Here is a 57,671-nt window from a genome sequence, read left to right as displayed (position 1 = left end):
ATGTGGATGAAGAGAACGGAATGGCTACGGTACAAGTTGGCTCTCGACCAACCAATACGCACACTGTGGGTGTTGAACGACTCGAAGAGCAAGAGCACTAACAAAGGTCTACTTAGAGCGTACGTTAAAGCTGAATTATAGTTTTTAAAAAAAGAGACTTTTTATGCTTAAGTTTGCGTAAAGGTCTCTTTTTGATTTGGAGCATAACTGACATCAAGGTTGACGGTGTAAGATTTAAACCAATATATTGGATCAGGCAGGACAGTCCATTATTGTTGCGCTGTGTTCAGGAGTTATTGCCACAGTATTATTCTTTCAGGCTACAGATATGGTAGGAGCAGCATGAGCGGATTAGCGGCAGTCGAAGCCACCCAATCTCGCAGCGTTCGGTATCGAAATTCAGCTTAACCACGCAAGTGAAGAAGAGGGCTGTACCTCCTTCGGCTTAAACAATGGGCAGGGACAGTTGTTGCGGTGGATGGACCATACCGATATAATTGAATGTAATGGTTTTCGACAGGTATATTTTAAAAGGTGGTAGTTGTAGTTGGACAAAACAGTCGAAACGGTGTTCACTTACCGTTCTTATAATCTGCAGGATACGGAGCAACTGGCAAGTGCAATAGCTGCTGCTTCAACGGCAGGCATGGTTATCGGTTTGGACGGTGATCTAGGCGCAGGAAAAACGGCCTTCTCGCAAGGTTACGCTCGCCATCTTGGAGTGAAAGGGATCGTAAACAGTCCTACTTTTACTATTATTAAAGAGTACGAAGGTCGTCTGCCGTTATATCACATGGATGTATATCGGATTTCACTTCAGGAAGCAGATGAGCTTGGATTGGATGAGTATTTCTATGGTCAGGGTGTTTGTTTGGTAGAATGGAGTAGTATTATTACGGATTTAATGCCGCCGCGGCATATGCATATATACATGGAAACAGTTGGACCGGAGGAACGAATCATTACGGTGACCGGAATCGGGGAGCCTTATGGTGAACTTTGCCGGGAGCTGATCCAGAAGTGGGGTTAATAAAAATGACGAACGAGAATACAGAGCCGCGCAAGCGGCTTTTAGCGCTGGATACATCAACTGCCGTATTGGGGGTTGCAGTGACCGAGAATGGAGAATTATTGCATGAAATTAATGCTTCCGGTGAACGGAATCATTCGGTGCATTTGCTGCCGATTATAGAGCAGGCGCTGCAAGCTTCGGGAACAACCGTTGCTAATCTGGGCGGGATTGCGGTTGGTGTGGGCCCGGGATCTTATACGGGAACACGGATCGCGGTTACCGCTGCCAAAACACTGGCTTGGGCATGGAATGTCCCGGTAGTTGGTATTTCGAGCCTGCATGCTGTGGCATGGGGTGGGTATGAAACAGCCCTTAAGAATAAGACGACAGCAGAGTCAGGACAAGCCACTGCGAACAGTGGCTACGGTCCAGACTGGATCATTCCACTGATGGATGCGCGTCGGGGACAGGTCTACACAGGATTATTCGCAGCGGATGGGAATAGTTCTCTTAGCCGCCTTGAACCAGATGCCATCCGGTTGATGGCCGACTGGGTGGAGTACTTGGCAGAACGTTTACAACAGGCTTCAGCTGAAGGAACTAAACCAGCTATTCTATGGTTTGTTGGAGAAACCGCTGTACATGGCAGCGAAGAATCACTACATCCGCTGGCGGAACTCGGCACTTCTGTAGCTATTCCATATGAGCTGGAGGGCCGCTGGACAGGCTTCCTTGGTGAAGCCCGGCTGCAAGTAGAGAATGATGATATTCATAGCTTGATCCCTAACTATACTCAGATTTCGGAAGCGGAGGCCAATCTGCGGTTAAGTAGTAAAGGAGGCTTAAAACGATGACGGAAGTGGAATCATTGAGAGCACAAGAGGCTGACCTTGTTTTTCGTCTGATGAAGCTGGAGGATATTCCGGACATTCTTATTATTGAGCGCGAAGCCTTTACCATGCCGTGGACGGAGGAAGCTTTCCGGAATGAGCTGACGCATAATCATTTTGCTAAATACATGGTCATGGAGCTGGCAGGTCATATAATTGGCTATGCTGGAATGTGGGCTATCGTGGATGAGGCGCATGTGACGAATATTGCCTTACTCGAAGCTTATCGTGGACGTAAATGGGGGGAGCGCCTGTTGGAGGAGTTAATGAATACAGCCTCTTACGTAGGCATGAAATCCATTACGCTTGAGGTGCGGGTATCCAACGAGGTAGCTCAGAATTTATATCGTAAAAAAGGCTTTCGTTCTGCCGGTACGCGCAAAGGATATTATTCCGATAATCGCGAGGATGCACTCATTATGTGGGCGGATCTACCGGAGTATAAGGAGCATGGCTATTTGGAAGGAAGCGTGGACTTGAAATGAAGACAGAAACGGGCGCAGCTCAACCTGTACTAATACTTGCTATAGAGACCAGTTGTGATGAAACCTCGGTGGCCGTGGTCAAAAACGGATCAGAAGTGTTATCCAACATCATCTCGAGTCAAATAGAGACACATCGTGCTTTTGGGGGCGTGGTGCCAGAAGTGGCTTCCCGTAAACATGTGGAGGTAATTACGCTCGTAATCGAGGAAGCGCTCGCCAAGGCAGGCGTTACACCCGAACAATTGACTGCGGTAGCGGTGACTCAAGGCCCGGGTTTGGTGGGAGCTTTACTGGTCGGGGTAGTAGCGGCTAAAAGCCTTGCTCTTGCATGGGGCAAGCCGTTAATTGGCACGCATCATATTGCAGGCCACATCTATGCTAACCGCCTGGTTGCAGAGTTGCAGTATCCATGTATGACACTAGTGGTGTCAGGTGGACATACGGAACTGGTTCATATGGAGCGTGAGGGTGAGTTTCGAATTATCGGCCGCACGCGTGATGATGCTGTAGGTGAAGCATATGATAAAGTGGCTCGGGCGCTAGGGTTCCCTTATCCCGGCGGACCCCATGTAGATCGCCTGGCACGCGAAGCGACGGAAGTTGTTGCATTGCCGCGGGTATGGCTGGAGCCGAACTCTTATGATTTCAGCTTCAGCGGTCTAAAATCGGCGGTGCTGAATGTGGTAAATCAGAGCAAAATGAAAGGTCTTGAACCCAATGTCGCAGGCATCGCCCGGGGGTTCCAAGAATCCGTAGTTGAAGTGCTGGTGGAAAAGGCGGTACGCGCCGTTAAAGCCACTAACTCCAGACAGTTATTGCTCTGTGGGGGGGTCGCTGCTAATGGCGGACTCCGCTCGGCATTAATTTCGCGCTGTGAAACGGAGGGCATTGAACTTATTATTCCTCCACCGGTGTATTGCACGGATAATGCGGCGATGATTGGAGCGGCTGCATACGTGAAGTGGCAGCATGACGGTGGAATACCGCTGGATATGGTAGCTGACCCTGGATTCTCACTGGAACAATGGTCTGTATCTGCCTATTGACATCATTTGGAGCTAACGAGTATAATCAGTTCAATTAAACAAGCAAACGCGATGAGCGGAAGTAGTAAGGATACTCTGGGATAAGAGAACTGCGGGTGGGTGCAACGCAGTCGAAGGAGTCCTGAACTCGTCTGGGAGCGGAGCGGTGGAAGCATTACTGGCAATTGTCGCCGGAACGTTTGTACACCGTTTACGGGTAACCTCCGTGATAGGGTGGTCTAGTACCTAACATACTGGACCGTAGAGTGGATGTTCAATTGGAATCGGCAGGAACTTAGCCGATACAGAGCATCAACAAGAGTGGTACCGCGAAGGTTAACAGCCTGTCGTCTCTTGAATGAGATGGCAGGCTTTTTTGTATGGATTTAGAGTGGTGAGTAATTTATATAATACACGCTAAGAACGGGAGTAGTAGAGTTTGACGGTGAACAGAGAGCTGCGGGTTGGTGCGACGCAGTCACCGGATTTCTTGAAGCTCGCCCGGGAGCGGAGCGGCGGAACAAAGAGTACGCTGCCTACGGCTGTCCTCGTTATCGGACCTTTCCGGATTTAAGCTGGCATGCCAGCTTGAACCGGGAAGAAGAGCTGGACGCAGCTTTGAGGCTTGTTATTAGTGACAGCCGATGCGTCAAAAAGAGTGGTACCGCGGAGGGGTAACCCGCCGTCTCTTTATTAGAGACGGCGGGTTTTTGCGTTCTTGTAGAAGAAGTCCGGGGAATGGACTCAACGCTACATAAGACGCCAAAAGTGAACACTCTGCACATTGTGCAGAGATTCATTTGTTTCAGCTGCCGGCAGCAGTGGGTGGGAAATGAGCAGAACCGCAAGTCGACGTGTGGTTCTGCGCTGAAGCATAGGATAGAGATAAGGCATCCAATTACATGAAAACAAAACTAGGAGGAATTCAGATGATTATTCCAGTTAAGAAACGTATTCAAATTTTCGATACGACCCTGCGTGACGGTGAGCAGGCCCCTGGGGCTAGTCTGACTCCTGAACAAAAAATATTACTGGCCTATAAGCTCGCTGATCTGGGTGTTGATGTAATGGAGCCGGGGTTCCCGGTATCGAGTCCTGGAGATTTTGCAGCGGTGCAGACGATTTCGCGCAAGGTGCGCAACGTGGAGATTTGTGGTTTCGCGCGGGCCGTAAAAGGAGACATCGATGCTGCAGTCCGGGCGACTCAAGACGCTGAACGTCGGCGGATTCACTTGTTCATCTCCTCTTCTGATATTCATTTGCAGCATCAACTGCGTATGAGCAGAGCTGAAGTCGTAGCTAAAGCGCGCGAGATGACGGCTTATGCGCGACAATTCTGTGATGTAGTTGAATTCACGGCCATGGACGCTGCGCGGACAGGGATTGATGATCTGATTGAAATGGTTGAAGCAGTTATAGAGGAAGGGGCCTCCATTATTAACCTGCCGGATACAGTAGGATACGCATTGCCACATGAATATGGCGAGATGTTCCGGAGAGTGCGGCAGGGAGCAAGAGGCGGCGGCAAGGTCAGCTATAGTGCCCACTGTCACAATGACTTGGGGCTGGCTGTAGCTAACAGTCTGGCAGCGATTGATGGAGGGGCGACTCAGATAGAAGTCACCGTGAATGGTGTAGGCGAGCGCACAGGGAACTGCGCACTGGAAGAGCTTGTTATGGCGCTCGAAACCCGCGGCGATGCAATCGGTGCAGAAACAGGCATCGTGCTCGATAAACTGTATGATACTTCACGGCTGATTAGTGGAGCGATGCATTTTCCAATCGCCTATAACAAGCCGGTCGTCGGAAGAAATGCCTTCCAGCATGAATCCGGGATTCATCAGGATGGCCTGCTCAAGGATCGTAGTACCTATGAGATTATGGATCCCGAACGGCTGGGCATCCCCCGCAGCATGATCATTCTGGGCAAACATTCTGGCAGACATGCGCTGAAGGATCGGGCTGCGAAGTATGGAATAACGCTGGAGCCTGCGGAGCTGGATGCACTTTATGAGTCCTTTAAAGAGACCGCTGACCGTCAAAAGGTCGTCAGTGATGACCAGCTGCTGCAAATGGTAAGCAGTACAACTGGACAACAAGCTCAGGTCTATGAGCTGGGTGAGGTTCAGGTATTGGCGGGCAGTGCCCAGCGCCGTGTAGCTGCAGTTACGGTACGCCATCTGCAGACTTGCCGGGAAACGTCACATACCAGCACTGGTGAAGGCCCGCTTGAAGCGATTATCGCCGCTATTGGGCAAGGGATTGCTGAGGAGATAGACTTTGCAGGACTCGAGCTTCATTCGCTTGGAAGCGGAGAGAATGCGCAAGCAGAAGCAGCGGTGATGGTGGAGTGGGAGGGCCTTAAATTCAGAGGCACGGCCACTCACCAAGATATAATTATGGCGGCAGGCATCGCTTATATCGCAGCCTGTAATGCTGCCCTGCTCTCTACACAGATTGTCTAAAATACGACGTGCCCGCTGTCAGTTTAGGAGATAGCGGGTTCTTTTTTAGCATAAAATCAGTCTTGTAAAATGGGGTTACGTCTTTTGTCAAGTTGTGGACAACGTTATCCACATATTCTGCCTGAGTTGTGTAAAAAGTGCGTAAAATCAGCAATAACGGCTTTTTTCAAAATGCTCTAATAAACAATTTTGTTGGCAATGAAACACTGTGAGAATTGTGGATAATGTGGATAGATCCGTGGATAATAATTCCTTTTCCTTGAAAATACCGATTTAACGCATAAAAAAGACCCCGAAGGGTCTTTTGAAGTAGGGAGTTATACACGGAACCTGTGTATAGAGCTGTGGATAACTATTTATGAACAAATCTAGAACGATGAAAAAATATTTATAAGGAGGATTTACATTATTCGTCAGCAAGGATTTCCCATTCGCTAAAGAAATCTGTCAGCTGAGATTTTTTGTTCTTCAGGTCCTCTTCATAACCTTGAAGTGCTAAATAATCCTGATAAACTTCAGGTTTAGTCATTTCATGCTCTATAAATACGATTGATTCTTCAAGTGAGGCGATGTTCTCCTCAAGCTCTGCGATACGCCGTTTGCGGTTACGCTCTTCACGCTTAGCCTGCTTGTCTGCTTCAAAAGAGGTTACAGCGCTTTTTTCAGGTACAGCAGCGTCCTTATTGACGTTTTTAGTAGCTAGTTCAGCGGCATCTTTTGCAATCTCTTCTAATTCTCGTTTCTTCTCGACATAGTCATCGTAGTTGCCGAGGTATTGGTCGATCCCTTCGGGATGCAGCTCCAGTACCCGTTCCGCCATTTTGTTCAAAAAATAACGGTCATGGGAGATGAACAGCAGGGTGCCTTCGAAATCAATTAAAGCAGATTCCAGAACCTCACGGCTGACCAGATCCAAATGGTTGGTAGGTTCATCGAGAATTAGCATATTTGCACCGCGGAGCATTAGTTTAGATAAGGAAACCCGAGCTTTTTCGCCGCCGCTGAGTGCGGAAATCTTCTTAAGAACATCCTCTCCGCTAAAAAGGAAATTACCAAGGATCGTACGAATTCTGGCTTCCTCGATCATTGGATATTCACTCCACAGTTCTTCCATAACCGTATTTTGTGGATTAAGGCGGGTCTGTTCCTGATCATAATAAGCAATTTTTACTTTAGTGCCCCAATTCACCGTTCCAGCAGAAGGCTCACGGGTTCCGGTCATACACTGCAGCAGTGTGGATTTACCGATACCATTGGGACCGATCAGGGCAGCAGTCTCCCCGCGACGAAGCTCAAAAGAAGCGTCCTTGAATAAAGGTGAACCTTCATTAAAGGCAACCGCAACATTGCGCACTTGAAGCACCTCTTTTCCAGACATGAAGTCTGGCTCAAAGGAGAAGCTAGCCTTCTTCAGATCGCCCATTGGACGATCTAGACGATCCATCTTCTCAAGCGCTTTGCGTCTGCTCTGCGCACGTTTTGTGGTGGAAGCCCGGACAATATTTTTCTGAACGAAATCCTCCATTCGAGAAATTTCATCCTGTTGCTTCTCATATTGCTTCATCCGTGCTTCATATTCGGCAGCCTTCAAATCTACATAACGACTGTAGTTACCCGTATAACGCCGGGACTGGTGCCGCTCGATCTCTACAATAGTGGTCACGAGACGGTCTAGGAAATAACGGTCATGGGATACAACCAGAATCCCGCCAGCATAGCTGCGGAGGTAATCCTCCAGCCACGTTAACGTTTCGATATCCAGATGGTTAGTAGGCTCATCCAGCATCAGAAGATCTGGAGCCTGAAGCAAAATACGGGCCAGCGCGAGCCGGGTTTTTTGGCCTCCACTAAGGGTAGAAATGGGTGTATCTGGTGGGAAATCACTGAAGCCCATGCCGTGTAGGACACTGCGAATCCGTGTATTCATTTCATAGCCGCCGTGGTCCTTGAACCAATCCGAGCGCCGCGCATATCGTTCAAGCAGTTCTTCGTACCGCTTGGGGTCTTCCGCGAGCTTAGGATCAGCAATACTTACTTCTAACTCTCTCAGCTCAGTTTCGGCTTCGATCAGCGGAGCGAAGACCGCCATCATTTCTTCATGAATGGTTTTGTCAGATTGCAGTCCGCTATTCTGAGCTAAATATCCGATTGTTGTTTCTTTTGATTTATGAATTTGACCGCTGTCATAAGACATCTCACCGGCCAGAATTTGTAGAAAAGTTGATTTGCCGGCACCATTCACACCCACTAGCCCGACACGTTCCTTTTCATTTACCTGTAGGCTTATGCCATCCAGTACGTTCTGTATACCATATGATTTAGTAATTCCTGTCGCTTGAAGAAGCATAACGATGAAACCTCCACCCTTGCATATTTCGCCTTGGTATTTATCCCTCAGCCGTATGAACAACTTATTCTATAGTTTACATGAAAAGCGTTTCCCAAGCGAGGGTTCGATCTAATGTAAGGAGGGAATAACGACCTAGTCCGATAACACAGTTCTATCCACCTTGGCGAACCGGGGAGAAGAGTGGTAAACTGGATTTACAAACAAGGATAAGCTAGGGATGAATAAGAGGGGGAGGCCGACAATGTCCAGCAAGGAGTCGGAGATCTCCAAAGTAAAGCAACAATTACGAACGGAGAAGACCATCGCCCGAAACGAGCTGTCTTCGGACCAGAGAAGTAAACTATCATCTGAAGTCTGCCACTATGCATTGGAGTGGCTGGAGACGAAGGGTATAACTTCACTAATGGCCTATGTGTCTTTTCGTTCAGAGCTTGATACCCGCCCACTTATCACACAGGCGTGGAAAGATCAGCGTAAGGTGCTGTTGCCGCGTGTAATTCCAGCAAGTGGTGAAATGAGTGTCCACGCGGTGAATGCATGGAGCGATTTAGAGCCGGGGGCTTATGGAATCCATGAACCTATTGTCTCTAGCAGAGATTTATTAGAGATTGAAGAGATTAAGCTACCTGCTGTTGTGTTCGTACCAGGGCTAGCATTTGATCTTCAAGGCGGCAGGCTTGGCTACGGTCGAGGATACTATGACCGGCTACGTGCGTCTTGGGAGAAAGCCGGGTACGTTAGCGCACAGCCCCCGATATGGATCGGGTTAGCTTACGGCATGCAGTTGGTTCCAAGGGTGCCGATGGATGAGCATGACGCTTTAATGGACATGCTGATTACTGAAAATGGTATAGTGCACTGCCGAAAAGGAGAGTGAGCCATGGAATTGACCCATTTCAACGAGCAGGGAAGAGCTCGTATGGTGGATGTGAGTGAGAAGGAGATTACGAAGCGGACAGCTGTCGCGCGGAGTATGATCAAGATGGCTGCTGGAACGCTGAGCGCCATTAAGAGTGGCAAGATCAGCAAAGGTGATGTCCTTGCTGTTGCACAGATCGCCGGGATTATGGCGGCTAAGAAGACGTCAGACTGGATTCCGATGTGCCACCCGCTGCCACTTACCGGTATTGATATCAGCTTCTCCGATAACAGCGAAGATGAACTTTATATAGAAGCAACAGTCCGTACTACAGGAAAAACCGGAGTAGAGATGGAAGCCTTAACCGCTGTTTCTGCCTCAGCACTAACGGTGTACGACATGTGTAAGGCTATTCAGAAGGATATGATTATCGGACCGACGCTTCTGGTATCTAAGAGCGGGGGCAAGAACGGAGATTATGCGCTCGAATAAGTATCAGCTGCTTTTGTTCGAAGCGCTGAGGCGAGCAGGCTGAACTGTACAGCCAACTATACATATAGAGAGGAAGGACAAACCTATGGCGTGGAAGACAGCAATCCTAACGGCCAGTGATAAAGGGGCCAGGGGCGAACGGGAAGACACGAGCGCCCAGGTTATTCGGGAGCTGGTGGAAGAGGAACTAGGTGGCGAGATCATTGAATATCGAATCGTTCCCGATGAACAAGATGAGATTATCGCAGCCTTGATTGAACTGACGGACTATTTTCAGGCAGATTTGGTACTGACCACCGGAGGCACAGATCTGGCGATTCGTGATGTGACCCCGGATGCTACTCGGCGAGTGGTAGAACGGGAAGTGCCTGGGCTCTCAGAAGCTATGCGAAGCACAGTGATGCAAAAAAACCGTGCAGCTATGCTTTTTCGTGGGATATGCGGCATTCGCGGTCGCACGTTGATTGTCAATTTACCTGGAACGCCGAAGGGTGTTCATGAGAATCTGGCAGCTATTATGGATCAATTACCGGAAGCACTGCTCATGGTAACTGGCCAATACCGCCAATAACCCTTTGTCATCTTCTTGTCACGTCACAATGATAATCTATTTATAGAAGAAAGTGGATGTAACTGTGACATAAGTTATGGTATTATTAAATTAAAGTAAACGATACCATGAACGGACAGGTGGACAAGGAGGAATAATAATGTTTAGTGGAATTGGTACTCCTGGTATTATTTTGTTGGTCATACTGGCACTTCTGCTCTTTGGCCCAAATAAACTGCCAGAGCTAGGCCGTGCAGTTGGACGAACCTTCCGTGAATTTAAGGAAGGCGCGCGTGAAATCATCGGGGATAATGAACCGGTGAAGAAGAGCGAAGCTCCTGTGCCGACGGCCCCGCAAACGGTCGCTGCAGATATTCCTCAGGACAAACGCCTGCCGGAATAATAGAAGATCTTTCAATGGGGCATTCTCAGGAGTCTACTAGACTTGAGGAGACGCCCCTTTTTCTTTGCTTTCCGCAGCAACGGACACTGCTTTGAAGAAAGTTAGTGTTATCTTTTTTACTCTTGTCATGGGATGGTGTCTGGATGTCTCTGAAATCGGAAGAAATGTCGGTGGTGGATCATCTCACCGAGCTGCGCAAACGGATTATTTATGTGTTAGTCGTATTTGTCCTTGGATTAATTGGCGGTTTATTTTGTGCAAAGCCTATTTACGATTATTTGATTAGCACGGACCTGGCGCAAGGTTTTGTTCTGCATGCATTCTCATTCTGGGATGGCATTGGGATGTACATGAAGATCGCGATGGCCGTTTCGCTAGTGATTTCTGTCCCGTTTATTGCCTACCAGCTGTGGGCATTTATCAGTCCGGGCCTGCGGCCGGAGGAGCGAAGTGCGACACTTCGTTATGTTCCCTATGTGTTTGTTCTTTTCCTTATCGGTCTTTCTTTTGCTTATTATATTGTTTTTCCAATGGCACTCTCGTTCACGATCTCAATTACCAGAAGCATGGGACTGGAAGAGACCTACGGGATTGCACAGTATTTTAACTTCATGTTCAGCCTGGTATTGCCGCTGGCATTGCTGTTTGAACTTCCATTGCTGGTGATGTTTCTGACCAAACTAAGAGTACTCAACCCGCTACGCTTGCGTAAAATGCGTCGGTACGCCTATTTCACGCTTGTTTTTATTGCTGTAGTTATCACGCCCCCGGATTTTATCTCAGACTTTCTGGTGACGATTCCACTGCTCATTTTGTATGAGTTCAGTGTATTTTTATCTGCATTTGTCTATCGCAAGCAACTTGCTGCGGACGCGGCACGGGATGAACGGTATGTTCAGAAGCAGGAGTGAGGAGAGAGGCTGCCGCTAAGTAGATTTTCTACGAATGTGGCAGCTTTTTTGCTATAAGTTGATTTCATTAGTTGGATTGAATACACTTAGTAAGTAATTGTTATCGATCGATCAGGATCATTAGATGCAAAGGTCTAACCATTCTAGCAACGTTCATATCTATAAGGGGTGAGAGGAAAGCGCTGGAATCCTACGCATATTTTCAAAACCCGTGGATACAATGTAATAGAGTGTGTGCTTGGACAAGCATTGAAACGTATTTTTTTGCGAAAACTAATACGAATTTGTGTAAAAAGACTTGAAATCCGGGCTCAAGTTGAGTATCATAAAAATTGTTGTTAGCACTGCACGCTGTTGAGTGCTAACGCTCTTGAAAAATAGGAGATGGGCTGGAGATTAGCAGGGTTCCATTGATATTTTTCAAGAACATCACAGCATTCTAAGTTTGACCGGTAAGTTCTAAACTATGTTTTGAAGCAAAATAACATAATTTTAAAGGAGGCTATTTTTTCATGATCAAACCATTAGGTGAACGCGTATTGGTGCTACCGAGCGAGCAGGAGGAAACAACTTCATTCGGGATTGTGCTTCCGGACTCCTCGAAAGAAAAGCCACAAGAAGGAACTATTATTGCAGTAGGCAGCGGAGCTTTGAAAGATGGAGTACGTGTAGCACTTGAAGTTAAAGAAGGCGACCGTGTTCTTTTCTCAAAATATGCAGGAACAGAAATCAAATATGAAGGTAAAGAATATTTGATTATGAAAGAAAGCGACATTCACGCGATTCTTGACTAAGCAAGAGTCGATCATAAGCTAAATCTAAACTACTTAAAGTAATATGATATACAAAAAATTCTAGGAGGTAATTACACAATGGCTAAAGAAATTAAATTCAGTGAAGAAGCTCGCCGTTCTATGCTTCGTGGTGTAGATGCTCTGGCAAACGCGGTAAAAGTTACACTTGGACCAAAAGGCCGCAACGTGGTGCTTGAGAAGAAATTTGGTAGCCCACTCATCACTAACGATGGTGTAACGATCGCTAAAGAAATCGAACTTGAAGATGCATTCGAGAACATGGGTGCTCAACTGGTTAAAGAAGTTGCTACTAAGACTAATGATGTAGCCGGTGACGGTACTACAACTGCAACGGTTCTGGCTCAAGCTATGATCCGCGAAGGTCTGAAGAACGTAACTGCTGGTGCTAACCCAATGGTTATCCGTAAAGGTATCGACAAAGCGGTTCGTGCAGCTGTTGAAGAATTGCAAAAAATCGCTAAGCCTATCGAAGATTCCCAAGCTATCGCTCAAGTAGCTGCTATCTCTGCTGCTGACGATGAAGTAGGTCAATTGATCGCTGAAGCTATGGAAAAAGTAGGAAAAGACGGTGTTATCACTGTTGAAGAATCCCGTGGATTCGCTACTGAGCTTGAAGTAGTAGAAGGTATGCAATTCGACCGTGGTTACATTTCCCCATACATGATTACTGATACAGACAAAATGGAAGCTGTTTTGGAGAATCCATACATCTTGATCACTGATAAAAAAATCAGCAGCACTCAAGAAATTCTTCCATTGCTTGAAAAAATCGTTCAACAAGCTAGACCGCTTGTTATTATCGCTGAAGATATCGAAGGCGAAGCACAAGCTATGCTGATCGTGAACAAACTGCGTGGAACATTCAACGCTGTTGCTGTTAAAGCTCCTGGCTTTGGCGACCGTCGTGAAGCTATGCTGCAAGATATCGCTGCCCTGACTGGTGGCCAAGTGATCACTGAGAAGCTCGGTCTTGATCTGAAGAGCACTTCCATTGAACAACTGGGTAACGCACGTCAAGTACGCGTAACTAAAGAAAACACAACAATCGTAGACGGAAGCGGCGACAAAGCGGACATCAATGCACGCGTTAGCCAAATCCGTGCTCAACTGGAAGAAACAACTTCCGAGTTCGACAAAGAGAAATTGCAAGAGCGTCTGGCTAAATTGGCTGGCGGCGTAGCCGTTGTCAAAGTTGGCGCTGCAACTGAAACTGAACTTAAAGAGCGCAAACTTCGCATCGAAGATGCCCTGAACGCAACTCGCGCAGCGGTTGAAGAAGGTATCGTATCCGGTGGGGGTACAGCTCTTGTGAACGTATATAACGCTGTTGCTGCTGTAGACGTAACTGGCGACGAGAAAACAGGCGTTAACATCGTGCTTCGCGCGTTGGAAGAGCCAATTCGCACCATCGCAGCTAACGCTGGTCAAGAAGGTTCCGTAATCGTGGACCGCTTGAAAAAAGAAGAAGTAGGTATCGGCTACAACGCTGCTACTGGTGAATGGGTGAACATGTTCGAAGCGGGTATCGTTGACCCTGCTAAAGTAACTCGTTCCGCGCTTCAAAATGCTGCATCCGTAGCTGCTATGTTCTTGACTACTGAAGCAGTTATCGCTGACAAGCCTGAGCCTGAAAAAGGCGGCGGCATGCCAGATATGGGCGGCATGGGTGGAATGGGCGGCATGATGTAAGGAAATCATTATCGAAGCAATTCGATGATGAGTTTCCTTGAGAGGAAACACCATTTGACCACATAGTACAAAAATGAGAGACCTTTCATAAGTTCATTGAACTTTTGAGAGGTCTCTCATTTTTTTTGTGGGTATAATTTAATCTAATTCTTGCTCTAAAACAGTTTTTACTAAACGACGTACTTCATCAGTTGATCTTGTATCCATTAATTGGTTTCTTAGTTCGCCTGCACCTCTAAATCCACGAACATAGATTTTGAAAAAGCGAAGAAGTGGTTTAAATAAACGTGGCTCAAGTTCATTTGAATATTTATCGTGAAGATCCAACTGTAAAAGAAGTAAATTGAGAAAATCCTTCGCGCTGTGTTCTTTAGGTTCTTTTTCAAAGGCAAATGGATTGGTGAAAATGCCGCGGCCAATCATGACTCCATCAACGCCGTATTGTTCTACTAATTTTAATCCTGTTGCGCGGTCAGGAATATCTCCATTAATAGTTAACAACGTATTTGGAGCAATTTCATCGCGTAATTTTTTTATTTCAGGGATTAGTTCCCAGTGTGCCTCTACTTTACTCATCTCTTTTTTTGTACGAAGGTGAATGGAAAGGTTCGCAATATCTTGTTTCAATATATGTCCTAGCCAGTCGCGCCACTCGTCAATATCAGAGTATCCTAATCTTGTTTTAACACTAACCGGCAATCCACCTGCTTTTGCTGCTTGAATAATTTCTGCTGCAACTTCAGGATGTTTTATTAATCCAGCACCTTTTCCATTCGATGCGACGTTTTGTGCTGGGCACCCCATGTTTAAATCGATACCACGAAAACCAAGTTTTTTCATATCAATGCTCATCTGTTCAAAAAATACGGGTTTATCACCCCAAATATGAGCGACAATCGGTTGCTCATCTTCTGTGAACGTTAATCGACCACGTACACTGTCTTTTCCTACAGGGTGACAATAGCTTTCTGTATTTGTGAATTCTGTGAAAAATACGTCGGGTTTTGCAGCTTCACTAACGACGTGCCGAAATACAACATCTGTGACATCTTCCATGGGCGCTAATATAAAAAACGGCTTCGGTAAATCAAGCCAAAAGTTTTGTTCGTTACTCATATTATCTCCTCTTGTTGTAATATATAAAAACGATATAAGGATAGCAAAGTCCTATACCCATCATACATAGTATCATTTTTTTTCGTTTGATGCACAGAATCAATGATATGAGAATGTTCATCCATGGCTATTTGTTTATAATCTGTTTATTGATACTTGTTATAATCCTGTAGATGAAAAGTTTGTAATATAAAGTCGAATCGTGTTAACGAATCGATTATAGACAAACGACATTACGCATCCAAAGAACAGGGGGATAAGCAAGTGAACAAAAAGCAATGGATAAGCTCTATATTGGCTGCTGCTGTATTATCAAGCCCTATCATTATGCCGACCAAAGGATCGGCAGCGGCTTCCTTTATTGATATTGATGGCTCATATGCAAAGAAAGCGATTGTTGAGCTATTCGATCAGGGGATAGTGACTGGTGTCGGAGAGAGTAAGTTCTATCCTACGTCGAATATTACAAGGCAGGATTTTGCAATTATTTTAGCAAAGACATTAAAGCTGGATGTTTCAAACCCTCCTGCACTGCCAACCTTTCTGGACGTTCCCACAAGCAACTACGCATACAGCTATGTAGAGGCAGCTGTCAAAGCCGGATTGATTAAGGGTACAGGCAGTAATCTTTTCGGTACGGGGCAAAATTTATCACGTCAGGATATGGTCGTCATGTTCGTGAGAGCATTGGGAGTCAATCCTACGGGTAAAGCTGGAACTTTGCAATTTGCTGATAGTAGCCAAATTGCTGATTATTCCAAAGATTTTATAGCTGCTGCTGTGGAATATGGATTGATTACCGGATATAATAATTTTTTTAATCCTGATGCCAAAGTAGATCGTCAGGCCGTAGCTCTAGTAGCCTCTAAGTTTCTGAAGTTTAAGGAGAACGGAAACACTGAGCAGCCCGCCTCCACCCCAACTGCTCAACCGAGTAAAGAGCCGGTAACAGTGCCTACTCCTGTTGTTGGAGGGTCTTCCTCTTCGCAAAGTGAGCATAGCAGCAATTCAGATACAAATGCACCTATGGTTGAAAGTACCAAGTTCGAGGCGATCGATAACTACAACGGGACACAAGATCAGCTTCGCGGGTTAGCGGGAGCCATTGGCGAGCAAGGAGCAGCGGTACAAGCCTACCTGTGGACGGATGCGAATGAGAACGGTGAAGTAGATGCCGATGAGTTAGGAACAGCCATCGCATTAGGCACCAGTGGAGCAGACGGATCTGTGAGTGCGGCCGATATTGGGGATCTGAACGCAGGAACGTATCGTTTCGTGATTACCGCTAAGGATTCATCCAATAATGAATCAGCGAAGAACGCTGCCCATGCGGTTACGGTGACCTTAAGCAAAAACGAAGTTCCGGATACGACTGCACCGGTAGTGGACGCAACTAAGTTCGAAGCGATCGACAACTACAACGGGACACAAGATCAGCTTGGCGGGTTAGCGGGAGCCATCGGCGAGCAAGGAGCAGCAGTACAAGCCTACCTGTGGACGGATGCGAATGAGAACGGTGAAGTAGATGCCGATGAGTTAGGAACAGCCATCGCATTAGGCACCAGCGAAGCAGACGGATCTGTGAATGCGGCCAATATTGGGGATCTGAACGCAGGAACGTATCGTTTCGTGATTACCGCTAAGGATTCATTCAATAATGAATCAGCGAAGAACGCTGCACATGTGGTTACGGTGACCTTAAGCAAAAACGAAGTTCCGGATACGAGTGCACCGGTAGTGGACGCAACTAAGTTCGAGGCGATCGACAACTACAATGGGACACAAGATCAGCTTCGCGGGTTAGCGGGAGCCATCGGGGAGCAAGGAGCAGCGGTACAAGCCTACCTGTGGACGGATGCGAATGAGAACGGTGAAGTAGATGCCGAAGAATTAGGAACAGCCATCGCATTAGGCACTAGTGCAGCAGACGGATCTGTGAATGCGGCCAATATTGGGGATCTGAACGCAGGAACGTATACTTTTGTGATTACCGCTAAGGATTCATCCAATAATGAATCGGCGAAGAACGCTGCACATGCGGTTACGGTGACCTTAAGCAAAAACGAAGTTCCGGATACGACTGCACCGGTAGTGGACGCAACCAAGTTCGAGGCGATCGACAACTACAACGGGACACAAGATCAGCTTGGCGGGTTAGCGGGAGCCATCGGCGAGCAAGGAGCAGCAGTACAAGCCTACCTGTGGACGGATGTGAATGAGAACGGTGAAGTAGATGCCGATGAGTTAGGAACAGCCATCGCATTAGGCATCAGTGAAGCAGACGGATCTGTGAGTGCGGCCGATATTGGGGATCTGAACGCAGGAACGTATCGTTTCGTGATTACCGCTAAGGATTCATCCAATAATGAATCGGCGAAGGACGCTGCCCATGCGGTTACGGTGACCTTAAGCAAAAACGAAGTTCCGGATACGAGTGCACCGGTAGTGGACGCAACCAAGTTCGAGGCGATCGACAACTACAACGGGACACAAGATCAGCTTCGCGGGTTAGCGGGAGCTATTGGGGAGCAAGGAGCAGCGGTACAAGCCTACCTGTGGACGGATGCGAATGAGAACGGTGAAGTAGATGCCGACGAATTAGGAACAGCCCTCGCATTAGGCACTAGTGCAGCAGATGGAGCTGTGAGTGCGGCCAATATTGGGAATCTGAACGCAGGAACGTATCGTTTCGTGATTACCGCTAAGGATTCATCCAATAATGAATCAACGAAGAACGCTGCGCATGCGGTTACGATTGAGCTTGTTTATGGTATTCTGACCACACCTACGGTTACTAGCTCTATATATGGCTTTGACGGAGGTGGCGGTTCAAAAACAAAACAACTGATAACGGGTTCTACACAATCGCGCATTCGCTTCGACTTTTTCTCCGGAGAAAGCTTTACGAATGCTGAAATTCAGGTAACGCTGGAAGGCATTACCTTTACCACAAACGACTATTATACCATTAGTGGATGGACACATCCGACGAGTGATCAAATTAGCAATAATGGGCATACGTTAACTTTCACAGGAAGTAACATAGGTGTTTCGGATATCGCTTTTGAACTTCATAATAAAGTGATGCCGGCACCCGGGACCTATCTCATTAAGTTCAAAGCAGATGCGGATGGACCTGGAACAGCCAGATCTTATTCCGAGGAACAAGTCATTACCTTAATTATTTTGCCACCGGCTTAAACTAGAAGCTTCTCATGAGTTCTTTGAACTTGTGGGAAGCTTCTTTTTTATGAAAAATAGGATTGCTCAATATAGTCTAAATGAGTATTATGAGTAAGGTATGTTCATATAAAAATAGAGATAAACAGGATGGAGAGCACCATGAAAACAACACGTCAGAACGCATTGATTTTCTCGTTTACTTTTATGGCTTTTATTCTGGGTACGACGGAGTATATTATTGTTGGTTTACTCTCTGAAATATCCTCAAGCCTCGGAGTTACGCTTGCGACAGCCGGGGGATTGGTATCTGGCTTCGCGATTTCTTATGCCATTGGCACACCAATTATGATGTCCTTGTGCAGCCGTGTTCCGAAACGGATTACGATTCTTGTATCACTTGTATTGATTTTACTGCTAAATTTGTGGAGTGCTGTAACTGGAACTTACAGTATGCTGCTGGTGACTAGAATAGTTACTGCCATACTATGTGGCTTTGTTCTTTCTGTAGCCATTACGGTAGCGAATGAAGCGGTTGATCAGGAGAAGAGAGGCAAAGCGATTGCTACAATTTTGAGTGGTTTTGCTATTGCGAATGTTTTTGGTGTGCCGATCGGTACTTTCGTCGGGCAGTTTTTTAATTGGCCAGCAGCGTTTGTTCTGAATGGGATATTAGCTGGAGTTGCCATAGTCCTAAATTATATCTATATTCCACGCCAATTACCGAAACCTGTGCCTAGCTCACTCAAGGATCAGATCGGACTGCTCACAAACGGCCGCATTATTCTTGCATTTCTCATTCCGGTTACGGCAGTGGGAGCCGTATTTGTGATGTACACTTACATTACGCCTATTCTGGAGCAAGTCATGAACGTTCCTAAAAGCTCGGTTAGCGGTGTGCTGTTTGTATACGGAATTGCCACGATTGTCAGCAACTGGATTGGTGGCAAGGTTGCGACCGGTAATGCGGTTAGTAAGCTGAGATTCGTGTTCCTTATCCAAGCTGTGGTCTATGTTATCTTTAGTATGACCGCATCTGTTTCCATTCTAGGAATGATTGTGCTAATGGCTCTAGCCATGATGTCGAGTATTGTGAGCGCCCCTGCGCAGCTCTATTTGATTGACTTAGCTAAGCAGTTCTCACCAAAAACGAAGGATCTTGCTGCCTCATTGAATCCAGTAGCCTCAAACCTGGGAATTGCAGGCGGGTCCGCGATCGGTGGAGTGGTTGCCGGGCATGGAGGATTAATCTCTCTTCCTGTAGCTGCTGCCATCCTGGCGATATTGGCCTGTGTGATTACGTTGATATGTTATAAGATGGATCATCAAAGCCAAGCAGCGGTCATCACTCAGCATCATAACTTAACCTAATGAGATGATATAAAATATCCCGGCTTCATACGAGTTCATTGAACTTGTGTGGAGCCTTTTTTATATGGAAAGCTTCAAAGCGTTGACTTCCTACAGATTCAGTGCTAAACTTATCTTAAGTTAAAGATATTTAAAGTGAAGATAAAAACTCGATGCTATCCACCAAAGAGCTTGTACAGTAGAAAAAGATCTTTTTTTTAAGTGATATCTTAACATTAAGATAATTAAACTAAACCTTTTTGTTCTTGGGAATTATATTAGGAGTCAAAATCAACTAAACATTAGGAGTGTATAACAATGAGAAACTTAAAAGGGATTCACCACGTTACAGCCATCACAAGCAGCGCAGAGAAAAATTACGAGTTTTTTACTTACGTGTTAGGTATGCGTCTAGTGAAGAAAACAGTTAATCAAGATGATATTCAGACGTATCATTTGTTTTTTGCAGATGATAAGGGCAGCGCCGGAACAGATATGACCTTCTTTGATTTTCCTAACATCCCTAAAGGGGTTCATGGAACTAACGAGATTGCGAAAACATCCTTCCGGGTACCAACAGATGCTTCATTAGACTACTGGGTTAAGCGTTTTGATCGGCTTGCAGTGAAGCATACCGGCATTAAAGAGCAATTCGGCAAAAAGACATTATCCTTCGTAGATTTCGATGATCAACAGTATCAACTTATTTCAGATGAATTGAATAAAGGTGTCGTATCAGGTACACCGTGGCAAAAAGGACCTATCCCTTTGGAGTATGCAATAACTGGCTTGGGACCGATCTTTGTACGAATTGCTGATTTCAACTACTTCAAAGAAGTATTGGAGAAAGTGATGTTGTTTAAAGAAATTGCTCAGGAAGAGACGTATCATTTATTTGAAGTTGGCGAAGGCGGAAACGGTGCACAAATTATTGTAGAGCATAATGAGTTCTTACCGAATTCACGCCAAGGTTTTGGGACTGTTCACCATGCTGCTTTCCGTGTAGAGGATCGTGCGATGCTGGACGAGTGGACAGAGCGTTTTGAAGGCTTTGGATTCCAAACTTCAGGATATGTAGATCGTCACTTCTTCGAGTCGTTGTATACACGTGTTGCACCACAAATATTGTTTGAGCTTGCCACTGACGGGCCAGGATTTATGGGAGATGAGGAATATGAGACCGTTGGCGAGAAGCTTTCTTTGCCACCTTTCTTGGAACCTAAACGTGAGCAAATTGAGAAGTTAGTCCGTCCTATTGATACCGTTAGAAGTACGATCGACTTTGTGAAAGAGTGAAGAAGGGGCTGAGGAAATTGATTTCAATTGATCCAAAGCACAACAGTGAACGGGAAAATTACAAATTATTAATTGGCACTATTATTCCTAGGCCAATAGCCTTTGTCACAACACAATCAGAAGAGGGTCTCTTAAATGGTGCACCTTTTAGCTATTTTAATATCGTTTCGTCCAATCCTCCAATGGTTTCATTGGCTATTCAAAGACCGGCAGGTCGTTTAAAAGATACAGCCCGTAATATTTACGATAATCAACAGTTTGTTGTGCATATTGTAGATGAGGAGAATGTTGCGAAGATCAATCAGACTGCAGCCACATTACCTGCTTCTGAAAGTGAAATTGAATTGGCGAATCTTACACCGATTCAAAGTACAAGTGTAGCTGTGCCTGGCGTTTTGGAAGCGAAGGTGCGGATGGAGTGCAAGCTTGTTCAAGCAATTCCTCTAGGGGGCGAAGAACCTGGGAGTGACTTGTTTATTGGCGAAATTGTTCAATTCCATATCGATGAATCGATCTATCAGGAGGGGCATATTGACCCGAGAGTTCTAAACGCTGTGAGCCGTTTGGCGGGAAATAATTACGCAACCCTTGGAGAGATTTTTACAATAGATAGGCCGGAATAAGCAACTATAGAATAGACCTGCTAGTAAGCAATGAAGCCTACTTAGCAGGTCTTTTTGTGTACCGAAGCTACAGCTCGTCCGCAACCCCCAACAAAGCAATCCCTAGAATCACAACGATAATAACGGCATATTGTGCCTTGCTTAGTTTTTCTTTGAGGAAGATTCGCGATAATATTACGGAAAAAATGCTGTATGAAGCAATAAGTGGTGCCGCGATAATCGCGTTGCTGGACATAGCAAATACGTAGAAGAATTGTCCGGTCGTTTCCAGAATGGCTGCGAAGCCCTTATCCCGTTCTTTAAATAGGTTGAACTTTACCTTTTTAAAAAATTTCAGGTATGTAAAAGACAAGATAGCACATATAAAGAAGGTGTATTCATACGCGAGCAGAGCTGCTTTTTCGCTAATCAGGCTGAGTTCATCCAAATAAATAGCATCGGCAAAGGTGCCAAGTCCATCGATTAGGCAGTATAGGATTGGAAAAATGATGGCGATCACGCCAATCTGATATTTTTTATCAATCTGTGTGGTGCTCTTTTGAAGCGCTTGGTGTTCTGCTTTCTTTTCCAAGATGGCGATCCCGATAATGCCCAAGGTGATAACGGCAACACCAACGATTTCAAGCGCCCCTAGCTCATGGGTGAAAAAGATAAATAATAATATCGTCGTTACAGCGCCAGATGAATTTTGTACGGGGGAGGCAATGGATAACTCAATATATCTGAGTCCAATATAACCAACTGCCATCGACAGGATATAGAGTGCAGACACAGGGAAATATCGGATTAAGTCCATAGGATCAAAGGTTAATCCTTGAATGAGCATATAAGCTGTTGCGTGAATACCCATGACTATCCCCACGATAATGACAATCTTAATATGGCTATACCGATCCTGACTATCGGTCCCCTTTTTATAAAATAAGTCAGCCCCTCCCCAAGCGAAGGCTGTTAATAATGCAAACATAAACCACATAATCATTGCTCCTTGCTGTAGATTAAAATCCCCGCCGATTATACCAGATTAGATTCTACACAGGGTGCTCATTTCATCACACATAAAAAATACACCCTCTAGAATCGACCGGACAAACCAAAGGTTTATCAAATGTCTATTCTAAAGGGTGTACTTCATAACATAACAGAGGGGTAAGGCGCTATCTTAACGTAGAGTTTTCAATGCGCCACTCCAAGCCAAGACTTGATCCAGCATCCCATTAAGATTGGTAAGATGCAGATCCGCTGGTTTAAACACAGTTCCGTTCTCGAAATCAGTGAACAGTGACAATGCAGGGTGTACACGAACGTCTGCTACAGATAGTTCTCCCAAGATTCCGCGTAGATGTTCAGCTGCACGAGCGCCCCCTACGGAACCATAACTTACGATACCTGCTGCTTTATTATTCCAAGCTTCACGGGCATAATCGAGCGCATTTTTCAGTGATGCAGAAATACTGTGGTTATATTCTTGTACGATAAATACGAAACCGTCTAGTGTAGCAAGTTTAGTGTTCCATGCTGTTGCTTGTTCAGTTGCATCAGCCTCACCCAATAGTGGAAGCTTGAAATCTGCAATATCTATGATCTCATAATTAGCATCCCCGCGTGCATCCGCAATCTTTTTAACCCATTCTCCTACTTGCGGGCTTAAACGACCTTGACGAGTACTTCCGAGAATAATACCGATGTTTAATTTTGACATTGTTTGTTCCTCCTCAATTTTTGTTCTACCAAATAGTTTGTCTAGAAATCCCATGAAGTACACAACCTTTAAAAATTATTTATCTCAAGAGTAGTAAACTCTGGTTGTCTTTAAGTTAAGTATCTTTAAGATGAGATAATAATACCGCACATAGTGTGCTTTGTCAAGCAACTTTATAATAGTTAGTTTATAGCTTTGCTTCACCTTTACAAAATTAGTTGTTAGGAATATAATTGTTTAAGCAACTATTAAAACAGTGTTAATTGAGAAGGGATACGATCATGACGACAAAGCATAACCAATCCGAGCTTACGTTAGGATTTATGATGGGCACGACTTATCGTAAATTAAGCATGTTATTTCAAAGTGGGCTGAAAGAACATGATATAACACCGGAGCAATGGTCAGTCCTTTTTCATATTGACAGAACGGAAGGTTTGATTCAGAAGGACATTGCTAAGCGCTCTGGTAAGGATAAGCCAACTACAACGCGAATTCTGGATCATTTGGAAGGAAAGGGACTGATCTATAAAAGAACCGGTGAGAACGATCGGCGTTCTTTTAAAGTCTATATTACGGAAAAAGGAAGGTCTCTGGTGAAGGAAACCGTTCCTATTGAAGATAAGGTGACAGAAGAGATTATGAACTGTATTTCTAGTAAGGAATATGAGTTGCTCATGGAATTGCTGCTAAGAATAAACAATCATGTAGATCAAATAACAGATGGAGAGTAGGAAGGCAAGTTATGTTAGAACAACAAGAACTACGTACGAAATTATGGACCAAATCTTTTATTGCTTTAACGATTAGTGCTTTATTTTTATTTATGAATTTACAGATGTTGTTATCTTCGTTTCCGTCTTACGTAAAAAGCGAATTTCAGGCCGGAGATATTATGGTCAGCCTCGTTACCAGCGTCTTTGCATTAACTGCGATCGCTTCACGTTTTATGACCGCTTTTCTGATGCGAAAGGTTAGCCGCAATGTATTATTATATATTGGCTTAGCAATTGCCGCCGCTATTACCGGCCTTTATGTTGTAGCAGATTCTATCGGATCACTGCTGCTGATGCGTGTGGGCTATGGGATTGGATTCGGGATTGCCAGCACGATTATCCCAACGATTGTTTCACAGATTATTCCAAGCAAAAGAATGGGTGAAGGGATAGGTTATTTCGGTTTATCCACCAGCCTGGCGATGTCGATCGGTCCAATGATTGGCTTGAATGTGATGAAACAATCAGGTTTTGGAACACTGGCTATGATCGGTATGGTAACTTTACTTCTTGCTTTTCCAGTACTTTTATTTTCTCGTTCACTTCCAGCGCAACCGAAAAAAAAGCCTACCCCAACTCAAAGCGAATCCACCAAACCTCTCAAGGTTCCGTTTAATACAAAGTTAGTATTGCCTGCCATTCTAAATGTCATGTTGGCAATTACCTACGGGGGATTGCTAAGCTTTATCGCTTTATTCGGCGAATCAGTTCATCTGGAGCAAGTGGGTTTGTTCTTTTTATTTAATGCGGTTACGATCATCATTATAAGACCTATCTCCGGCAGATTATTTGATAAAAGAGGACCAGCTTCTGTCCTAATCCCGGCGGCGGTTTGCGTCGTTGCAAGCTTAACTGTGCTTTCTTATACTACCTCTATGCCAATGCTCATCGTTTCTGCACTGCTATATGGACTTGGCTTCGGCGCTATTCAGCCAACGATCCAGGCTTGGATGCTTCGCACCTCAACTCCAGCACAATATGGTATGGCCAACAGTATGTTCTATAACTCAACGGATTTGGGTGTAGCCAGCGGAGCCATTATTCTGGGGGCAATCTCGGCAGCAACTGATTATGGGATAATGTATCGTTATTCGGCTGGGTTTATGGTGTTGTTCCTTATCGTGTATGTGGGAATTCAGATTAACAAGGCTAGAGTGAATCCATCAACCTTAAGTCAATAGGGTTCGGAGATTAAGCCAATCTTTATCTGCTATTCATATTATTTTAAGCTAAGAGGGTTATAGTAATCACATAACCCCCTTATAATATAGACTTTGACCCTGCCGGACGTTGGCAGGGTCCTTTTTTTGTGTATGAAGAGAAGAAGTACATTATGTCGATGCACTTTTCTGGCAGGATGGATTATGCTTAGAAGAATAGGAATCGAAGGGGGAGAGATTTGCGGATGAATATGACATGGAACTTAGATAGTTTATATCCTTCCTTTGAATCGGAGCAGTTAAAAAGGGATCGCAAGCTACTGGACCAGCATATACAAGATTTAAAGCGGTGGGCTGAGCACCATTTGAAAGTAAAAGACGTTACAGCCATGTCTGTGGAGGGCTTTTTAAGAATTTATAATGATTATAAAAGCATATATGTATGCTTGTTAGCTTATGCAGAGTTAACACTCAGCGCAGATCGTGGCTCCGAGGAAGCCATGAATCTTGCTGATGATATTGAGGAGGCCAATTCAGAAATCATCGGGGTAGTTGTGGCTTTTAAGCGCTGGTTTAGCACTTGTGATCATATGGATGAGCTTATCGTTAGCTCACCTTATCTAATGGAGCATCAATTTTATTTGCGAGAACTCCTGTTACAATCCCGCTATGAGTTAAGCGAAGAACTTGAAATGGCCATAGCCAAAATGCAGAGTACAGGATCCAAAGCATGGAGCAGACTGTATATGGAGAGGACTTCAAGTGCACTTGCAGATTTAGTGGTAGATGGGGAAACTAGACAAGTGACACTTGCGGAGCTAAGAAGTATGGCTTATGAGAATAATGCCAGCTTAAGAAAAGCTGCTTATGAAGCGGAGGCAGAAGCCTGTAGTCATATTGCTGAGGTCTGCGCAGCCAGCTTAAATGGCATTAGTGGTGAGGCGCTGACGATTTATGGCATGCGGGGTTATCAATCTTCTCTGGAAAAAGTGTTAATCGCTTCGAGAATGGACAGTGAGACTTTAGCCGCTATGCTCACTGCTCTTCGGGAGAGCCTGCCAGCCTTTCATACCTATTATCAAAAGAAAGCCGAGCTGCTGGGACATCCGGCAAAGCTGCCTTTTTACGATATTTTTGCACCAGTCGGTGTAGAAAACGGGAAAATTACATACGCTAACGCCAAAGATACAATCATCTCGAGTTTCGCAACCTTTAGTGAGGAACTGTCTTGTTTTGCTCAGAAGGCTTTTGATCAGCAATGGATTGATGCAGAACCTAGATCGGGCAAAGGGGGGTATGGACTTTGCATTGATATTTTTCCGATTGGCGAGAGCAGAATTATGACCCAGTTCACCGGAAATGCCATAGATATTAGTATCCTTGCCCATGAGCTCGGCCATGCCTATCATAGCTCCTGTCTGGCTAATGAAACGATGCTGAATACGGATTACCCGATTCCGATTGCTGAAACGGCTTCGATTTTTTGTGAGACGATAGTGAACCATACCATAATTACAAATTCAACGGAGAAGGAAGCTCTGCTTATTCTGGAGAGAAGTATTTCTGATGCCGGTTATTATCTTGTAGACTTTTATGCTCGTTATTTATTTGAGATCAAATTATATGAGAGAAGAGCATTAGGCCCGCTGTCTGTTCAAGAGCTAAATGAATTGATGATTGCCTGTATGGTGGAAGCCTATGGTGAGGGCATTGACCCGGGTACAATCCATCCGTACATGTGGATGAACAAAGCTGGATATTTTATGGCTAGTAATGAATTTTTGAATTTCCCGTATTCCTTTGGTTTGTTATTCTCTAAAGGACTGTACGCGGAATATTTAAAGAGGGGCGAAGAGTTCGCCCCTAAGTATCGCCAGTTCCTTAGGGATACCAGCAAACATAATATTGTTGATGTAGCAAAAACAATGGATCTAGATGTTCACTCCGTCGACTTCTGGAGAAGTGCATTGAAGCTAATAGAGAGCGACATTGGGGTGTTCATCGCTAAAGCCTAAACAACTCTCCAATTATGGTCACAGGTAGCTTCAATTTGGCCATGCTTTTCAATGTAGTCCGTGACAATTTCAGATATGTCGATCATAATTTCTTGAACAATCGCTTTACCCTTATACATCTCATAATCTCCGCCACCGCTGGCTCTATAATTGTTCATAACAACCTCATATTCTTTAGAGTCCTCTATAGGCTGACCTTGGTACAGCAGATGGAGGACTCTTTCGCCTGCAGGTCTAGCGGTATCAAGCTCGTATTGTATTCCTTCCCACATATCATAATTGTAATGCTGCGGTTTAGGCTCGATGTAGGCGGGGTTAACGATTATTATTCCGTTCTCGTCTTGTTGGAAATAGTTAGCGGTTTGTTCTAAGGCCTCTCTAATATCTTGTCCTGTCAGTCTTAGGACGGTTAAGGTGTTGGGATAAATGAAGTTCGATAAAATGTCTCTGCGTGTGATGGTTTCGCTGAAACCCTTGCAATCGTTACTGAGTAAGGCTGCTGTAGAAATATCTACGCCAGTAGCCTCCATTTGTACCTTATTCATAAATTCTATAAAAGGGTGGTCAGCTAAGCGGCATTCATCAGCACTGGAAATAGACAGGTCCCCGATAACCGTTCCTATTCTCTCATCCAGCCAAGTTTGTGTTTCTGATTCAAGAGTACTGCTCAGCTCTAGGATTATTTCATCTGCAGCTGTTGTCTCATTAACGTTAAGGAGCTCGGCATGTTTACGCTGAATCTTCCAGTGTGTATTTTCTTTTTGGAAAATAACCGAAATTTTACCGAGGGAAAGTCCATTACAACCAGGTTGTATGATTGTAACACCGTTCAACTCCCCAGCTATGGAGCGGTGCTGATGTCCGGTAATTAGCACATCTATGCCCTCTACCTCTGTACACATGGCGTAGGCTTGATTCTCCCCCGTTAGTCTTTCTACAGGTTCTCCACTGCTTAGATCGCGTTCGAATCCGCCGTGGTAAGCTACAACGAGCAGATCAGGCTGCTCTTCTGCCCGTATAATGGCACACCAATGCTTTACAGTCTCTAGCGAATCCTCAAATTGAAGCCCTTCAATATGGCTAGGGTTCTCCCAGTGGGGGATGTAATGCGTCGTAACCCCTAGAATGGCTACTTTGATTTTATCTACCCATTTGATGATATAGGGTTTACCAAAGGCGGGTTGATTTGTCGTGTTATCTATAATTCCAGCTGATAACCAAGGAAAGCGGGAATCCTGAACGGCTTTATTCAGCAGAGTTTTGCCAAAATTGAATTCATGGTTGCCAATAATTGCAGCGTCATATTTCAATTCATTTAGTGCAGCTATGCCCGGATTCAGCTCATTACTATAATGTGTAGCTGCATAATAAGTTAACGGTGTGCCTTGAATAAGATCACCGTTATCTATAAGGATCAGCTCAGGAGTATGGGATCTTTCTTGTTTAATGAGGGTAGCAATTGTTGCTAAGCCTGCTGGTCGTTTCTCCCCCGTGCGGTAATCGGCGGGCCCAAAATGTCCATGTAGATCACTTGTTACGAGGATTTCACAGGTTATTGAATTCTCTTTATTCATAGGTAGCCCCTCCTGATAATAAGTTCAGACCTCATTCTAGCAGATAATTTGGTAACTTTAAGAGATTGGAATAAATTTTACATATATTTGATGCTTGGTTGCTATTGATTTAATAAAACACATCTATAGTTTAGAAGTACTCAAAAATAAAAATAGAAAACAGTGGAGGTCTTTCGTTTGAGAAAAATCAGTAAATTCGTATTGCCGCTAATGATGTCTATTACATTGCTTAGTGGTTGTGGCGCTAACAACACTACAAATAATGCAAACCAAGGATCGACGGACGGGGCAAATGCACCGAAGGAAACGGCAGCTCCTGTAGCAGAGGGTTATGTTCCAGAGAAGCTTACTGTACAATTTGTTCCTTCTCAAAATGCAGATACGCTCGAAGCTAAAGCGAAACCTCTTGAAAAATTACTGGGTGACAAGCTCGGTATTCCTGTAGAAGTAAGTGTCTCTACTGATTACAACACCGTTATCGAAGCTATGGCCTCTAAAAAAGTGGATGTAGGTTTCCTTCCTCCAACTGCTTACGTGTTAGCTAAAGAAAAAGGAGCAGCTGAGGTTATTCTTCAGGCTCAACGTTTTGGTGTAAATGATGAAACCGGTGGTCCAACAGATGAATTAGCGGATTTCTATAAATCTATGATTATCGTCAAGAAAGATTCTGCGATCAAATCGGTTGCCGATTTGAAAGGTAAAAAAATTGCCTATCAAAACGTTACATCCTCAGCAGGTTTTGTATGGCCGGCTGCAACACTAATGGATGCAGGACTTGATCCGTTGAAGGATGTACAAGCCATTACGGTTAAAGGTCATGATCAAGGCGTGCTTGCTGTGCTGAATGGTGACGTAGATGCAGCAGCTATTTTCCAAGATGCCCGGAACACGGTCGTTAAGGATTATCCAAAAGTATTTGAAGATACTCAAGTTCTCGCCTTTACTGATAAAATTCCTAACGATACGATTTCGGTCCGTTCAGATATGAATAAAGAATGGATAGAAAAAATCCAGCAGGCATTCATTGATATCGCAGCTGACACAGAAGGCCATGAGATTATCAAAGACATTTACTCTCATGAAGGTTATGTGAAATCACAAGACAGCAACTTTGACATTGTTCGCGAATACAACAGTAAAGTAAAAACAGAGTAGAACAGGCCGTTCAAGGATACAACGATGTTGGTGTATAACAGGCATTAAGGATAGCCAGCTCCGGATTCCCCCCCGGATCTGGCTATCTCTTTTATACGAATATACGAAAACACATAAAGGGATGATTTCATGATAGAGCTTCGTAATGTATCCAAAACGTATCTAAACGGAACCAAAGGATTAAACAACATTAACCTGACCATTCCAGCCGGAGAATTTGTAGCTATTGTTGGTCTTTCGGGAGCAGGGAAGTCGACCTTGCTGCGTTCCATTAACCGGCTTCATGATATTTCCGAAGGTAATATTCTTATTAACGGGCAGTCCATCACGAATGCAAAAGGAAGCCGGCTACGAATGATCCGTAGGAATATCGGAATGATCTTTCAAAGCTTCAACTTAGTGAAACGTACGACGGTGCTTCGTAATGTTTTGGCAGGACGGGTGGGCTATCATTCCACACTGCGGACGATACTTGGCAGATTCCCACAAAAGGATATCGATTTAGCCTTCGAATCCCTTGATCGGGTAAATATCGCCGAGAAGGCCTATACACGTGCAGATCAGCTATCTGGAGGTCAGCAGCAACGTGTAGCTATTGCCCGTGTTCTTGCGCAGGAGGCACAGATTATCCTCGCAGATGAACCTGTAGCTTCACTAGATCCGCTCACAACCAAGCAGGTTATGGATGATCTAAAGAAGATTAATATGGAACTCGGGATTACAACCATTGTGAATTTGCATTTTATTGATCTGGCTAGAGAATACGCTACCCGGATTATCGGGCTCCGGGCAGGAGAGGTTGTCTTCGATGGTCCTGTATCAGAGGCAACCGATGAGAGGTTTGCTGAGATTTACGGCAGACCGATTCATCAGGATGAGTTGTTAGGTGAGCCTGTACTCGGAGGCGTGTGAGATGAGTGTGAATGCAGAGAAGCTACATCCCAAACCGCCAAGGAAGATAAAACATTATTTCACAGCCATTATATTAGTAGTATTACTGTGGAGAAGTGCTGTCTTAACCGATTCATCCTTCGGGGAGCTGATCTCCGGTCTGCCGAATATGCTTGATTTGCTTAAGGAAATGTTTCCCCCGAACTGGGGGTATTTTGACAACATTATAGATGCGATGCTGGAGACGATCCGGATGGCGCTGGTTGGCACAACGTTTGGTGCCATTCTTGCAGTTCCGGTTGCGCTGTTGTGTGCAAGCAATATTACGCAAAGCCGTTGGCTTCATTATCCGGTCCGTATGCTGCTGAACCTGATCCGCACGATTCCCGATCTGCTGTTGGCTTCTATCTTTGTGGCTATTTTCGGCCTCGGTGCGCTTCCTGGGATATTTGCTTTGACGATATTTTCGTTGGGGCTGATCGCCAAGCTTACCTATGAAACGATGGAGACGATTGATCAAGGACCTTTGGAAGCAATGACTTCAGTGGGGGCTAATAAGATTCAACGCATTATGTTCGGAGTCATTCCACAGGTACAGGCTCATTTTATGTCTTATGTCCTATATGCCTTCGAGATTAATGTTCGTGCTGCGGCGGTTTTAGGTCTGGTAGGAGCGGGTGGGATCGGCCACTATTATGAAGTCACCCTAGGCTTTTTGGAATACGATAAGACTTGCACCATCATCTTGTTCACATTAGCAGTAGTACTGATTATTGATTATGTAAGCACTAAGCTGCGGGAGAAATTAATATGAGTAAATCATGGAATACCCTTGTCCCTAAACCCCGTAAAAATCGTTTTCGTTGGCTGATTTATGTAGCCCTAGCCGCGTTATATATTTGGGCTTTTTCGGGAGTGCCGTTTAATGGATTCAAAGAAACCGCCGGGATCATTACTAAAGCAATTTTTGCCGGGATATTCTCACCTGACTGGGCCTTCGTTTATTTACCAGATGGGGAGGATCTCCTTCGGGGATTGCTTGAGACGTTAGCTATTTCAATCCTAGGCACTTTTATCTCGACCTTTTTATGTATTCCTTTTGCATTTTGGGCTGCAGTTAACATGAGCAAGGGAAAGATAATTTCAGGTTCCGGCAAGCTGATGTTGAGCTTTATACGAACCTTCCCTGAGATTATTATGGCTTTGCTGTTTATCAAAGCTGTTGGACCGGGTTCTTTTGCAGGTGTGCTGGCTCTGGGACTACATTCGGTGGGCATGCTCGGCAAATTGTTCGCGGATGAGATTGAGAATATCGACAACGGTCCACTCGAAGCTTTAATTTCTTCTGGTGCCAGCCGCATGCAGGTATTGTGGTTTGCGGTGTTGCCGCAGGTGCTGCCGGGATTCTTATCCTATACCTTATATAGATTCGAAATTAACGTTCGTTCGGCTACAATTCTAGGTGTGATTGGAGCAGGCGGGATCGGCACACCGTTAATCTTTGCGCTCAGTTCACGGAATTGGGACCGCGTGGGGATTATACTGCTAGGTATCATTGCGATGATCACAATTATTGATTTGATTTCCGGCAAGATCCGGAAGAAGCTGGTGTAACCGAGTTGCATAATGATATGTGAGACAAAGACCTCCTTAGGGTATGAACCGAACCTAGGGGAGGTCTTTTATGATATGATCCATACTATATTGGACCATTCGAAAATGTATGAAAAAGTAATAATTATTTTTTCTGAAACATATGTTGGTCTATCCGACTTGTACCAAAGGAGTTGAAGGTTTGGAATCTGCGCTTATTGGCAGCTTTGTATCGGCAATGGCTACCGTTCTTGGAGCATTTCCGATCCTGTTCGTGAAGAGGTTATCCGAGAAGTGGAAAGATATCCTCGTAGCCTTCACTGCGGGGATTATGGTGTCCGCCTCCACGTTTGGACTCATGCCGCAATCGATCAAAGAATCGGGGATTATCGCTTTAACCTTGGGCTTGATTACCGGAGTGCTGCTGCTTGATTTAATTGAAAATAACATCCCGCATATCGATGTGGAGAATAAGCCCGGTTATACCAATATGGATTCAAAAGCGCTGCTTGTTATGATTGCGCTGTTCATCCACAACATACCAGAAGGCCTCAGTACAGGTTTCAGTTATGCCAGCGAACAGGCCAGTTTAGGTCCTACCGTGGCGATTGCCATTGGCGCACAGAATATGCCGGAAGGTTTGATTCTTGCGGTCTTTCTGATGAATTCGCGAACTAGCAAGCTAAAAGCCTTAGGAATCGTTACACTTACCGGCTTGATGGAGATGGTATCTGCGGTGATCGGGTATTTTACTGCCAGTTACCTGCATAATGTTGTGGGTTATGGTCTAGCTTTTGCAGCCGGGGCTATGCTCTTTATCGTCTACAAGGAGCTGATTCCGGAGAGTCATGGCCATGGTTATGAGCGGCCTTCGACGTATTCTTTTATTTTTGGATTATTGATCATGGTGTACATCACGCAGATATTTGGGTGAGCAAATAGAACTCTAATCTATAAAAAAGAAGACCAATGAAATGCCAGAGCAGCTTTAAGCTGCCTGACCTCATTGGTCTTTGTCTTGTTATAACTAAGCTTTATCCCCGCAGAATTGCCTCAATTTGCTCTAGTTCTTCAGCGCTAAGCTCTGGGGCATTTAAGGAAGCGACGGCATCTTCAATCTGGCTTACCTTACTTGCGCCGATCAATGCAGAAGTTACTTTGTCTCCACGGAGTACCCAAGATAACGCTAGCTGAGACATTTTTTGTCCACGTGCAGCAGCAATCTCGTTCAGTTTGCGAACCTTGCCGATCGCCTCTTCAGTAATGGCATTCTCAGACAGGAATACACTTGGGCCAGCAGCACGGGAATCAGGAGCGATTCCGTTTAGATAGCGATCGGTTAGTATGCCACCTTGTAGCGGGGAGAACACAATGGAGCCGATGCCTTCTTCAGACAATACATCCTGCAAGCCATCTTCAATCCAGCGGGACATCATGGAATAGTTTGGCTGATGAATCAGGCATGGCGTGCCAAGTCGACGCAGAATTTGTGCCGCTTCGCGTGTTTGTTCAGGTCCGTAATTCGAAATCCCGACATACAGCGCTTTACCTTGGCGTACCACGAGGTCCAGCGCAGCCATTGTTTCTTCCAGTGGTGTATTTGGATCTGGGCGGTGGTGATAAAAAATATCAACATAATCCAGTCCCATACGTTTTAAGCTTTGATCTAGGCTGGAGACGAGATATTTTTTGGAGCCCCATTCACCATAAGGACCAGCCCACATATAATAACCAGCTTTAGTAGAGATAACCATCTCATCACGATAAGGGGTCAGATCCTTTTTAAGAATTTGGCCAAAACTTTCTTCGGCGGAGCCTGCGGGTGGACCGTAATTATTGGCAAGGTCAAAATGAGTGATTCCAAGATCAAAAGCTCTTCTTACCATGGCGCGGCCATTCTCAAATAAGTCGTTGCCGCCAAAGTTATGCCATAGACCAAGCGAGATCGCTGGCAGGAGTAGACCGCTCTTTCCGGTGCGATTATATTTCATATTGTCATATCTGGTAGCGCTTGCGTTATACATGATTTATTCCTCCTATAAACACTTATTACTTAGTACGTTACGTCCTTATTGTAGCGAAAGATCGCGGACAAACGTATGTCAGCAAGGAAGAAGTTTATAGTACAATGTCATTTTCGAGATGACGGCTACGGTATTCTTTTGGCGAACAACCTTTCACTTTCTTGAACATCCGTGAAAAGAGTAAGGGGTCCTGATAGCCCACAGAACGTGAGATTTCACCAATCGTGCATAAGGTCTCTGTCAGCAGCTCGCACGCCTTAGCGATGCGGAAATTTAATAAATACTGCTGGGGTGGCATACCTATTGTCCGTTTGAACAAGGAGGATAAATATTTGCGATCCAGCTTGAGCGAAGAGGACATCATCTCAACCGAAATATTTTCACAATAATGTGTATGCAAAAAGTGCAGGCATTGCTCGACGTAAATACTCTTTTGACGTGGTAAAGGAAGTACATCTGGAACTGCTGGCACCGCTCGAAGTAACAGAGAAAAGAACTCATACATAATTGCTTTTAGAGGTAGATCCAGACTGTCCGAAGCTTCAGCTGCTTGTGTCAGGAGCTCGTATAAATTCGGCATAAGCTGTTCATCCATTGGAAAGATCGGGTGCTCAGGTGACAAGGCGGTTTTGGCCAAAATATAATCAACCTGCTCCCCGGTAAAAGCTACCCAAGAATAGGCCCATGGATTTGCTATGTCTGCTGTGTAGGCAGTTACGATATGCGGATAGGTGAGAAAAGCTTGTCCTGGCTTAAGATAATGGGTCTGTTCACCCACAGTAACTTCACCTGTTCCTGCATGGATAAAATGTATTTTATATACGTCACGGACCCCAGGCCCAAAAAAATGCCCGGGAAGACACTGCTCCCGCCCCCAGTAATGGAGATGCAGGTCGGGATTGCCTCGGAAGGGACGCTCAGAATTATAGTTAAATATCGCCATGGATGATTCCTTCTCTTTCTTCTATAGAGTTAATCAAGGTAGTTGTACCCGCTTACTTTTATTATACAGCATATTTTAGAAGGAATATTAACTCGGAATTGCAGACAATTCAAAGATCGTAGTTTATCCCTGTCCAGTTTGGTTAAGTAAGCTATGAAGCTGAACGTATGAGCTAACTACATCAATAGGAGGTAATGGAGATGAATAAGAGAATAGTGGGTGTCTTTGCTGCCGAATACAAAGCTTCGCGAGCTATTGAGGAGTTGAAGCGTCAGGGCTGTAGGACAGAGGATATTTCGATTATCGCGAGAAATAAAGCGGATGAGGAAACTCTTAGAGACGAGTCAGGAACCGTGGCCCCGGAAGGTATGGCTACAGGTGCAGCTACTGGTGGTCTGCTGGGTGGAGTAACGGGGCTGCTGATGGGAATTGGCGCTTTGGCTATTCCTGGTATTGGACCTATTATTGCAGCCGGACCTCTTGCGGCAACACTAGCCGGAGCGGCGATAGGCGCAGGCAGTGGCGGGTTAGTCGGCGGACTTATTGGCCTTGGCATCCCTGAAGAGGAAGCAGAGAGCTACGATAATTACGTGGATGAAGGTCATATTCTAGTAATGGCGGATGTGGAAGGCGAGCAGAAGGAGCAAGAAGTGAAACAAATCTTCGCAAAGTATAACAGCCTGAACGCAGAACGCTTTGAGAAAGTTGCTAATATAGATCCATTAGCGAGTGAACGTATTGGAAATAAATAAGAAGCAATTAGCATTCAGTGTAAAAAAACAAAACAGGCTATCTCACTAGCAAAGGATACTGCTAGTGAGATAGCCTGTTTTTTGCGGTTTTATAGAGAGACAGCATTTTGTCTAACAGTCTGCGCAGCCGGTATTTCTTTTCCTGGCAGGAAATGAATGCTGCGGATATAGCGGATTGTCCGGCTCTGTGCCCGCATGATTACCGAATGTGTCTCCGCGCGTTCTTTGCCGATAAAACGGACACCGTTCAGGAATTCACCTGACGTTACACCCGTGGCGGCAAAGAGGACGTCGCCCGTGCCAACCATGTCTTCCATGTATAGCACTCGCGTTGGATTGGCAATTCCCATGCGTACACAGCGCTGTAGCTCTACTGGTCCATCCGGGAGCAATCTGCCCTGCATTTCACCACCAAGGCATTTCAGTGCAGCGGCAGCAAGAACACCTTCGGGTGCTCCACCGGAACCCATATATAAATCGACATCGCTGTCTGGCAGTGCAGCCGCAATAGCGCCAGCGACATCTCCGTGACCAAGAAGCTTAATTCGTACCCCGGCTTCACGCAGGCTATTAATCAGCTGCTCATGCCGTTTGCGATCCAGCACCATTACGGTTAACTCGGAGAGGGATTTGCCAGTGTAATGGCAGGCTTTTTGCAGAGTGATCTCTACAGGGTCCTCGAGTCTAAGCTTACCGGCAAGCTCGGGCCCGCAGGCTAACTTCTCCATATAAATGTCCGGGGCATGCAGCAGGCTGCCTTTATCTGCTATAGCAATAACAGATTGCGCATTATGCAGGCCGCAGGCAACAACCTCAGTTCCTTCGAGAGGATCGACGGCTACATCGACAGAGGGACCTTTTTGGTTCCCGACTTTCTCACCAATATAGAGCATTGGAGCATGATCCATCTCTCCTTCACCTATCACAACAGTTCCGTCGATGGACACAGAATCGAACATGGAACGGATGGCAGTCGTGGCTGCATCATCTGCCGCATTTTTATCGCCCCGTCCAATCCAACGAGCCGAGGATAAAGCACCTAGTTCAGTTACCCGTACAATCTCAAGGGCCAGTTCGCGCTCCATTCTAATTCCCTCCAGTGCATTCTATATATTTTGTAAACTGAAATTTAGATATAACCCATAATAATACCAGCGGTTTCTTCTATAGCCTTGTCAGTAATATCAATTACAGGACAGCCCAGCTTGTTGAACAATGAAGCGGCGTATTCCATCTCTTCGGTGATCCGCTCCAGACTTGCATATTGGGAGCCTGTCGGTAATCCCAGAACCTTAAGCCGCTCAGAGCGGACCTTCAGCATGTACTCGGGTTTCATGGTTAATCCGATAAGCCGGTTCGGCGGCAAGCTTAATAGTTCTTGCGGAGGACCAATCTCCGGGATAATCGGATAGTTAACGACTTTTTTTCCTCTATGGGCCAAAAAGATGCTAAGCGGTGTCTTTGAAGTACGGGACATGCCCAGCAGAACGATATCGGCTTTGAGCATGGCACCCAGATCACGGCCGTCATCACAGGCGACGGTGAATTCTATAGCTTCTATGCGGCGGAAATAATTCTCGTCGAGCTGGTGGAGAAGACCTGGCCGTTGCTGAGGAGCATCGTCGAAGGTATCAATGAAGGCCTGCATCATAGGGCCCATGATATCAACGATCCGTAAATCAAGACGTACCGCTTCCTCGCGGATCATTTCTCTTAATTCTGGCTGCACTAATGTATAGGCGACAAAACCTTTATGCTGAGCTGCTTCTTCCATAAGCTTGCGTAGCTCGTCTTCATGCCTAATATTGCCGTATCTTTTAATGGTGACCTGCTGATTCTGAAATTGGTGAATAACGGCCTGCACGACAGCCTCTGCCGTATCTCCTATAGAATCCGAGCATATCGTTATTAAGTTGGAAGATTGCTCGATGCTCATGGGTTCCTCCTGTTATCCTTTGGCTTCAAGTTCGAGGAGAAGTTTGATGATGGAGGTTTTTGTTAAACGTCCTACCACATCCAGTTTTGTACCGCCGTCTTCAGCGGCGCTGGGAACAACCACCGGCAAACTGTCTACCTCGTGAAAAATCATCTTATGTGCAGCTTCAAGCACCGGCTCATCCGGTGAAGTTGTGACCACTTTGGGCTGGCGCGTCATAACCATGCTTACGGGCATGGAGACTGCACCGGGGTTGCCCAAGGTTACCTTTAAGAAATCCTTACGTGAAGCAACGCCCGTGAGTTTACCCTCTTCGTCACAGATAATAAGAGTGCCTACATCCTGTAGAAAAAGCGTAACTACGGCATCTTGAATAGTTGTGGTCTCACGGATAACTATAGGTACACTTTGAATTTCTTTGACCATCGTTTCCTGCAGCAGATAACCGCTTCCCTGACGACTGGATGATTTCAATCCTGGGAAGTACCCGACCTTCGGCTTGGCGTCGATATATTTGAGCATAACCAAAACAGACAGATCCGAGCGAATTGTTGGCCGGGTAAGATTCAAACTTTCGGCAATCTGTTCGCCGGTAATCGGAGCTCTTTTGTTAACGATATCGATAATCTCTATTTGACGTGATGTCAGTTCGATCACAATTCCCTCCACTTCCGATAAAAAAGGCATTCCTCTTTAGAAAAGAAGCGCCGTTAAGCGAATCCTCCTTTCATATATGAGTCATATTTAGCTGTGTTTAATTTAACTTGTTTATATAATACGCAATAGTGGTCATAAATGCAATATATAGTACGTCATATATTTGATTTTTTTAACGCAACAGTGTTGATCTTCTTTTTTTGCAGTAATTGCTTTAGAGCATCAGCATTCACTAGGATTGTTCCGGCAATGATGGTGAACACTCCAAGAATTGTAATCCAAGATACGGACTCCTTGTAAAAGAAAAAGCCTACACCCACCGCAATCGGTGGAGAAATATAAAGCCAGGTAGAAGGAAACACTGGGTTGGTCTTAGCTACGAGCCAGTAGAACAAGGTATGGCCGACCATGGAGCCGATAACTGTGAGATAGAGCAGTGAACCTGCTGTTTCGAATGAGAAGAGAAATGCAGGATGTACTTTTTCCGTGGCAAAAGAAAGAATGAATAACAGCGCACCGCCATACATCATTTGAGCCGCATTCAGCGCAATCGGTGAGACCTCAGGCATACTGTTAATTACTTTTTTGGAGTAAATCGCACCTACAGCATAGCAACACTCTCCAATTAGGACTACGGCGCAACCGATGAGCCACAGTGGTGAAATATCAACGGCGAGATTGGGGAGAACCAGCAGCAGTACGCCAGTGAAGCCGATGATGCAGCCATATAGGGAGATGGCGGGTGCTTTTTGCCGAAGAATAGAGGTTTGGAGCAGCAGGATCATGATCGGACCAGTGGCAGAGAGTACAGCTGCAAGCCCTGAAGAAACATATTGTTCAGCCCAGTAGAGACCCGCGAAGGTGCCGAAGGTTAGAGCAGACCCGGTGAACAACATTTCTTTGCGCAACAGCAAGGAGAAGCTGGCTTTTCGTTTCCAGACCATCCATAGGAATAGAACAGCGCCTGCGACAAAAAATCTTAAGCCCGCTGAAAAGAAAGGAGGCGCACCGGCATCTACGCCGATTTTGATAGCTAGAAAGGTCGTGCCGAAGATCAGACATACAAGTGCATAAGCAAATAAGATCATTTTGAAAGTCCCCTTTTGTGTGCTTTATAAAATATAAGAATTTATAAGCTGGCATTTTGTTAATCATATAGGGGAGAGGACAGAACAGATTACCTTGTGTAGAACAGATTAATTCGGAAATCGTGTACAATATGATTACAAGGTTGTTCGGAGAGGAGTTGTAGCCAGATGAAAAAGGTTGTGGGAGGGGAGCATAATCATCCTTTGTTTCGGCAGGTCTATGAATTTCTATTAAATCGCATGGAGCGAGGGGAATGGGTCGCACATGATAAGCTTCCTTCTATACGGTTGCTGGCGGAGGAGCTTAAGGTACATCGACTGACCGTATTCAAAGCGTACAGACGGTTGACGGAGGATGGAAAGGTTTATGTAAAAGATAAATCAGGATATTACGTGGCACCCATAATCTCGCTTCCTGCTATTGAAGTAGGAGCCGCAGTATCGGCTTATGCGCTCACTAATCCGCTGTCTGATATTCAGAGAGTACCAGTTAAGTATCAGTTCTCGCAGGCGCTGATTGATCCGGGGCTGCTGCCGAATCTTTTTCTATCTGACTATGTCAAAAAAGTGTTCGATCTATATCCCAAGGTAATGGGAACGTATGCCTCGGTCCAGGGGGATAACGAGCTGCGTGAGACGTTAAGCCACCACTTTCGGAAGCAACATCGGCTGCAGTTAACTTCGGAAGAGCTGCTTATTACCTCGGGTGCGCAGCAGGCGATCAATCTGATTGCCCGGATTGTGATTGGTCCTCTGGATACGGTGCTTGTGGAGCGGCCTACTTATAGTGTTGCTATGGATATTTTTCGCCGGGAGGGGGCACGGTTGGTCCCGGTAGAGATCACTCCGGAGGGATATGATCTGGAGGAAGTAGAAACTTTGATGAAAAAGCATAAGCCGCGTATGTTCTACATTAATCCAACGCATCACAATCCAACTGGATACACGGTGCCTGTGCAACAGCGCAAGCTGTTGGTAGAACTGGCCGAACGTTATCGCTGTTTACTGGTGGAGGATGACCCGTTCCGCGATATGTATTTTGATGAGGAGCCGCCGCCGCCCTTTTTTGCTTATGATACGGAGGGGTGGGTGATCTATATCAGCAGCTTCAGTAAATATGTAGCCCCTGGCTTACGAATCTGTGCGGTGGCCTGCCGATATCCATTTATGGAGCGTCTGATCACGGCCAAATCACTCGCGGACAATGGCACTCCGCTGCTGAATCAAAAAATATTTCTACATTACTACACCTCCCCACGCTTGCAACAGCATCTCGGTAAGCTGCGCATTGCACTTCAAGTGCATAAGGAAATTGTAGAAGAGGAGCTGGCGGGGACTGGCTGGGAATGGACGACTCCGCAAGGCGGACTAAATCTATGGGTGAAACTACCGGAGCATCTTACGATGGATCGCCTGTTTGCTTCAAGTATGGCGCAGTCGATCGCTTTTGTTCCTGGGGAGTTATTTGATCCACTGGGGGAAATGAAGTCAAGGCTTCGCCTAAGTTATTCCTTTGCAAGCGAAGGGGTGCTGCGCGAAGGAATACAGCGTTTGATTGGGATCGCGCACAGTTTGTGAGTGGTACAGCAGGTATGGGGGATTAAAGAAGAGGATATGAGGAGTTAAAGAAGATTAGGGTAATTAAAGAAGAGGATTAGAGGAGTTGCTACCGGATAAACTTGTATCACTTGTTTGGGAATTCCTGTAACACTTTCCACATTTGCTCCGTCTGTAAGGTAAAGAAGGGGGTTATCAAAGTGCGAAAGATCAATTTCCGAAAGATCAATTTCCGAAGTCCAATGATGATATTTCTAGGTGTCCTATTAATATTTACGGCTTTGCTGACGGTACGGCCCTCGGTCACTTACGCCTGTTCCTGTGTTATGCCTGCGGAGCCACTGGAAGCTCTTGAGAAAAGTACAGCTGTTTTTGTCGGGAAAGTAGTGGATATGAAGGAGCCGTCACAGGGGAACATAATTTCTTCTGCTGATCCAGTAAAGATAACCTTTGAGGTGGATTCCAGCTGGAAAGGGGTCAAGGGGAATCAAGTTACATTAACTACGGCTTTATCTTCTGCAAGCTGCGGCTTTGAATTTGTGGAAGGGGAAAGTTACATTGTCTATGCTTATGCTAGAGACGGCGGAGACTCTGGTAATCTGGAGGCTAGTTTATGCAGTCGAACTAAGCGGCTAACCGCTGACTCAGTGGATCTAAAAGAGCTGGGACCGGGTATTTCGCCTACAACGCCTACCGCTTCTCCGGAGGTAACCCCGAATAATTCACCGGAGTCAGAAGCTGGGAGTAATGAGCCTGATCAAACGGGGAACCCGGCTGGGGACAGTGATTCCTTTCCACTTGTTAATGTGGGGATTAGTGGAATAATTATCGTTCTAGCAGCTATAGCTGGGGCTGTTCTATACCGTCGTAGAAATGATGGAACGCGCAAAAAATGACTCTAACTGTAGAGTCACGTCATGTAATGTAATGGTGGGATCAAGTTAGGACGTAAGAATATATAAGGGGTTGTGATAAAATAAGCGGTCGCTCGGGATAAACATCCGAGCGACCGCTTATTTGTTTGAGATGACCTTGAGTAACTGGTGTTGGGCTGTGTTGGTGGACAAGTGGTGGAGTATGTTGGTGGGCGAAAAAGGTACTGATGCTAATGCTGGTGTGTGCTGAAGGGCGGCGTAGGTCTAGAGTTGGTATGTGTGGAAGGGCGATGCAGGTCTAGTGCTGGTGCTCAAGTGTAGCTCGGAATCATCTAGAATCAATAATTAGGGAAATCCTCCCTGATTTTATCGTGTTTTACTCATTAATAGCGATAATTGGGGAATTCCTCCCTAAAATTCTGCGGAAATTGCCCTTTTTGCCTATAATCGGCTAATTATTAGGGAGAAATTCCGCAAAAAGTTCAATATGTGCTTATAAAGTTCGATTATTAGGGAGAAATTCCCTAAATATGATTTCAAAGTGGGCGGAACTTTGTGAAGCAAATTCTAGTTATTGTTGGTGTTGCAAAGTGAAGCAAGATGAACTCTAGATATTGTAGGGTGTTGCAAAGGGAAGCAAGTTGAACTTTAGATTGTAAGGTAAAGTAAGGTGAATTCCGTGTAGCAAGGTTAATTTGGGTGATGTGATTAAGGTGAATTTAGTGAGTTAATGATGAATTTTTGCGATGTAAGTTGAAATCTGTTGAAGTCAGTTGTGATGTCACTTGAGTTTAGATCGCAAGCCTACCTCACCCTCGTCACACCCACCCAAATAACCGGGCAAGCTGAGCGACAGCAAAGGTTACTCCGATGGCGATACCCAGCGGAATGACTGCTGAGAGAACGGCCCACTTCATGCTTTTTGTTTCCTTGTAAATGTTCACGAGTGTCGTACCACAAGGATAGTGGAGCAGGGAGAACAGCATCATGTTGAGTGCGGTCAGCCAGGTCCAGCCATGTGAGAGAAAGACATCTTTGATACTGCCTAAGCTGTCGATATCAACCATAGCGCCTGAGGACATATAGCCCATAAGCAGGATAGGCAATACGATTTCATTCGCAGGAAGTCCAAGAATAAAGGCCATGATGATAAAGCCATCCATGCCAAGCAAATGTGCGAACGGATCAAAGAATGCAGCCATATGATTCAGTACAGAATCGCCGCCAATAAACAGATTGCCTAGAATCCAAGTGATAATCCCGGCAGGGGCAGCAACGACGATAGCCCGAGTAAGTACGTTAAGGGACTTATCTTTGGAGGAAATAAGTATGGTCTTCCAGATTTGTGGACGGCGGTAGGGAGGAAGCTCCAATGTGTAATGTGTGGGAACCCCACGCAGCGCAGTTTTGGACATGACCCAGGAAACGGTTAAGGTAACAATGATGCCGATTAGAACCATTCCCATTAGGACGGAGGCAGTGGTGAATGTACGAAGCGCGCCTGTCGTAGCGGCTCCTGCCATAAATAAGGAAGACAATAAAATCAGCGTGGGCCAGCGGCCGTTGCAAGGGACAAAATTGTTGGTCAGTATAGCCAGCATTCGTTCACGCGGCGATTCGATGATTCGTGTGGAGAGGATAGCGGCCGCGTTACAGCCGAAGCCCATGGACATGGTTAAAGCTTGCTTGCCATGACCACCTGATTTTTTGAACAGTCGGTCCATGTTAAAAGCAACGCGTGGCAGATACCCGAAATTCTCAAGCAGAGCGAATACGGGGAAAAAGATCATCATCGGTGGCAGCATGACACTGATTACCCATGAGGTGCCTCGATACAAGCCAAGCACAAGCACGCCGTGCAGCCAAGCTGGGGCATGGAGAGCCTCAAATCCCGCTGTCAGATATCCTTCGATGAAGCCAAAGAAGGAAGCGAGCCAGCTAGAAGGGTAGTTAGCCCCGGCAATCGTAATCCAGAATACGACACCGAGAATGGCGAGCATGATGGGAAAACCCCAAATTTTGGAGGTCACGATATTATCCAGCTTGTAAGTGCTGTTCAGTTTCTTCTTATCCCGATAAGTAACTGCATCTCCGCAGATGCCTGCGGATACGCCATATATACCACTGACAATCTCATCCCGAATGGCTCCGCCGTCAGCGAGCTTTTTTGCGGTGGACAATAGGGAATCTAGAGCGTCAGATCCCTTAGTGATAGGCAGTGACTCCATGGCCGATGACCTCCTTTGCTTCGGGTAAATCCTTGCTTTTCATATGCTCTTTAAGTGAAGTAAGCAGGCTGTCATCACCGTCCAATAAGCGCAGTGCAATCCAGCGAGCGGGATATTTGGTACCGATGGTTTGCTCTACCAATGGTGTAAGCTCGGCAATTCCCCGTTCGATCTCTTCGTTGTAACTAATCCGCAGCGGCTGCGCTGTGAATGAGCCTGTAGCCACTCGCTCCACTTGATCCAATAAGGCATCGATCCCTATTTTATTGCGTGCCGATATCGCAACGACGGGTACGCCGAGACGTTTGGAGATACTCTTCAGGTTGATGTCGATGCCCAGCTTACGTGCTTCATCAATGAGGTTGATGCAGACAACCGCCCGTCCGGTAATCTCCAGCACTTGCAAGGCAAGATTGAGATTACGTTCCAGCGAAGTAGCGTCAAGCACTACAAGTGTCACGTCTGGCTGTTCAAAAATAATATAATCTCTAGCCGCTTCTTCATCCGCGGAATTTGAGTATAGGGAGTACGTTCCTGGTAAATCTACCGCGAGGTATGAATGGTTATTGTGTTTGAATTCGCCTTCGGCAGTAATGACGGTTTTACCTGCCCAGTTTCCAGTATGCTGTCGCATGCCGGTTAGCAGGTTGAATAGTGTGCTTTTTCCGGTGTTAGGATTGCCTGCAAAAGCGACGGTGAACTGACTCATGCTTCTACACCTCCAATTAATTCTCCGAATATTAAAGAACTTTCTTCTCTACGCAATGCAATGGTCGTATTGCTTACCCGAAAAGCTATAGGATCTCCTAATGGACTACGCCGCAACACCTCTACGATATTCCCGACTACGAACCCGAGGTCCAGTAATCTTCTTCTAAGCACACCTTGAACTTCAATGTCGCTGATGCGCAGCGTGCTACCCTTTGCAGCCTCTGATAAAGGAATAGTTGTTCCAGTCATGAGATCCCTTCTTTCATTTATATTTTTACCGCCTATGGTTTTTATTTTGTGTATTAGAACATTTCTTGTAGTCTGGCACAACATTAGTATATGGCAACAACTTTGTCCCTGCAACAAGAATGTTTCCCTTAGGCAAAATAAAATTAAGCAAAAAAAGCCCCTGACGAAAGAGGGCTTGTACGCACTTTTCCGCAGGGTTGAGCTTAATTCCTAATTAACATTAAAATTACGACCAGCTGCCAAAATCAAGTGTACGTCCGGTCTCGACCAAGGTTTTAATATTACTCAGAACCTGCCACCAGGCGTTGATACTGCCAGCATATGAAGGATCATCAGGATGCCATTCATCGTGGATAAGCGTAAGTTTAGTAGTTCCACCCACCGGTTCAAGCAGCCAAGATATACGCGATTCATATCTTTCTGTACCCTTATGATAGGAGGGGCCGACCTTATGCGTGAAACGAAACGCTTTTTGTGGAGTGAACTCCAGCAGAGTCCCATATACATGTATCGTTTCATCGCCATCTGCACCGGGACCAACATATTCCAGCAATTCACCTTCTTTAAAAGTGGATTGGATTACGCTCCCGTAGTAAATCTGTTTAGTACCTTCGGGAGAGATCAAAGTCTCCCATACCTGCTCAGGTGTTCCGGCAATATAAAATTCATAGTGAAGTTCTTTCATTCCTTATTCCTCCTTGGTTTGTACAATCATTTATTCCCTTAGACTTATTTACACTATACAAAAGGATCACTGACAACTACGGTCAGTGATCCTAAAATAATCATTTTAAGTCTTATAATAAGCTGCCAGATCGGTAGCGATAGCGGACAGCTTTTGTTTCAGAGCTAAAGGCTCTAGGATTCGTAGTGTTGATCCATAAGGCAACAAGAAGTAAGGCGCATAAGTCAGTAAGGAGGTCTCATCGACTTGAAAACGGGCTTGTCCGTCAATGCGCTGCACCAGCGCATGTCCAAACAGCCAATGACTGCATAGATCGTTCAGGATTCCTTCATCGGCGGCGATGACTACTGCTATGAGTTTCTCTGGAGTATTTGGTGTGGGCAGCAAGCTTTTTAACAAAAAATCACGTGCAGAGAAGTCAGCAGGACGGGCAAACAGAGCTTCTGTGCGGTGCAGTTCAGTTATTCTATCGACTCGGAAAGACCGAATTTCTTGCCTCTGATGGCAATAAGCAACGGTGTACCATTGCCCTTTCCACAGGACAAGTCCATAAGGATCAATAGCGCGGGAAGAAATCGTCTCCCCGTTTCCCTTCCGATATTCCATCTGGAGGGTATGTCCGTTCGCCGTCGCTAATTCAAGCTCTTGCAGTAGGTGGGGAAGCGGCGCAGCAGGGGAGTGGATGGTTTCTATCCCGCTCTCATGACGCTCCATCTGTTCTAATTGCTGCGCATTGCTGTACCGTTTCAGTTTGGCGATTGCTTGATCTAGAGCTTCTACATAAGGATATCCAGTTCCCCGCGCAAAGGAGGCGGCTTGCAGGAGGGAACGTTGTTCGTCGGAGTCAAAGAATAACGGGACCTCGGAAAAATGCTCCGGAAGGCTATAGCCACCACCAGGTCCACTATCCGCGATAATGGGTACGCCACTGATGCATAACGCGTCGATGTAACGATAGACAGAGCGGACACTGATCTCTAGCGCTTCTGCTAGTTCCCCGGCGGTTCTTCCCCGTTGCTTGAGCATCCAGAGAATGGATAACATGTGATCAGCCTTGGACATAAATCAGGAACCTCCTTGCCTCATTAATTAGTAATAGTTTACTAACTATAGCAAATTGCCTATTGATCAGCTAGAGAACCTTTTGGTGCTGCCATAAGTTCCAAGCCGCGAAGTACATCCAGGGTTACGATTCTTTTCAACATGGTGTTACACCATTATTTTCTTGAGACTATGAATGTACCGTGATCTCGCAATAAGGAAATAGATAGTTTGCACAACCAGAAATACAGCAGATGTAGTAAGCACGGGCACAGTTACATTTGTGATATTAATCTGTTTCAGTATCGGGCGTATCACGACAAGGGTCTGAATGGTGGCAATAATAATCGGAATATAGAAAAGCACAGAAATCTGTTTGGTAGCAGAAGCTGACATTTCTTTAGTACTTAAACCGATTTTGGACAAAGCATTATACATTTGCTTATCTGTGTTGAGCTCAGTATGAAGTTTAAAAAAGAGAAAGCTGGCCGATGAAAGCGAGAAGATCAGTGCGATAAAAATTCCTATAAAGCTAAGCATGGCGGCTCCCTGTTTGGTCGATAGATAGCTGTCTGCTCGCGATCCCAGTATAGAGCTGTATTGATGGTCAGCCTTGTTAGCGGCTTTATTCCATTGGATAAGGTCTCTGGTGACAACAGCTTCAGCTGAGCTGTCATTAGGTGTAGGACCGTCCCAAGCAGGGATTTTGTATAGATATCTCACATAAGGTCTAGTGTACTTCTCTGCTGAATTAGAAATCTTATGATATAAGTTGTCATCTACGATTAGAAGTGAGGTGGCCATTGGATCTACTGGATGCACCTTTGGTGTTCGTAATTCTTTTAACATCAGTTCCTCATCTTTTTGAACCTTCAAATGAATCGCTCGATTAGTAGCATAATTCTGTGAATCCATATGTGGGTTCAGCAGTAATACAGCTTCTTTTTCAGACAAGGGTCCAACCTCGGATACATCCATCTGTAAGCCCAGTTGATTGAACTGTGAGCGGGAGATCAGATCAATTCCAAGTATTATTTCCTTATCGATTCCTTGAATGGAAGCAGAGATTAGATCTACTTTATTCTCTGTATACTCGACTTTAGCATTCTTTAATTTAGTGTGAATGGGCTCTAAATCTGGTGCTTCATCCTTCGGATCATAAATCGTATAACTCACAGCGAATGGGGATTTTTTATAGAGGTCTGAGTTCGCTTGATTAATCGATAAAAGAATTCCCGAAGCCATACAGGCAAGCGAGGTAACCACAGTTACAAGGAACAGCATTCTTGCATTGTCTTTAATCTTATAACTCATCTCGGAAATCCACAGCAGATTGGTTCCGCGCCATAACCGTTTGCGTCTTAGTTTTAGTAGGCGAATGCCCAATACAGATAACTGAGAGTAGAAAAAGTAGGTTCCAGCGATACCTGTGACAGCGGCGACTAATAGTGAGGACGGGGACAATTGCTTCCGAATCGCGAGAGCGCCGACGGTCAACAGTAGAAGCCCAAAGAGCGAGAACAACAAGGAGACACGGGGTTCTTTTTTAGGTTTAACATTTCCCTTAAGCAGTTCAAGAACTTGATGTTTACGAATGAACAATAATGTGAAGATCGAAATGACCAGAAATAATGAAATGAAAGAGATAGAAGTAATCGTTAACGCCTTCATTGGCCAATAAAAGGGTAGTGGCTCCATGCCCATAATTGTCGTGCTTAGCAGCAAGAATAACTTGGATAAAAGCATGCCGAAAGACACACCTGTTACTATAGAGAGCAGTCCGATCAGCATGTTTTCTATAAGAATCAGCTTGTTGATCTGGCCAGGGCGTGCGCCTAAAATCATCAGTATGCCGAACTCCAGATTACGCATTTTCAGAAACGCACTAATCGAATATAGTACGAAAAAGAACGCAAAGATAAACACAATGTAAGAAGCAATTTGCATGCCGGAGGCTGAATTCGCACCCAGCGCGATGTTGGTAATACTAGGGTGATAAATAAAGACTGAATAAGAGAAAAAGATCATGACCATAAAAGCACTGCTTAAGAAAAAAGCAAAATAAGCGCGCGAATTACGGCGTACATTATTAAACGCGAATTGAGGAAAGTTCATGACTATTCCCTCCCCAGAACGAAAGTGTATCGATAATCTTTTGGAAGAAGGCCTGACGGTTATCTCCCCGGTGAATTTCGGCTGCTAGTTTGCCGTCTTTTATAAAAACAATTCGGTTGCAGTAGCTCGCTGCCAGTGGATCATGTGTTACGAGCATTAGCGTGGTGCCTTCTTTGTGGTTAATATCCTCCAGCGATTCCATCACCATCCGCGAAGAATTAGAGTCAAGCGCACCCGTAGGTTCATCGGCCAAAATAATCGAAGGAGAGGTGATGATCGCCCGGGCAATTGCGGTCCGCTGACGTTGTCCCCCTGAAATTTCATAGGTGCGTTTGCTCAGAATATCGGTAATGTTTAAGCGTTCAGCGACTCTTTGAAGCAAGATTTCCATCTGTGAGAGCTTACGGTTATCCAAAGTCAGGGGCAGCACAATATTTTCGGCGACGGTTAATGTCTCAAGCAGGTTGAAGTCCTGAAACACAAAGCCTAGCTGTTTTCGGCGAAAGTGAGCGAGCTCTTTTTTATTCAAAAGATAAGGGTTGCTGCCATTGATATTCACTTCGCCAGAGGACGGCTGGTCGATTGTGGATACCATATTGAGCAGTGTTGTTTTACCGCTACCAGACGGTCCCATAATTCCGACAAATTCACCTTTTTCAATATTAAGATGAATATCGGTGAGGGCTTGGGTCACTATTTTGCCGGGGTATACCTTATGAAGTCCTTTGACTTCCAATACGTTCATATCATTCATTCCTTCCAATACAAAAATGATTTCATCCGCCTTATTCGGGAAACGGGTTATGTATATAATTTATAAGATCGAGAGATTAGCTGCTATGGATTTACCTTAAGGTTTCCTTACAGAGACGTTAAGGTTATGTTCGCCTTTCTCCTTGTGGAGAATGGGTTGAGAGATAAGTAGCCTATAAAGAAGAAGGAGGCTTCAAAGCCATGAATAATGACGACGAAGTCCCCTCAATATTATTTCTGTAGATGATCACTGTTGCTAAAAATAAGCCGCACACGGGTTCCTTTCCCGAGCCGGGACTGAATATCCACCTTGTGTTCGAGCCTGTTGCAAATCTCCCGGACGAGATACAGCCCCATCCCTGTCGATTCATGATAATGTCGTCCGCGGTCACCCGTAAAGTAGGGATTAAAGACCCGCTTCAGATCCTCAGGAGAAATGCCGATCCCTTGATCGGTAATATCCAGAATCGTGTCGGTGCCTACACGCTGAGCTGAGAGGGTAACGGTCTTGCCAGTACCGGAGGTATAGTTTACGGCATTGGTTAAGATTTGGGCCAGCATAAACATTAACCATTTAGCATCGCTATATACCGCGAGATTGGCATCCACCTGTACATCTACTTTTATACCCCGGCGTATGAATAGTCTGCGATTTTCGGCTACCGCCTCACTAACGGTTTTGCGCAGAAGTAACGGTTCAACTTGAAAATCATTTTCAAATCGGTCAAGTCTTGAAGTGTAGATAACCATCTCCAGCCCTCTGCGCAGACGTTCCAGTTCCTCCTGAATACTTGCGGCAGCCTCCTCTTCAAGATCCTTTAGCGTAAGCTGAATTACAGAGAGCGGGGTCTTCATTTGATGAACCCAGCGATTCATGAATACGATATGCTGATCCATCTGGCGCGCATGCGCATTCACTTGCTCCTGATACTGGCGGTCAATCAGCTGCAATAACTCATGGATAGCTTCTGAAAGAGGAGTGTCTCCTAAGGAAACAAGATGTTTTTGGAGCATGTCCATAGGTTCGCTTAATGCTGCATACAATCTCCGGTGCTGAACGTATCGGTAGCCTAGATATAGCAATAGAACTACGGTACTCAAGGCGATTCCATAAAGCATGATAGAGATCGGTCTGTTCTCACCAGACAGCCAATACAGCAAAGGGATAAGCAGCATCTGAAGCAGATAGAATAGGATCAGTGAGATCTGGTCTCTCCAAAAAAGCCTCATGGCGTATCCTTAGAAACATTAAGCCGATAGCCAGCGCCTCTTACGGTTTCCACAATGTCGCCAAGACCGAGATCCTTGAGCTTTTTGCGTACACGGGTTATGTAGACATTTAATGTATTGTCATCTATGAAATGCTGATCCTTCCACATGAGATCGAGCAGACGCTCCCGGTTAACCACTCGTCCTTCCTTAAGCAGTAAAGCTTCCAGTAGAACCGCTTCCTTCTGGGTTAGCTCACTCGTGTGCCCGTCGTAGTGGATCATATATCGTTCAGGATAGAGGATTAAACCTCCAGATTGGAGTTTATTCTCTTCTTGAGTCTGTGAGTATGAACCGTATGCTCTACGTATGTGGCTGCGGATTTTGGCAAGTACAACCTCATAGTGAAAAGGCTTAGTGATATAATCGTCCCCGCCATTCTCAAGCGCCATCACCTGATCCATTCCACTATCCCGTGCAGAAATGAACAGAATCGGGCAGAGTGAGAGGGAACGAATCTGGCGGCACCAGTAGAACCCATCGTATTTAGGCAGATTGACGTCCAGTAAGATAAGGTCAGCCGAGCTTTCATTAAAAGTCTCCAGCACCCTGTTGAAATCCTCTACAATAATTGTATGGAACCCATATTTCGATAGGTACGTGCTCAGCAAGCTTGCCAGCTTGGCATCGTCCTCTATGATTAGAATCGTCTCCATATTTTCACTCCTTTGTTCAGTTATACAGTAACATGGACAAGGAAAATTATGCAAAAAGAGTACTCTTATTCGTGGTCAACGTAAGAATCTAGCTAGTTTTACCGAAGGGGAATTTGGCTGATCTAAGCCTAGCTGATCTAGCTCTAGCTTATCTAGCCTAGCTCTAGCTGATCTAGCTCTAGCTGAACTTGCTCTAGCTGATCTAGCTCTAGCTGAACTAGCTCTAGCTGAACTAGCTCTAGCTGAACTAGCTCTAGCTGAACTAGCTCTAGCTGATCTAGCTGATCTAGCTTTAGCTGATCTAGCTCTAAGCAATCCAGATTTCGCTCAAGCGGATTATCCAGACTTAATTGCACTTTGTACACTTATTTCTCCGTAAATAGTCCCTAGAATCCATTTAATTGCACTCTGTGCAACTAAAAAGGGTGAATCTAGTGCAATTAAAGGAAAACCGGAAATTTAACTGCACGAAATACAACTAAACTAACTTTTGAAGGAGCATTCTGAGGAATAGTTGCACTAAATGCAGTTAACGGATGTGAGGAGCTCATAATTATCGCTTGAGAAAGCTTGATCAGTGACTATTTCCTCTGAAAGAAGATCGCCCACTCCAAAACTTTCTCTAATCGCACTTTGTACACTTATTTCTGCATAGATAGTCCCTAGTAGCCGTTTAGTTGCACTTCGTGCAGCTAAAAAGGGTGAATTCGGTGCAATTAAAGGAAAACCAGAAATTTAACTGCACGAAATACAACTAACTATTTTTTTAAGTAACATTCTGAGGAAATAGTTGCACTAAATGCAGTTAACGGATGCGTGGAGCTCATAATTATCGCTTGAAAATAGTTGATCAGTGACTATTTCCTCCCGAAGAAGAACGCCCACTCCAAAACTTACTCTAATTGCACTTTGTACACTTATTTCTGCGTAGATAGTCCCTAGAAGCCGTTTAGTTGCACTTCGTGCAGCTAAAAAGGGTGAATTCGGTGCAATTAAAGGAAAACCGGAAATTTAACTGCACGAAATACAACTAAACTAACTTTTGAAGGAGCATTCTGAGGAATAGTTGCACTAAATGCAGTTAACGGATGCGTGGAGCTCATAATTATCGCTTGAGAAAGCTTGATCAGTGACTATTTCCTCCGGAAGAAGATCGCCCACTCCAAAACTTACTCTAATTGCACTTTGTACACTTATTTCTGCGTAGTTGGTCATTATAAGCCATTTAATTGCACTTCGTGCAACTATAAAGGGTGAATCTAGTGGAATTAAAGGAAAACCAGAAATTTAACTGCACGAAATACAACTAACTATTTTTTTAAGTAACATTCTGAGGAAATAGTTGCACTAAATGCAGTTAACGGATGCGTGGAGCGCATAATTTTCACTCAAGAAATGTTTGTTTTGTGAACGTACGGATCATATTCGGTAGTATAAAATAATAATAACTAATTATGATATATGCTTCATTTTTACATCTCCCTTAATATGAAATTAAAGAGAGGGGCGTGGAAAATGAACTTTAATTTTAGAAGCTACCGTTCTGAAGATCTGCTAAAGGTACGTCATTTTCTTATACAAAGTTACAGTAAGCTAAAGACTCCAAATACCTGGCTTATAGACCGCTGGGAATTTGTTGCTTTTTTTCAGGAGACGAGAAGTGGAACGCTGGAGCAGTGGGAACAAAAAGTGGGCTTATGGGAGTATGAGAATGGAGAGCTTGCAGCTGTAGTGTGCAGGGACGATGGGTTCTATTTTCAGTGTGCTGAGATGAATCCTCCGGAAAAATTACTTGAAGAAATGTTCGCTTTTGCTGAACAAAAAGCTGAGGAAGAGAACGGTGGTTACGTAGAGCTGTATGTGCCAATACCGGAGAATATGACTTCTGCGGCGGAGGTTGCTCGTAAGAGGGGGTATCATCAAACGGGTGGTAAGGAAAGCGTAAACTCCTTGCGATTGGATGAGGAATTCCCTGTGGAGCTCCCCTCTGGCTTTAGAATATGCAGCGGAGATGAGATCGAGGTTACTGCAAAAGCGCTCGGACATATCATGGCCTTCGACTATGCAGAAACGGCGGAGGCAGAGCTCACGCTGCTGCATTATGGGAATATGAGTAACGCTCCAAGCTATAATCCGCAGCTCGATCTTAGCGTTGTGAATGACACGGGCGAAGTGGTTTCCTTTTGTAATATTTTTTGGGACAGCAGCAATAGAATTGGTGCTCTGGAGCCTGTAGGCACATCCATTAACTATCGAAAGCTGGGACTGGGACGGGCGGTTCTACACGAAGGATTTAACCGTTTAAAACAACTCGGAGCTAGTAAAGTTTACGTAGGTTCTATGCAGCCTTTCTATGAGGAATTGGGCTTTACTACAGAAGTTTGGTTACAGGTGTGGGAATATTCAGGTCACACAGATTAAGTTGCACCGGCTGCCCCCGATATTGAATCTGTCAGCAGTACCTAAACTGGCAACGTACTATGAAAAATCCCCTTGATGGGTAAGTCATCAAGGGGATTTTTGGGTTTGAGCTCGGCAATCATATGCTGCACAGTAATCTCATACGTCGCACAGCAATCATACCGCCATAGCAATTATGCGCTGCAAACTGCCTCTGATTGCACTTTGTACAATAGAATCGTATATTCTTAGTAGCCGAAGCCGAGCAGTAGCCAAGCCAAATCACAAAGCTCAGCACTCGCAACTAGCCGTCTGACCAAGAGATTTTATTGATATTTGACTACAATTGCATTGCTGATCTGACGCCCAGGGGACGTAAGATATTTGCCGTTGTAGTAGAGCCCGCTGGATGCACCACCATCCAGATTCATGGCTTGATACGCTCCAGCTTGCTTCATCATTTCTGCCAGCTGTGGGATGGTGGCTCCACCAGTGGTCAGCAGAATGAGCTTATGGTCACGTGTTAATCCGAGCGCGCTGCGGGCTCCGCCGCCGGTTAAGATTTTCGGATCCTTGAAGCCTTCTGCCGCGACATTAAGGGATACCTTACCGTTCACAAGAAGACGCGGGCCGGCTTGAAGAGCTCCTTCCATGGAGCCGGAAGCGAAGCGGCTTGTGAAATCCAGCCCAGGAATCAGTGACGCCAGATGGTTGCTGTCATAGGTAAAAATCGTCCGGCGATCCCCGGAGCTATTTTTAAGCATTTTTCCGCCGCTGACAATGTAACCGTATGGAGCTTTGTATGCTCCTTTTGTATAGGCATCAAAAAATGTTCCGTTAATCGCAACTACGGCATTATTACGTTTAGCCAGACTGCTTAGGTCCTCCACTTTTCCGACCGTATTTCCAGCCAGTACGACATCAAGTTTCACCTTAGGATGCAGCAGGGACACTGTAACCGTCTGGGCTTTGAAGGATCTGCCGCCAACTTTGAAGGTTTTACTAGCGCTGACAACTGGTGAAGAATCCGCTTTGATTAGTGCGCCGGACTGTACAGGAACAGTGGTTGCAATATCATTACTCTTAAGGGTTAATGAAGAGGCTTCCTTATCCCAAGTTAATTGAATGCCAAGCGTTGTGCTGATAAAAGACAACGGGATATATACCGTGCCATTATCACTGAAAGCAAGATCAGTTAGTGTAACCGACTTTTCATTGACGAGCGCAGCGGTTTGACCTAATGTAAGCGTTATGGTGGTGTCTGCATTCGTAATGCTTATACGTTTTTCGTTAGGATTCCATACAGACTGTATACCAGTGAAGCTATTTAAGAGACGCAGTGGTATGTATGAATGGTTATTCTTGTCCACATAGACGGTGTTTTTAGGAACTGGTGTTGCACCAACAGTGGATGGGCAAGTGGTGGCGACAAGCGGAACGAGCAGTAAGAAGGTAAGAAACAGAGTGGACCCTAGCTTTTTCATCATAAACAATTACTCCTTATCTTGTAGCTGTTGTAAAAAACGACAAGGTTTATTATACCTCATGTTCAAAAACTTGGATAACCTTTATTTTTAAATGTTCATAGGGTGAATCTGATAGAATATAGATTATATTATTTATATTAGCACTGAAATTGCACTGAGATTAGCACTATAAGTAGCACTATAACTAGCACAATAACCAGCATCACAATTGCCACTAGACTCAATAGCTAAAAGGAGATTTTTATGACTACGATAGGTTTAATTCGCCATGGAAGTACCGCGTGGAATAAAGAAGGCAGAGTGCAAGGGCATACGGATAATTCATTGGATGCTGAAGGCCTGCAACAGGCACAACTACTGGCTGAACGTCTTAGCACAGAACAATGGGATTACATATATTCAAGTGATTTACTCAGAGCGCGGCAAACGGCAGAGGTTATTGCAGAAAGATTAGGCCTTGAGATCACGGGTTTAGCGCCGGGCATTCGAGAGATGTATGCGGGACTTATTGAAGGAACTACGCAGCAAGAGCGGATTGAACGATGGGGAACCGATTGGAAGACGTTAGATTTGGGTTTGGAAACTCCAGAAGCCAGCGAGCTCAGAGGCAGCGAAGTGATTGAAGAAATTGCGGCGAGACATCCAGGCAGTCATATTCTGATCGTTAGCCATGGTGCAATTTTACGCAGTAGCCTTAGAAGACTACTTCCAGAACTGGACGGCACAGTATTATTGAACAATACGTCAATTACGCGAATAACAAAATCCGAATCGGGTGGCTCCTGGAACTGCGAGTTATATAATTGTGCGCGGCATTTGGAGAAAGAGTAAGTGTTCAGATAATGTTCAGAGCTTTTTTATATATTGGTATCGCAGTACAGTAAGCTAATTATTTGTAGTTCAGAAGGATGTGCGAATTAAAGGTGGTAGAGGTTCAGATTTATTTACAAACGTTAATGTCCATTATCATCGCAGGGGTTGTAGGTTATTTAGTATTGAGATTTTACCGGGATGTTGCTAGTAAGGAACCAAAACAAAGAGCAGTTTACACGGGCCTTTCCATTATAACTATTGTCGTTGGATTGTGGGCAATGCATCAGCTAGGCAAAAAAACCTTAGAAGAAACTATAGAGGTCAATGGGGGGATTTTCACTCCGTTATTGATATACGCGCTTACGATAGCTGTTTTAATGTTTTTGCTTACACGGCTGAACCTTGTTTTGGCGGAAAGAGAGCAGCTTAAGGAACTTGCCTATAAGGATGGCTTAACGGGGCTCTTAAACAAGAATGGAATGGATCACTTTTGGGATCGCTGCAAAGTAAATGAGCAACTAGCCGTATTGTTTATGGATTTGAACCGGTTCAAATCAATCAATGACAGCTTAGGACATCATGTGGGCGATTTACTGCTGCAAGAGGTGGGAGGAAGGTTAAGTCAATTCTCCAGCAAAAGAAAACGCCATATTTTCCGCATAGGCGGCGATGAATTTGTGATTGTAGCTAAAGGCTGCAATCAGAAGGAAGCGGAGCAGTTAGCGGTGCAGATTCTGGAGAAGACGACCAGACATTATCAGCTGGGAGAGCACAACCTCTTTGTATCTGCGAGCATAGGCATCAGCATTAGTCATGGCAAGGTGGATCATTTCAGGCTGCTGCACGAAGCAGATACAGCGATGTACACCGCCAAACAGCTGGGTACAGGTCGTTATTCAGTTTATAAAAATTAGTTTGTTAAGTGTAAAATATAAGCGTCAGCCCTGGACATAAATAGATGTCTAAGGCTGACGCTTTTTTTTAGGCTCCCGGTGTGTGAAACTTGTGGGGGACTTGCTTGCGTCCCTTCATCAAGAAGAGGCAGAGCAGGGCAA

General features: G+C 45.1%; 54 protein-coding genes, 1 pseudogene and 2 other annotated features (2 of these 57 running past the window's edge). Of the genes and pseudogenes, 32 read left to right on the top strand and 23 right to left on the bottom strand.

The features are described from left to right. The 7 genes and pseudogenes from MKY14_RS22395 to MKY14_RS22365 form a co-directional block, all read left to right on the top strand. On the top strand, positions 1 to 101 hold the 3' portion of the coding sequence (locus MKY14_RS22395) for an H-type small acid-soluble spore protein (protein WP_036676525.1). The gene continues 85 nt to the left of window position 1, outside the view; the window shows 101 of its 186 coding nt (coding positions 86-186); the start codon falls outside the window, past its left edge; its stop codon occupies positions 99 to 101. A gap of 149 nt (positions 102 to 250) precedes the next feature. Beyond that, positions 251 to 393, top strand: a pseudogene (locus tag MKY14_RS22390) (multidrug resistance efflux transporter family protein); the annotation flags it as partial. Positions 394 to 547: 154 nt separating this feature from the next. Beyond that, positions 548 to 1,030, top strand: a complete 483-nt coding sequence (gene tsaE / locus MKY14_RS22385; RefSeq protein ID WP_076302849.1) for a tRNA (adenosine(37)-N6)-threonylcarbamoyltransferase complex ATPase subunit type 1 TsaE — start codon at positions 548 to 550, stop codon at positions 1,028 to 1,030. 5 nt (positions 1,031 to 1,035) lie between these two features. Next, a complete protein-coding gene (gene tsaB, locus MKY14_RS22380; RefSeq protein WP_076129228.1) occupies positions 1,036 to 1,866 on the top strand; it encodes a tRNA (adenosine(37)-N6)-threonylcarbamoyltransferase complex dimerization subunit type 1 TsaB in 831 nt (276 codons plus the stop codon). Further along, a complete protein-coding gene (gene rimI / locus MKY14_RS22375; protein WP_036676521.1) occupies positions 1,863 to 2,387 on the top strand; it encodes a ribosomal protein S18-alanine N-acetyltransferase in 525 nt (174 codons plus the stop codon). The genes tsaB and rimI overlap by 4 nt, the downstream gene beginning before the upstream one ends. Then, a complete protein-coding gene (gene tsaD / locus MKY14_RS22370; protein ID WP_076099403.1) occupies positions 2,384 to 3,433 on the top strand; it encodes a tRNA (adenosine(37)-N6)-threonylcarbamoyltransferase complex transferase subunit TsaD in 1,050 nt (349 codons plus the stop codon). Before rimI ends, tsaD begins: the two co-directional genes overlap by 4 nt. Positions 3,434 to 3,475: 42 nt before the next feature. Next, positions 3,476 to 3,770 (top strand) — a binding site (T-box leader). A gap of 52 nt (positions 3,771 to 3,822) precedes the next feature. Beyond that, positions 3,823 to 4,105: a binding site (T-box leader), on the top strand. A gap of 236 nt (positions 4,106 to 4,341) precedes the next feature. After that, on the top strand, positions 4,342 to 5,877 hold the full coding sequence (locus MKY14_RS22365) for a 2-isopropylmalate synthase (protein WP_340977361.1): 1,536 nt from the start codon (positions 4,342 to 4,344) through the stop codon (positions 5,875 to 5,877). Positions 5,878 to 6,283: 406 nt separating this feature from the next. Here the strand turns inward: MKY14_RS22365 and MKY14_RS22360 are convergent, their stop codons facing one another. Continuing rightward, the gene (locus tag MKY14_RS22360) at positions 6,284 to 8,224 is read right to left on the bottom strand and encodes an ABC-F family ATP-binding cassette domain-containing protein (protein ID WP_076129226.1); all 1,941 of its coding nucleotides are present in this window, start codon (positions 8,222 to 8,224) and stop codon (positions 6,284 to 6,286) included. Positions 8,225 to 8,468: 244 nt separating this feature from the next. Here MKY14_RS22360 and MKY14_RS22355 point away from each other — a divergent pair, with 244 nt between their 5' ends. From MKY14_RS22355 to groL, 7 genes are all read left to right on the top strand, one after another. Next, positions 8,469 to 9,104, top strand: a complete 636-nt coding sequence (locus MKY14_RS22355) for a 5-formyltetrahydrofolate cyclo-ligase (RefSeq protein ID WP_076129225.1) — start codon at positions 8,469 to 8,471, stop codon at positions 9,102 to 9,104. Between the two features lie 3 nt (positions 9,105 to 9,107). Then, positions 9,108 to 9,578 (top strand): cyclic pyranopterin monophosphate synthase MoaC, encoded by a 471-nt coding sequence (gene moaC / locus MKY14_RS22350; protein WP_076129224.1) that lies wholly within the window; start codon positions 9,108 to 9,110, stop codon positions 9,576 to 9,578. A gap of 85 nt (positions 9,579 to 9,663) precedes the next feature. Further along, positions 9,664 to 10,149 (top strand): MogA/MoaB family molybdenum cofactor biosynthesis protein, encoded by a 486-nt coding sequence (locus tag MKY14_RS22345; protein WP_036676512.1) that lies wholly within the window; start codon positions 9,664 to 9,666, stop codon positions 10,147 to 10,149. 139 nt (positions 10,150 to 10,288) lie between these two features. Beyond that, positions 10,289 to 10,531 (top strand): twin-arginine translocase TatA/TatE family subunit, encoded by a 243-nt coding sequence (locus tag MKY14_RS22340; RefSeq protein ID WP_036676510.1) that lies wholly within the window; start codon positions 10,289 to 10,291, stop codon positions 10,529 to 10,531. Between the two features lie 143 nt (positions 10,532 to 10,674). Further along, a complete protein-coding gene (gene tatC, locus MKY14_RS22335) occupies positions 10,675 to 11,442 on the top strand; it encodes a twin-arginine translocase subunit TatC (protein ID WP_076129223.1) in 768 nt (255 codons plus the stop codon). A 512-nt stretch (positions 11,443 to 11,954) separates the two neighbouring features. Next, positions 11,955 to 12,236 (top strand): co-chaperone GroES, encoded by a 282-nt coding sequence (groES, locus tag MKY14_RS22330; RefSeq protein ID WP_036676506.1) that lies wholly within the window; start codon positions 11,955 to 11,957, stop codon positions 12,234 to 12,236. 78 nt (positions 12,237 to 12,314) lie between these two features. Beyond that, complete coding sequence (gene groL, locus MKY14_RS22325) at positions 12,315 to 13,946, top strand: chaperonin GroEL (RefSeq protein WP_076129222.1); 1,632 nt, start codon at positions 12,315 to 12,317, stop codon at positions 13,944 to 13,946. Between the two features lie 138 nt (positions 13,947 to 14,084). Here groL and MKY14_RS22320 read toward each other — a convergent pair whose 3' ends face one another. Beyond that, positions 14,085 to 15,062 (bottom strand): tRNA dihydrouridine synthase, encoded by a 978-nt coding sequence (locus MKY14_RS22320; RefSeq protein WP_076129221.1) that lies wholly within the window; start codon positions 15,060 to 15,062, stop codon positions 14,085 to 14,087. A gap of 264 nt (positions 15,063 to 15,326) precedes the next feature. On the opposite strand from MKY14_RS22320, the gene MKY14_RS22315 reads away from it, so the two are divergent. The 4 genes from MKY14_RS22315 to MKY14_RS22300 all read left to right on the top strand — a co-directional run bounded on the left by MKY14_RS22315 (position 15,327) and on the right by MKY14_RS22300 (position 21,511). After that, positions 15,327 to 18,263 carry an S-layer homology domain-containing protein gene (locus MKY14_RS22315; RefSeq protein WP_340977360.1) on the top strand — a complete coding sequence of 979 codons (2,937 nt, stop codon included), beginning with the start codon at positions 15,327 to 15,329 and terminating at the stop codon, positions 18,261 to 18,263. Positions 18,264 to 18,404: 141 nt separating this feature from the next. Further along, positions 18,405 to 19,613 carry an MFS transporter gene (locus MKY14_RS22310; protein ID WP_036676501.1) on the top strand — a complete coding sequence of 403 codons (1,209 nt, stop codon included), beginning with the start codon at positions 18,405 to 18,407 and terminating at the stop codon, positions 19,611 to 19,613. 297 nt (positions 19,614 to 19,910) lie between these two features. Next, positions 19,911 to 20,888 carry a ring-cleaving dioxygenase gene (locus MKY14_RS22305; protein WP_076187299.1) on the top strand — a complete coding sequence of 326 codons (978 nt, stop codon included), beginning with the start codon at positions 19,911 to 19,913 and terminating at the stop codon, positions 20,886 to 20,888. A gap of 17 nt (positions 20,889 to 20,905) precedes the next feature. Further along, positions 20,906 to 21,511, top strand: a complete 606-nt coding sequence (locus MKY14_RS22300) for a flavin reductase family protein (RefSeq protein ID WP_038568951.1) — start codon at positions 20,906 to 20,908, stop codon at positions 21,509 to 21,511. A gap of 67 nt (positions 21,512 to 21,578) precedes the next feature. Here MKY14_RS22300 and MKY14_RS22295 read toward each other — a convergent pair whose 3' ends face one another. Then, positions 21,579 to 22,487, bottom strand: coding sequence for a DMT family transporter (locus MKY14_RS22295; protein WP_076305589.1), 909 nt, complete (start codon positions 22,485 to 22,487; stop codon positions 21,579 to 21,581). 186 nt (positions 22,488 to 22,673) lie between these two features. Then, a complete protein-coding gene (locus MKY14_RS22290; RefSeq protein WP_036676495.1) occupies positions 22,674 to 23,213 on the bottom strand; it encodes an NADPH-dependent FMN reductase in 540 nt (179 codons plus the stop codon). 281 nt (positions 23,214 to 23,494) lie between these two features. Here MKY14_RS22290 and MKY14_RS22285 point away from each other — a divergent pair, with 281 nt between their 5' ends. The 3 genes from MKY14_RS22285 (at position 23,495) to MKY14_RS22275 (ending at position 27,164) form a co-directional block, all read left to right on the top strand. Then, positions 23,495 to 23,947 (top strand): MarR family winged helix-turn-helix transcriptional regulator, encoded by a 453-nt coding sequence (locus MKY14_RS22285; RefSeq protein WP_036676493.1) that lies wholly within the window; start codon positions 23,495 to 23,497, stop codon positions 23,945 to 23,947. Between the two features lie 11 nt (positions 23,948 to 23,958). Continuing rightward, positions 23,959 to 25,170: an MFS transporter gene (locus MKY14_RS22280; RefSeq protein ID WP_076130619.1), complete on the top strand. Its 1,212-nt coding sequence runs from the start codon at positions 23,959 to 23,961 to the stop codon at positions 25,168 to 25,170. Positions 25,171 to 25,394: 224 nt separating this feature from the next. Next, on the top strand, positions 25,395 to 27,164 hold the full coding sequence (locus MKY14_RS22275; protein ID WP_248547905.1) for a M3 family oligoendopeptidase: 1,770 nt from the start codon (positions 25,395 to 25,397) through the stop codon (positions 27,162 to 27,164). Here MKY14_RS22275 and MKY14_RS22270 read toward each other — a convergent pair. Then, complete coding sequence (locus MKY14_RS22270; protein ID WP_340977358.1) at positions 27,161 to 28,738, bottom strand: bifunctional metallophosphatase/5'-nucleotidase; 1,578 nt, start codon at positions 28,736 to 28,738, stop codon at positions 27,161 to 27,163. The genes MKY14_RS22275 and MKY14_RS22270 overlap by 4 nt on opposite strands. A 177-nt stretch (positions 28,739 to 28,915) precedes the next feature. On the opposite strand from MKY14_RS22270, the gene MKY14_RS22265 reads away from it, so the two are divergent. The 5 genes from MKY14_RS22265 (at position 28,916) to MKY14_RS22245 (ending at position 33,311) form a co-directional block, all read left to right on the top strand. Further along, positions 28,916 to 29,893, top strand: coding sequence for a phosphate/phosphite/phosphonate ABC transporter substrate-binding protein (locus tag MKY14_RS22265; protein ID WP_038568963.1), 978 nt, complete (start codon positions 28,916 to 28,918; stop codon positions 29,891 to 29,893). A gap of 129 nt (positions 29,894 to 30,022) precedes the next feature. Further along, positions 30,023 to 30,805, top strand: a complete 783-nt coding sequence (gene phnC / locus MKY14_RS22260; protein WP_038568965.1) for a phosphonate ABC transporter ATP-binding protein — start codon at positions 30,023 to 30,025, stop codon at positions 30,803 to 30,805. A 1-nt stretch (position 30,806) separates the two neighbouring features. Next, positions 30,807 to 31,598, top strand: coding sequence for a phosphonate ABC transporter, permease protein PhnE (phnE, locus tag MKY14_RS22255; protein WP_036676482.1), 792 nt, complete (start codon positions 30,807 to 30,809; stop codon positions 31,596 to 31,598). After that, the gene (gene phnE, locus MKY14_RS22250; protein ID WP_248547903.1) at positions 31,595 to 32,398 is read left to right on the top strand and encodes a phosphonate ABC transporter, permease protein PhnE; all 804 of its coding nucleotides are present in this window, start codon (positions 31,595 to 31,597) and stop codon (positions 32,396 to 32,398) included. Before phnE (MKY14_RS22255) ends, phnE (MKY14_RS22250) begins: the two co-directional genes overlap by 4 nt. A 181-nt stretch (positions 32,399 to 32,579) precedes the next feature. Beyond that, a complete protein-coding gene (locus tag MKY14_RS22245) occupies positions 32,580 to 33,311 on the top strand; it encodes a ZIP family metal transporter (protein WP_036676473.1) in 732 nt (243 codons plus the stop codon). A gap of 100 nt (positions 33,312 to 33,411) precedes the next feature. Here the strand turns inward: MKY14_RS22245 and MKY14_RS22240 are convergent, their stop codons facing one another. Together MKY14_RS22240 and MKY14_RS22235 are read right to left on the bottom strand one after the other, a co-directional pair. Beyond that, positions 33,412 to 34,401: an aldo/keto reductase gene (locus tag MKY14_RS22240; protein ID WP_282579691.1), complete on the bottom strand. Its 990-nt coding sequence runs from the start codon at positions 34,399 to 34,401 to the stop codon at positions 33,412 to 33,414. A 94-nt stretch (positions 34,402 to 34,495) separates the two neighbouring features. Next, positions 34,496 to 35,344, bottom strand: coding sequence for an AraC family transcriptional regulator (locus MKY14_RS22235; RefSeq protein WP_076130624.1), 849 nt, complete (start codon positions 35,342 to 35,344; stop codon positions 34,496 to 34,498). Between the two features lie 200 nt (positions 35,345 to 35,544). On the opposite strand from MKY14_RS22235, the gene MKY14_RS22230 reads away from it, so the two are divergent. Continuing rightward, positions 35,545 to 36,096, top strand: coding sequence for a general stress protein (locus tag MKY14_RS22230; RefSeq protein ID WP_340977357.1), 552 nt, complete (start codon positions 35,545 to 35,547; stop codon positions 36,094 to 36,096). 89 nt (positions 36,097 to 36,185) lie between these two features. On the opposite strand, the gene glpX is transcribed toward MKY14_RS22230, so the two are convergent. The 4 genes from glpX to MKY14_RS22210 all read right to left on the bottom strand — a co-directional run bounded on the left by glpX (position 36,186) and on the right by MKY14_RS22210 (position 39,777). After that, a complete protein-coding gene (gene glpX / locus MKY14_RS22225; protein WP_340977356.1) occupies positions 36,186 to 37,181 on the bottom strand; it encodes a class II fructose-bisphosphatase in 996 nt (331 codons plus the stop codon). A gap of 44 nt (positions 37,182 to 37,225) precedes the next feature. Next, on the bottom strand, positions 37,226 to 38,032 hold the full coding sequence (locus MKY14_RS22220; protein WP_076220444.1) for a pyruvate, water dikinase regulatory protein: 807 nt from the start codon (positions 38,030 to 38,032) through the stop codon (positions 37,226 to 37,228). A 12-nt stretch (positions 38,033 to 38,044) separates the two neighbouring features. Beyond that, positions 38,045 to 38,719: a helix-turn-helix transcriptional regulator gene (locus MKY14_RS22215; protein ID WP_051490920.1), complete on the bottom strand. Its 675-nt coding sequence runs from the start codon at positions 38,717 to 38,719 to the stop codon at positions 38,045 to 38,047. Positions 38,720 to 38,844: 125 nt separating this feature from the next. Continuing rightward, positions 38,845 to 39,777: a DMT family transporter gene (locus MKY14_RS22210; RefSeq protein WP_076130627.1), complete on the bottom strand. Its 933-nt coding sequence runs from the start codon at positions 39,775 to 39,777 to the stop codon at positions 38,845 to 38,847. Between the two features lie 168 nt (positions 39,778 to 39,945). Here MKY14_RS22210 and MKY14_RS22205 point away from each other — a divergent pair, with 168 nt between their 5' ends. Beyond that, positions 39,946 to 41,355, top strand: coding sequence for an aminotransferase-like domain-containing protein (locus MKY14_RS22205; RefSeq protein WP_340977355.1), 1,410 nt, complete (start codon positions 39,946 to 39,948; stop codon positions 41,353 to 41,355). Between the two features lie 179 nt (positions 41,356 to 41,534). Then, entirely contained in the window at positions 41,535 to 42,230 is a 696-nt protein-coding gene (locus MKY14_RS22200; protein WP_340977353.1) for a hypothetical protein, read from the top strand. Between the two features lie 797 nt (positions 42,231 to 43,027). On the opposite strand, the gene MKY14_RS22195 is transcribed toward MKY14_RS22200, so the two are convergent. The 10 genes from MKY14_RS22195 to MKY14_RS22150 all read right to left on the bottom strand — a co-directional run bounded on the left by MKY14_RS22195 (position 43,028) and on the right by MKY14_RS22150 (position 52,281). Next, positions 43,028 to 44,437, bottom strand: a complete 1,410-nt coding sequence (locus MKY14_RS22195; protein ID WP_076220490.1) for a nucleoside recognition domain-containing protein — start codon at positions 44,435 to 44,437, stop codon at positions 43,028 to 43,030. After that, on the bottom strand, positions 44,415 to 45,146 hold the full coding sequence (locus tag MKY14_RS22190; protein ID WP_076130631.1) for a FeoB small GTPase domain-containing protein: 732 nt from the start codon (positions 45,144 to 45,146) through the stop codon (positions 44,415 to 44,417). The genes MKY14_RS22195 and MKY14_RS22190 overlap by 23 nt, the downstream gene beginning before the upstream one ends. Then, a complete protein-coding gene (locus tag MKY14_RS22185) occupies positions 45,143 to 45,397 on the bottom strand; it encodes a FeoA family protein (protein ID WP_036679839.1) in 255 nt (84 codons plus the stop codon). The genes MKY14_RS22190 and MKY14_RS22185 overlap by 4 nt, the downstream gene beginning before the upstream one ends. 226 nt (positions 45,398 to 45,623) lie before the next feature. Further along, positions 45,624 to 46,082: an SRPBCC domain-containing protein gene (locus tag MKY14_RS22180; RefSeq protein WP_340012002.1), complete on the bottom strand. Its 459-nt coding sequence runs from the start codon at positions 46,080 to 46,082 to the stop codon at positions 45,624 to 45,626. Between the two features lie 105 nt (positions 46,083 to 46,187). Then, positions 46,188 to 47,144, bottom strand: coding sequence for a helix-turn-helix transcriptional regulator (locus tag MKY14_RS22175; protein WP_076280460.1), 957 nt, complete (start codon positions 47,142 to 47,144; stop codon positions 46,188 to 46,190). 147 nt (positions 47,145 to 47,291) lie between these two features. After that, on the bottom strand, positions 47,292 to 49,238 hold the full coding sequence (locus MKY14_RS22170; protein WP_340977351.1) for an ABC transporter permease: 1,947 nt from the start codon (positions 49,236 to 49,238) through the stop codon (positions 47,292 to 47,294). Beyond that, positions 49,213 to 49,983: an ABC transporter ATP-binding protein gene (locus MKY14_RS22165; protein ID WP_036679832.1), complete on the bottom strand. Its 771-nt coding sequence runs from the start codon at positions 49,981 to 49,983 to the stop codon at positions 49,213 to 49,215. Before MKY14_RS22165 ends, MKY14_RS22170 begins: the two co-directional genes overlap by 26 nt. A gap of 239 nt (positions 49,984 to 50,222) precedes the next feature. Continuing rightward, a complete protein-coding gene (locus MKY14_RS22160) occupies positions 50,223 to 51,221 on the bottom strand; it encodes a sensor histidine kinase (RefSeq protein ID WP_340916733.1) in 999 nt (332 codons plus the stop codon). Further along, on the bottom strand, positions 51,218 to 51,916 hold the full coding sequence (locus tag MKY14_RS22155; RefSeq protein ID WP_076305599.1) for a response regulator transcription factor: 699 nt from the start codon (positions 51,914 to 51,916) through the stop codon (positions 51,218 to 51,220). The genes MKY14_RS22160 and MKY14_RS22155 overlap by 4 nt, the downstream gene beginning before the upstream one ends. A gap of 152 nt (positions 51,917 to 52,068) precedes the next feature. After that, positions 52,069 to 52,281, bottom strand: a complete 213-nt coding sequence (locus MKY14_RS22150; RefSeq protein WP_340977349.1) for a hypothetical protein — start codon at positions 52,279 to 52,281, stop codon at positions 52,069 to 52,071. 1,150 nt (positions 52,282 to 53,431) lie between these two features. On the opposite strand from MKY14_RS22150, the gene MKY14_RS22145 reads away from it, so the two are divergent. Next, positions 53,432 to 54,337, top strand: a complete 906-nt coding sequence (locus MKY14_RS22145; RefSeq protein WP_340977347.1) for a GNAT family N-acetyltransferase — start codon at positions 53,432 to 53,434, stop codon at positions 54,335 to 54,337. Positions 54,338 to 54,642: 305 nt separating this feature from the next. Here MKY14_RS22145 and MKY14_RS22140 read toward each other — a convergent pair whose 3' ends face one another. Beyond that, a complete protein-coding gene (locus MKY14_RS22140; protein ID WP_340978048.1) occupies positions 54,643 to 55,800 on the bottom strand; it encodes a phosphodiester glycosidase family protein in 1,158 nt (385 codons plus the stop codon). 246 nt (positions 55,801 to 56,046) lie between these two features. Between MKY14_RS22140 and MKY14_RS22135 the strand changes: the two genes are divergently transcribed. Together MKY14_RS22135 and MKY14_RS22130 are read left to right on the top strand one after the other, a co-directional pair. Beyond that, a complete protein-coding gene (locus tag MKY14_RS22135) occupies positions 56,047 to 56,634 on the top strand; it encodes a histidine phosphatase family protein (protein ID WP_076195192.1) in 588 nt (195 codons plus the stop codon). A 77-nt stretch (positions 56,635 to 56,711) separates the two neighbouring features. Further along, entirely contained in the window at positions 56,712 to 57,530 is an 819-nt protein-coding gene (locus MKY14_RS22130; RefSeq protein ID WP_081383526.1) for a GGDEF domain-containing protein, read from the top strand. 67 nt (positions 57,531 to 57,597) lie between these two features. Here the strand turns inward: MKY14_RS22130 and MKY14_RS22125 are convergent, their stop codons facing one another. Beyond that, positions 57,598 to 57,671 carry the end of an SLC45 family MFS transporter gene (locus MKY14_RS22125; RefSeq protein WP_036680370.1) on the bottom strand. It continues 1,159 nt past the right edge of the window, so 74 of the gene's 1,233 nt are visible here — the last part of the coding sequence; its start codon lies beyond the right edge, outside the window; its stop codon occupies positions 57,598 to 57,600.

The sequence above is a fragment of the Paenibacillus sp. FSL R5-0887 genome (assembly GCF_038002305.1).
Classification (GTDB): domain Bacteria; phylum Bacillota; class Bacilli; order Paenibacillales; family Paenibacillaceae; genus Paenibacillus_AQ; species Paenibacillus_AQ odorifer.
Note: the sequence above shows the minus strand (reverse complement) of the source record. Positions and strands in the feature narration are given on the sequence as shown.

Bases quoted from the DNA above. Each gene is read 5' to 3' on its own strand.
- tsaB (WP_076129228.1), top strand. From the start codon at position 1,036: ATGACGAACGAGAATACAGAGCCGCGCAAGCGGCTTTTAGCGCTGGAT.
- rimI (WP_036676521.1), top strand. From the start codon at position 1,863: ATGACGGAAGTGGAATCATTGAGAGCACAAGAGGCTGACCTTGTTTTT.
- tsaD (WP_076099403.1), top strand. From the start codon at position 2,384: ATGAAGACAGAAACGGGCGCAGCTCAACCTGTACTAATACTTGCTATA.
- MKY14_RS22365 (WP_340977361.1), top strand. From the start codon at position 4,342: ATGATTATTCCAGTTAAGAAACGTATTCAAATTTTCGATACGACCCTG.
- MKY14_RS22360 (WP_076129226.1), bottom strand. From the start codon at position 8,224: ATGCTTCTTCAAGCGACAGGAATTACTAAATCATATGGTATACAGAAC.
- MKY14_RS22355 (WP_076129225.1), top strand. From the start codon at position 8,469: ATGTCCAGCAAGGAGTCGGAGATCTCCAAAGTAAAGCAACAATTACGA.
- moaC (WP_076129224.1), top strand. From the start codon at position 9,108: ATGGAATTGACCCATTTCAACGAGCAGGGAAGAGCTCGTATGGTGGAT.
- MKY14_RS22345 (WP_036676512.1), top strand. From the start codon at position 9,664: ATGGCGTGGAAGACAGCAATCCTAACGGCCAGTGATAAAGGGGCCAGG.
- MKY14_RS22340 (WP_036676510.1), top strand. From the start codon at position 10,289: ATGTTTAGTGGAATTGGTACTCCTGGTATTATTTTGTTGGTCATACTG.
- tatC (WP_076129223.1), top strand. From the start codon at position 10,675: ATGTCTCTGAAATCGGAAGAAATGTCGGTGGTGGATCATCTCACCGAG.
- groES (WP_036676506.1), top strand. From the start codon at position 11,955: ATGATCAAACCATTAGGTGAACGCGTATTGGTGCTACCGAGCGAGCAG.
- groL (WP_076129222.1), top strand. From the start codon at position 12,315: ATGGCTAAAGAAATTAAATTCAGTGAAGAAGCTCGCCGTTCTATGCTT.
- MKY14_RS22320 (WP_076129221.1), bottom strand. From the start codon at position 15,062: ATGAGTAACGAACAAAACTTTTGGCTTGATTTACCGAAGCCGTTTTTT.
- MKY14_RS22310 (WP_036676501.1), top strand. From the start codon at position 18,405: ATGAAAACAACACGTCAGAACGCATTGATTTTCTCGTTTACTTTTATG.
- MKY14_RS22305 (WP_076187299.1), top strand. From the start codon at position 19,911: ATGAGAAACTTAAAAGGGATTCACCACGTTACAGCCATCACAAGCAGC.
- MKY14_RS22295 (WP_076305589.1), bottom strand. From the start codon at position 22,487: ATGTGGTTTATGTTTGCATTATTAACAGCCTTCGCTTGGGGAGGGGCT.
- MKY14_RS22290 (WP_036676495.1), bottom strand. From the start codon at position 23,213: ATGTCAAAATTAAACATCGGTATTATTCTCGGAAGTACTCGTCAAGGT.
- MKY14_RS22285 (WP_036676493.1), top strand. From the start codon at position 23,495: ATGACGACAAAGCATAACCAATCCGAGCTTACGTTAGGATTTATGATG.
- MKY14_RS22280 (WP_076130619.1), top strand. From the start codon at position 23,959: ATGTTAGAACAACAAGAACTACGTACGAAATTATGGACCAAATCTTTT.
- MKY14_RS22275 (WP_248547905.1), top strand. From the start codon at position 25,395: ATGAATATGACATGGAACTTAGATAGTTTATATCCTTCCTTTGAATCG.
- MKY14_RS22270 (WP_340977358.1), bottom strand. From the start codon at position 28,738: ATGAATAAAGAGAATTCAATAACCTGTGAAATCCTCGTAACAAGTGAT.
- phnC (WP_038568965.1), top strand. From the start codon at position 30,023: ATGATAGAGCTTCGTAATGTATCCAAAACGTATCTAAACGGAACCAAA.
- phnE (WP_036676482.1), top strand. From the start codon at position 30,807: ATGAGTGTGAATGCAGAGAAGCTACATCCCAAACCGCCAAGGAAGATA.
- phnE (WP_248547903.1), top strand. From the start codon at position 31,595: ATGAGTAAATCATGGAATACCCTTGTCCCTAAACCCCGTAAAAATCGT.
- MKY14_RS22240 (WP_282579691.1), bottom strand. From the start codon at position 34,401: ATGTATAACGCAAGCGCTACCAGATATGACAATATGAAATATAATCGC.
- MKY14_RS22235 (WP_076130624.1), bottom strand. From the start codon at position 35,344: ATGGCGATATTTAACTATAATTCTGAGCGTCCCTTCCGAGGCAATCCC.
- MKY14_RS22230 (WP_340977357.1), top strand. From the start codon at position 35,545: ATGAATAAGAGAATAGTGGGTGTCTTTGCTGCCGAATACAAAGCTTCG.
- glpX (WP_340977356.1), bottom strand. From the start codon at position 37,181: ATGGAGCGCGAACTGGCCCTTGAGATTGTACGGGTAACTGAACTAGGT.
- MKY14_RS22220 (WP_076220444.1), bottom strand. From the start codon at position 38,032: ATGAGCATCGAGCAATCTTCCAACTTAATAACGATATGCTCGGATTCT.
- MKY14_RS22215 (WP_051490920.1), bottom strand. From the start codon at position 38,719: ATGCCTTTTTTATCGGAAGTGGAGGGAATTGTGATCGAACTGACATCA.
- MKY14_RS22210 (WP_076130627.1), bottom strand. From the start codon at position 39,777: ATGATCTTATTTGCTTATGCACTTGTATGTCTGATCTTCGGCACGACC.
- MKY14_RS22205 (WP_340977355.1), top strand. From the start codon at position 39,946: ATGAAAAAGGTTGTGGGAGGGGAGCATAATCATCCTTTGTTTCGGCAG.
- MKY14_RS22195 (WP_076220490.1), bottom strand. From the start codon at position 44,437: ATGGAGTCACTGCCTATCACTAAGGGATCTGACGCTCTAGATTCCCTA.
- MKY14_RS22190 (WP_076130631.1), bottom strand. From the start codon at position 45,146: ATGAGTCAGTTCACCGTCGCTTTTGCAGGCAATCCTAACACCGGAAAA.
- MKY14_RS22185 (WP_036679839.1), bottom strand. From the start codon at position 45,397: ATGACTGGAACAACTATTCCTTTATCAGAGGCTGCAAAGGGTAGCACG.
- MKY14_RS22180 (WP_340012002.1), bottom strand. From the start codon at position 46,082: ATGAAAGAACTTCACTATGAATTTTATATTGCCGGAACACCTGAGCAG.
- MKY14_RS22175 (WP_076280460.1), bottom strand. From the start codon at position 47,144: ATGTCCAAGGCTGATCACATGTTATCCATTCTCTGGATGCTCAAGCAA.
- MKY14_RS22170 (WP_340977351.1), bottom strand. From the start codon at position 49,238: ATGAACTTTCCTCAATTCGCGTTTAATAATGTACGCCGTAATTCGCGC.
- MKY14_RS22165 (WP_036679832.1), bottom strand. From the start codon at position 49,983: ATGAACGTATTGGAAGTCAAAGGACTTCATAAGGTATACCCCGGCAAA.
- MKY14_RS22160 (WP_340916733.1), bottom strand. From the start codon at position 51,221: ATGAGGCTTTTTTGGAGAGACCAGATCTCACTGATCCTATTCTATCTG.
- MKY14_RS22155 (WP_076305599.1), bottom strand. From the start codon at position 51,916: ATGGAGACGATTCTAATCATAGAGGACGATGCCAAGCTGGCAAGCTTG.
- MKY14_RS22145 (WP_340977347.1), top strand. From the start codon at position 53,432: ATGAACTTTAATTTTAGAAGCTACCGTTCTGAAGATCTGCTAAAGGTA.
- MKY14_RS22140 (WP_340978048.1), bottom strand. From the start codon at position 55,800: ATGAAAAAGCTAGGGTCCACTCTGTTTCTTACCTTCTTACTGCTCGTT.
- MKY14_RS22135 (WP_076195192.1), top strand. From the start codon at position 56,047: ATGACTACGATAGGTTTAATTCGCCATGGAAGTACCGCGTGGAATAAA.
- MKY14_RS22130 (WP_081383526.1), top strand. From the start codon at position 56,712: ATGTGCGAATTAAAGGTGGTAGAGGTTCAGATTTATTTACAAACGTTA.